Annotated in this window: 52 protein-coding genes, 1 tRNA gene and 2 pseudogenes (1 of these 55 running past the window's edge); 26 read left to right on the forward strand and 29 right to left on the reverse strand. The window is 57.3% G+C overall.

Annotated elements, in window-relative coordinates:
• Positions 1-362: 362 nt before the first annotated feature.
• From Q0X28_RS06840 to Q0X28_RS06855, 4 genes and pseudogenes are all read right to left on the reverse strand, one after another.
• Positions 363-1,016 carry a DUF3239 domain-containing protein gene (locus tag Q0X28_RS06840; protein WP_296239721.1) on the reverse strand — a complete coding sequence of 218 codons (654 nt, stop codon included), beginning with the start codon at positions 1,014-1,016 and terminating at the stop codon, positions 363-365.
• A 67-nt stretch (positions 1,017-1,083) separates the two neighbouring features.
• Entirely contained in the window at positions 1,084-2,736 is a 1,653-nt protein-coding gene (locus Q0X28_RS06845; RefSeq protein ID WP_296239722.1) for a DNA repair helicase XPB, read from the reverse strand.
• Between the two features lie 25 nt (positions 2,737-2,761).
• The gene (locus Q0X28_RS06850) at positions 2,762-5,053 is read right to left on the reverse strand and encodes a helicase-associated domain-containing protein (RefSeq protein ID WP_298577224.1); all 2,292 of its coding nucleotides are present in this window, start codon (positions 5,051-5,053) and stop codon (positions 2,762-2,764) included.
• A 739-nt stretch (positions 5,054-5,792) separates the two neighbouring features.
• Positions 5,793-6,191, reverse strand: a pseudogene (locus tag Q0X28_RS06855) (transglycosylase family protein); the annotation flags it as partial.
• 476 nt (positions 6,192-6,667) lie between these two features.
• On the opposite strand from Q0X28_RS06855, the gene Q0X28_RS06860 reads away from it, so the two are divergent.
• Together Q0X28_RS06860 and Q0X28_RS06865 are read left to right on the forward strand one after the other, a co-directional pair.
• Positions 6,668-7,081, forward strand: a complete 414-nt coding sequence (locus Q0X28_RS06860; protein WP_296239725.1) for a cold-shock protein — start codon at positions 6,668-6,670, stop codon at positions 7,079-7,081.
• A gap of 88 nt (positions 7,082-7,169) precedes the next feature.
• On the forward strand, positions 7,170-7,967 hold the full coding sequence (locus Q0X28_RS06865; protein WP_298577226.1) for a DUF3027 domain-containing protein: 798 nt from the start codon (positions 7,170-7,172) through the stop codon (positions 7,965-7,967).
• A 7-nt stretch (positions 7,968-7,974) separates the two neighbouring features.
• Here the strand turns inward: Q0X28_RS06865 and Q0X28_RS06870 are convergent, their stop codons facing one another.
• Positions 7,975-8,280, reverse strand: coding sequence for a DUF2530 domain-containing protein (locus Q0X28_RS06870; RefSeq protein ID WP_296239729.1), 306 nt, complete (start codon positions 8,278-8,280; stop codon positions 7,975-7,977).
• A gap of 114 nt (positions 8,281-8,394) precedes the next feature.
• Here Q0X28_RS06870 and Q0X28_RS06875 point away from each other — a divergent pair, with 114 nt between their 5' ends.
• The gene (locus Q0X28_RS06875; RefSeq protein WP_296239730.1) at positions 8,395-9,231 is read left to right on the forward strand and encodes an RNA methyltransferase; all 837 of its coding nucleotides are present in this window, start codon (positions 8,395-8,397) and stop codon (positions 9,229-9,231) included.
• On the opposite strand, the gene Q0X28_RS06880 is transcribed toward Q0X28_RS06875, so the two are convergent.
• The 3 genes from Q0X28_RS06880 to serC all read right to left on the reverse strand — a co-directional run bounded on the left by Q0X28_RS06880 (position 9,228) and on the right by serC (position 12,827).
• Positions 9,228-10,295, reverse strand: a complete 1,068-nt coding sequence (locus tag Q0X28_RS06880) for a DUF6928 family protein (RefSeq protein WP_296239731.1) — start codon at positions 10,293-10,295, stop codon at positions 9,228-9,230. The two genes, Q0X28_RS06875 and Q0X28_RS06880, sit on opposite strands and share 4 nt — an antisense overlap.
• Positions 10,288-11,541, reverse strand: coding sequence for a septation protein SepH (gene sepH / locus Q0X28_RS06885; RefSeq protein ID WP_296239733.1), 1,254 nt, complete (start codon positions 11,539-11,541; stop codon positions 10,288-10,290). The genes Q0X28_RS06880 and sepH overlap by 8 nt, the downstream gene beginning before the upstream one ends.
• Positions 11,542-11,705: 164 nt before the next feature.
• Positions 11,706-12,827 (reverse strand): phosphoserine transaminase, encoded by a 1,122-nt coding sequence (gene serC / locus Q0X28_RS06890; RefSeq protein ID WP_296239734.1) that lies wholly within the window; start codon positions 12,825-12,827, stop codon positions 11,706-11,708.
• Positions 12,828-13,121: 294 nt separating this feature from the next.
• Between serC and Q0X28_RS06895 the strand changes: the two genes are divergently transcribed.
• Positions 13,122-14,174: a hypothetical protein gene (locus Q0X28_RS06895; protein ID WP_298577229.1), complete on the forward strand. Its 1,053-nt coding sequence runs from the start codon at positions 13,122-13,124 to the stop codon at positions 14,172-14,174.
• 166 nt (positions 14,175-14,340) lie between these two features.
• Positions 14,341-15,618 (forward strand): citrate synthase, encoded by a 1,278-nt coding sequence (locus Q0X28_RS06900; RefSeq protein WP_298577280.1) that lies wholly within the window; start codon positions 14,341-14,343, stop codon positions 15,616-15,618.
• A 518-nt stretch (positions 15,619-16,136) separates the two neighbouring features.
• On the opposite strand, the gene Q0X28_RS06905 is transcribed toward Q0X28_RS06900, so the two are convergent.
• The gene (locus tag Q0X28_RS06905; RefSeq protein ID WP_296239737.1) at positions 16,137-17,873 is read right to left on the reverse strand and encodes an alpha/beta fold hydrolase; all 1,737 of its coding nucleotides are present in this window, start codon (positions 17,871-17,873) and stop codon (positions 16,137-16,139) included.
• Between the two features lie 83 nt (positions 17,874-17,956).
• Entirely contained in the window at positions 17,957-19,447 is a 1,491-nt protein-coding gene (locus Q0X28_RS06910; protein ID WP_298577231.1) for an alpha-amylase family glycosyl hydrolase, read from the reverse strand.
• Between the two features lie 145 nt (positions 19,448-19,592).
• On the opposite strand from Q0X28_RS06910, the gene Q0X28_RS06915 reads away from it, so the two are divergent.
• Entirely contained in the window at positions 19,593-20,444 is an 852-nt protein-coding gene (locus Q0X28_RS06915; protein ID WP_296239740.1) for an aldo/keto reductase, read from the forward strand.
• A 99-nt stretch (positions 20,445-20,543) separates the two neighbouring features.
• Positions 20,544-21,344, forward strand: coding sequence for an enoyl-CoA hydratase (locus Q0X28_RS06920; protein ID WP_296239742.1), 801 nt, complete (start codon positions 20,544-20,546; stop codon positions 21,342-21,344).
• A gap of 223 nt (positions 21,345-21,567) precedes the next feature.
• On the opposite strand, the gene Q0X28_RS06925 is transcribed toward Q0X28_RS06920, so the two are convergent.
• Complete coding sequence (locus Q0X28_RS06925; protein ID WP_296239744.1) at positions 21,568-23,190, reverse strand: threonine/serine exporter ThrE family protein; 1,623 nt, start codon at positions 23,188-23,190, stop codon at positions 21,568-21,570.
• A gap of 189 nt (positions 23,191-23,379) precedes the next feature.
• On the opposite strand from Q0X28_RS06925, the gene Q0X28_RS06930 reads away from it, so the two are divergent.
• The 3 genes from Q0X28_RS06930 to Q0X28_RS06940 all read left to right on the forward strand — a co-directional run bounded on the left by Q0X28_RS06930 (position 23,380) and on the right by Q0X28_RS06940 (position 26,733).
• Positions 23,380-25,974 (forward strand): HAD-IC family P-type ATPase, encoded by a 2,595-nt coding sequence (locus Q0X28_RS06930; protein ID WP_298577282.1) that lies wholly within the window; start codon positions 23,380-23,382, stop codon positions 25,972-25,974.
• 58 nt (positions 25,975-26,032) lie between these two features.
• Positions 26,033-26,105 (forward strand) — tRNA-Arg (locus Q0X28_RS06935).
• A 70-nt stretch (positions 26,106-26,175) separates the two neighbouring features.
• Positions 26,176-26,733 carry a suppressor of fused domain protein gene (locus Q0X28_RS06940; RefSeq protein ID WP_296239746.1) on the forward strand — a complete coding sequence of 186 codons (558 nt, stop codon included), beginning with the start codon at positions 26,176-26,178 and terminating at the stop codon, positions 26,731-26,733.
• A 153-nt stretch (positions 26,734-26,886) separates the two neighbouring features.
• Here the strand turns inward: Q0X28_RS06940 and Q0X28_RS06945 are convergent, their stop codons facing one another.
• The 3 genes from Q0X28_RS06945 to Q0X28_RS06955 form a co-directional block, all read right to left on the reverse strand.
• On the reverse strand, positions 26,887-27,885 hold the full coding sequence (locus Q0X28_RS06945; RefSeq protein WP_296239747.1) for an MspA family porin: 999 nt from the start codon (positions 27,883-27,885) through the stop codon (positions 26,887-26,889).
• Entirely contained in the window at positions 27,882-29,186 is a 1,305-nt protein-coding gene (locus Q0X28_RS06950; RefSeq protein WP_298577234.1) for an MspA family porin, read from the reverse strand. The genes Q0X28_RS06945 and Q0X28_RS06950 overlap by 4 nt, the downstream gene beginning before the upstream one ends.
• Positions 29,187-29,296: 110 nt before the next feature.
• Complete coding sequence (locus tag Q0X28_RS06955; RefSeq protein WP_296239800.1) at positions 29,297-30,016, reverse strand: MspA family porin; 720 nt, start codon at positions 30,014-30,016, stop codon at positions 29,297-29,299.
• A 494-nt stretch (positions 30,017-30,510) separates the two neighbouring features.
• On the opposite strand from Q0X28_RS06955, the gene cobF reads away from it, so the two are divergent.
• A complete protein-coding gene (cobF, locus tag Q0X28_RS06960) occupies positions 30,511-31,245 on the forward strand; it encodes a precorrin-6A synthase (deacetylating) (protein WP_367270677.1) in 735 nt (244 codons plus the stop codon).
• On the opposite strand, the gene Q0X28_RS06965 is transcribed toward cobF, so the two are convergent.
• From Q0X28_RS06965 to Q0X28_RS06985, 5 genes are all read right to left on the reverse strand, one after another.
• Positions 31,218-31,730, reverse strand: a complete 513-nt coding sequence (locus tag Q0X28_RS06965) for a dihydrofolate reductase (RefSeq protein ID WP_298577238.1) — start codon at positions 31,728-31,730, stop codon at positions 31,218-31,220. The genes cobF and Q0X28_RS06965 overlap by 28 nt on opposite strands.
• A gap of 2 nt (positions 31,731-31,732) precedes the next feature.
• A complete protein-coding gene (locus tag Q0X28_RS06970) occupies positions 31,733-32,530 on the reverse strand; it encodes a thymidylate synthase (protein ID WP_296239804.1) in 798 nt (265 codons plus the stop codon).
• Positions 32,527-33,282: a 3'(2'),5'-bisphosphate nucleotidase CysQ gene (locus Q0X28_RS06975; RefSeq protein WP_298577241.1), complete on the reverse strand. Its 756-nt coding sequence runs from the start codon at positions 33,280-33,282 to the stop codon at positions 32,527-32,529. Before Q0X28_RS06975 ends, Q0X28_RS06970 begins: the two co-directional genes overlap by 4 nt.
• A 57-nt stretch (positions 33,283-33,339) precedes the next feature.
• On the reverse strand, positions 33,340-35,067 hold the full coding sequence (gene pgi / locus Q0X28_RS06980; RefSeq protein ID WP_298577242.1) for a glucose-6-phosphate isomerase: 1,728 nt from the start codon (positions 35,065-35,067) through the stop codon (positions 33,340-33,342).
• Positions 35,068-35,154: 87 nt separating this feature from the next.
• The gene (locus Q0X28_RS06985; protein ID WP_296239807.1) at positions 35,155-35,499 is read right to left on the reverse strand and encodes a chorismate mutase; all 345 of its coding nucleotides are present in this window, start codon (positions 35,497-35,499) and stop codon (positions 35,155-35,157) included.
• Positions 35,500-35,783: 284 nt separating this feature from the next.
• Between Q0X28_RS06985 and Q0X28_RS06990 the strand changes: the two genes are divergently transcribed.
• Positions 35,784-38,321, forward strand: a complete 2,538-nt coding sequence (locus Q0X28_RS06990; RefSeq protein WP_296239821.1) for a UvrD-helicase domain-containing protein — start codon at positions 35,784-35,786, stop codon at positions 38,319-38,321.
• A gap of 61 nt (positions 38,322-38,382) precedes the next feature.
• Here Q0X28_RS06990 and Q0X28_RS06995 read toward each other — a convergent pair whose 3' ends face one another.
• The gene (locus Q0X28_RS06995) at positions 38,383-39,105 is read right to left on the reverse strand and encodes a M23 family metallopeptidase (protein WP_298577244.1); all 723 of its coding nucleotides are present in this window, start codon (positions 39,103-39,105) and stop codon (positions 38,383-38,385) included.
• A 554-nt stretch (positions 39,106-39,659) separates the two neighbouring features.
• On the opposite strand from Q0X28_RS06995, the gene sucC reads away from it, so the two are divergent.
• The 5 genes from sucC to purH all read left to right on the forward strand — a co-directional run bounded on the left by sucC (position 39,660) and on the right by purH (position 45,714).
• Entirely contained in the window at positions 39,660-40,886 is a 1,227-nt protein-coding gene (gene sucC / locus Q0X28_RS07000) for an ADP-forming succinate--CoA ligase subunit beta (RefSeq protein ID WP_296239822.1), read from the forward strand.
• Between the two features lie 16 nt (positions 40,887-40,902).
• Positions 40,903-41,805: a succinate--CoA ligase subunit alpha gene (gene sucD, locus Q0X28_RS07005; RefSeq protein WP_296239811.1), complete on the forward strand. Its 903-nt coding sequence runs from the start codon at positions 40,903-40,905 to the stop codon at positions 41,803-41,805.
• Between the two features lie 34 nt (positions 41,806-41,839).
• Positions 41,840-43,402 carry a DUF6350 family protein gene (locus Q0X28_RS07010; protein WP_298577246.1) on the forward strand — a complete coding sequence of 521 codons (1,563 nt, stop codon included), beginning with the start codon at positions 41,840-41,842 and terminating at the stop codon, positions 43,400-43,402.
• A gap of 79 nt (positions 43,403-43,481) precedes the next feature.
• Positions 43,482-44,099, forward strand: a complete 618-nt coding sequence (purN, locus tag Q0X28_RS07015) for a phosphoribosylglycinamide formyltransferase (protein ID WP_296239814.1) — start codon at positions 43,482-43,484, stop codon at positions 44,097-44,099.
• 22 nt (positions 44,100-44,121) lie between these two features.
• On the forward strand, positions 44,122-45,714 hold the full coding sequence (gene purH / locus Q0X28_RS07020) for a bifunctional phosphoribosylaminoimidazolecarboxamide formyltransferase/IMP cyclohydrolase (protein ID WP_298577249.1): 1,593 nt from the start codon (positions 44,122-44,124) through the stop codon (positions 45,712-45,714).
• 99 nt (positions 45,715-45,813) lie between these two features.
• Here purH and Q0X28_RS07025 read toward each other — a convergent pair whose 3' ends face one another.
• The 5 genes from Q0X28_RS07025 to rpmB form a co-directional block, all read right to left on the reverse strand.
• Entirely contained in the window at positions 45,814-46,749 is a 936-nt protein-coding gene (locus Q0X28_RS07025; RefSeq protein ID WP_296239816.1) for an AEC family transporter, read from the reverse strand.
• 214 nt (positions 46,750-46,963) lie between these two features.
• Positions 46,964-47,218 carry a 30S ribosomal protein S18 gene (gene rpsR, locus Q0X28_RS07030; protein ID WP_053961628.1) on the reverse strand — a complete coding sequence of 85 codons (255 nt, stop codon included), beginning with the start codon at positions 47,216-47,218 and terminating at the stop codon, positions 46,964-46,966.
• 8 nt (positions 47,219-47,226) lie between these two features.
• On the reverse strand, positions 47,227-47,532 hold the full coding sequence (gene rpsN / locus Q0X28_RS07035; protein WP_298577251.1) for a 30S ribosomal protein S14: 306 nt from the start codon (positions 47,530-47,532) through the stop codon (positions 47,227-47,229).
• 2 nt (positions 47,533-47,534) lie between these two features.
• On the reverse strand, positions 47,535-47,699 hold the full coding sequence (rpmG, locus tag Q0X28_RS07040) for a 50S ribosomal protein L33 (RefSeq protein WP_296239819.1): 165 nt from the start codon (positions 47,697-47,699) through the stop codon (positions 47,535-47,537).
• The gene (gene rpmB / locus Q0X28_RS07045) at positions 47,699-47,935 is read right to left on the reverse strand and encodes a 50S ribosomal protein L28 (RefSeq protein ID WP_053961625.1); all 237 of its coding nucleotides are present in this window, start codon (positions 47,933-47,935) and stop codon (positions 47,699-47,701) included. The genes rpmG and rpmB overlap by 1 nt, the downstream gene beginning before the upstream one ends.
• A 538-nt stretch (positions 47,936-48,473) precedes the next feature.
• Between rpmB and Q0X28_RS07050 the strand changes: the two genes are divergently transcribed.
• From Q0X28_RS07050 to Q0X28_RS07080, 7 genes are all read left to right on the forward strand, one after another.
• Complete coding sequence (locus Q0X28_RS07050; RefSeq protein WP_053961624.1) at positions 48,474-48,740, forward strand: type B 50S ribosomal protein L31; 267 nt, start codon at positions 48,474-48,476, stop codon at positions 48,738-48,740.
• Between the two features lie 35 nt (positions 48,741-48,775).
• Positions 48,776-48,943 carry a 50S ribosomal protein L32 gene (gene rpmF, locus Q0X28_RS07055; RefSeq protein ID WP_296237696.1) on the forward strand — a complete coding sequence of 56 codons (168 nt, stop codon included), beginning with the start codon at positions 48,776-48,778 and terminating at the stop codon, positions 48,941-48,943.
• Between the two features lie 310 nt (positions 48,944-49,253).
• Positions 49,254-49,943, forward strand: a complete 690-nt coding sequence (locus Q0X28_RS07060; RefSeq protein ID WP_296237694.1) for a response regulator transcription factor — start codon at positions 49,254-49,256, stop codon at positions 49,941-49,943.
• Between the two features lie 61 nt (positions 49,944-50,004).
• The gene (locus Q0X28_RS07065; RefSeq protein WP_296237692.1) at positions 50,005-51,519 is read left to right on the forward strand and encodes a HAMP domain-containing sensor histidine kinase; all 1,515 of its coding nucleotides are present in this window, start codon (positions 50,005-50,007) and stop codon (positions 51,517-51,519) included.
• Between the two features lie 106 nt (positions 51,520-51,625).
• Complete coding sequence (locus Q0X28_RS07070) at positions 51,626-52,819, forward strand: trypsin-like peptidase domain-containing protein (protein ID WP_298577255.1); 1,194 nt, start codon at positions 51,626-51,628, stop codon at positions 52,817-52,819.
• A 61-nt stretch (positions 52,820-52,880) separates the two neighbouring features.
• Complete coding sequence (locus Q0X28_RS07075) at positions 52,881-53,342, forward strand: molybdenum cofactor biosynthesis protein B (protein WP_296237748.1); 462 nt, start codon at positions 52,881-52,883, stop codon at positions 53,340-53,342.
• The gene (locus Q0X28_RS07080) at positions 53,342-53,578 is read left to right on the forward strand and encodes a hypothetical protein (protein ID WP_296237688.1); all 237 of its coding nucleotides are present in this window, start codon (positions 53,342-53,344) and stop codon (positions 53,576-53,578) included. The genes Q0X28_RS07075 and Q0X28_RS07080 overlap by 1 nt, the downstream gene beginning before the upstream one ends.
• An 11-nt stretch (positions 53,579-53,589) precedes the next feature.
• Here Q0X28_RS07080 and Q0X28_RS07085 read toward each other — a convergent pair whose 3' ends face one another.
• A complete protein-coding gene (locus tag Q0X28_RS07085; RefSeq protein ID WP_298577257.1) occupies positions 53,590-54,378 on the reverse strand; it encodes an SAF domain-containing protein in 789 nt (262 codons plus the stop codon).
• Positions 54,379-54,432: 54 nt separating this feature from the next.
• The gene (locus Q0X28_RS07090; protein WP_296237684.1) at positions 54,433-54,567 is read right to left on the reverse strand and encodes a hypothetical protein; all 135 of its coding nucleotides are present in this window, start codon (positions 54,565-54,567) and stop codon (positions 54,433-54,435) included.
• Between the two features lie 82 nt (positions 54,568-54,649).
• On the opposite strand from Q0X28_RS07090, the gene Q0X28_RS07095 reads away from it, so the two are divergent.
• The gene (locus Q0X28_RS07095; protein WP_298577285.1) at positions 54,650-55,837 is read left to right on the forward strand and encodes a glycosyltransferase 87 family protein; all 1,188 of its coding nucleotides are present in this window, start codon (positions 54,650-54,652) and stop codon (positions 55,835-55,837) included.
• Here Q0X28_RS07095 and Q0X28_RS07100 read toward each other — a convergent pair.
• Together Q0X28_RS07100 and Q0X28_RS07105 are read right to left on the reverse strand one after the other, a co-directional pair.
• Positions 55,833-56,021, reverse strand: a pseudogene (locus Q0X28_RS07100) (FmdB family zinc ribbon protein); the annotation flags it as partial. The gene Q0X28_RS07095 and the pseudogene Q0X28_RS07100 overlap by 5 nt on opposite strands.
• Positions 56,022-56,029: 8 nt before the next feature.
• On the reverse strand, positions 56,030-56,650 hold the full coding sequence (locus Q0X28_RS07105; protein WP_298577259.1) for a 5-formyltetrahydrofolate cyclo-ligase: 621 nt from the start codon (positions 56,648-56,650) through the stop codon (positions 56,030-56,032).
• 160 nt (positions 56,651-56,810) lie between these two features.
• Between Q0X28_RS07105 and Q0X28_RS07110 the strand changes: the two genes are divergently transcribed.
• Positions 56,811-57,671 carry the 5' portion of a UTP--glucose-1-phosphate uridylyltransferase gene (locus tag Q0X28_RS07110; RefSeq protein WP_296237679.1) on the forward strand. Its footprint extends 60 nt past the window's final position, so only the first 861 of its 921 coding nucleotides appear in the window; the start codon lies at positions 56,811-56,813; its stop codon lies off the right edge, out of view.

A 57,671-nucleotide genomic window follows, 5' to 3' on the forward strand; every position in this document is an offset into this window, starting at 1 on the left:
AGATGTGTATAAGAGACAGGGGTGTGGGAGAGTAGGTCGCTGCCGAACTTAACTTAGAAGAGCCCCGAGGGTTGAGAGCAATCTCCCCCCGGGGCTCTTCCCATTTCCAAACATAAGTAGAGTTAATAGCCGTTGCTCACTACTGTGCACCCTCAACACAACACCTGCTTCACCTCTAAACAGGAATCAAAGGGTTCCTTCCCCCTATTCCATGCCGATTCCACTGGTGGGTTGCTATCACCGGGTTTGTAGAGGCTATAAATTAGGCACTAGAAAGCGGCTAAGCCTAACGACGTCGGGCCCAGCCGCGTTACGTGAAAGGGCTCCGTAGGGTGTTCTCCTACGGCTATGCTACGTTCGCGCTATACGACGAGGTCCTCATCTGCTAGCAGCAGTACATCGTTACGCTGCTCCCGTACATCCTTTAACCGTGGACGCAGCTTACTCAAGGTATCCCATTCGGTAGTGGGAATTGTCCGTCTAGCCTCCGCAATGATCGTACGATCCGTCGTACCCCACGCTATCGGCATCGGAGTAGCCAAGTCCCAATAGTCATGTCCGGCACGCAGCTTTTGAGACCCCGTCACCGCTACACACGGCACCTTCTGACCGATTACCTTACGCAGCCCAGGGATGTCGTGAACGTCGCGGGCGACTAACGCCCACTTCGTCGACTCCTCTGGTTTCTTTGATAAATCAACGAGTGCCAACAGCGTCATCCCACTCTCTCGCGTATCTGCGACAATCGCAGGAACTAACGATGACTTTTTAAAAGTCTTATCAATCGACCCGATCGCAGTTGGAATCCACACCATCACAACGCCAGACACCGCCGCAAGGACACACAAAACTGATACCCAAAACACGCTAGCGCCTTTCGCGTACGCAAAATACGCGGCAACGCCGAGAATGATCGTCAAAATAAGGGACGATACCTGCAAACGACGGCGATCACCCACCAACTCGTTGTGCTTCTTCGCGTGCTCCTTATCGATGGGGAATTCAAAGATTCGCACTGGCATCGCAAACCTTCTACTTTCTCTAAAACATTATGGCTAAGTTCTCAAAGTAACGTTTCGCGAGTTAGCCCAAACTATCCAACTCGTCCGCATTCACAATGCGATACCCATAACCCTGCTCCGCCAAGAAACGCTGGCGGTACGTGGCATAGGTCGCATCGATCGTGTCACGGGCGACAATGGTATAGAAGTGAGCCTCCTGACCACCACTCTTCGGACGAAGCAGTCGGCCCAATCGTTGGGCCTCCTCCTGCCGGCTCCGGTACGTTCCAGACACCTGGATCGCGACCGATGCTTCCGGAAGATCAATGGAGAAGTTCGCAACTTTACTCACTACCAGGGTACTTATCTCACCTTGTCGAAACGCGTCGAAAAGACGTTCCCTTTCGGCTGTACGGGTTGTCCCCTGTACCAGTGGGGCATCGAGTTTGGCTGACAACCGCTCTAATTGATCCAGGTAGGCGCCAATAACCAGGGTAGGTTCAGAGGGGTGACGAGCGATCAAATCCGCCACTACTCTATCCTTAGAAATTGCCGTGCAACAGCGTCGGTACATCTCCTCACGCTCAGCTGTCGCATAGGCCATACGTTCTTCATCCGTCAACGTCACCCGCACTTCAGTACAGTCAGCTGTAGCGATCCATCCCTGGGATTCCAGATCCTTCCACGGCATATCAAAACGCTTCGGCCCAATGAGGGTAAAAACATCCTCTTCGCGGCCATCCTCACGCACCAAGGTGGCAGTCAAGCCCAACCGTCGACGTGATTGCAGATCAGCAGTGAGACGGAATACTGGAGCGGGCAACAGGTGGACCTCATCGTAGATAATGAGCCCCCAGTCCCGTGAGTCGAATAACTCCATTGACCGGTAGATGCCCTTCGTCTTCCGCGTCACCACCTGGTAGGTGGCGATAGTCACCGGGCGGATTTCTTTCCGCTCCCCTGAATACTCGCCAATCTCATCCTCGGTAAGGGTTGTACGCTGCAGCAGTTCCCTCTTCCACTGCCGGCCTGCCACCGTAGAGTTCACCAGGATAAGAGTGGTCTTCTGGGCTCGCACCATGGTTTCGATGCCCACTACAGTTTTCCCGGCGCCACAGGGCAGTACGACTACCCCAGACCCCCCCGCCCAGGCGGCGTCTGCGGCCCAGCGTTGGTAGTCGCGTGCCTCCCAACTGACATGTTCTTGGCTGCGTCCGATGGGATGCGCTTCACCATCGACGTAACCGGCAACATCTTCTGCCGGCCACCCCACCTTGATGAGCTCTTGTTTGAGGTGGCCTCGTTCAGAAGGGTGAACTGTCACAGTGTCAGGGCCGACCGATTGCCCCAAAAGAGGGCGAATCTTCTTGTGGCGCATGACCTCTGCCAGTACCGCAGGATCGGTGGAGACAAGCACTAGCCCATGAGCAGGGTCATTGACAAGGTGGAGGCGTCCGTAGCGCTCCATCGTCTCCGCAATGGCGATGAGAAGAGGTTGCGGTACCGGGTAGCGGGAATAGCGCACCAGGACGTCCACAACCTGTTCTGCGTCATGTCCTGCGGCGCGAGCGTTCCACAGTGCGAGCGGGGTGATGCGATAGGTATGAATATGCTCGGGGGCTCGTTCGAGCTCAGCGAAGGGAGCAATGGCCTGGCGCACCTCGTCAGCTAGCGGATGATCGACCTCCAACAACATAGTGTTGTCGGACTGGACAATCAGCGGACCATCGGACATTCAAACTCCTCAACAGTTTCAGCTGTCACTCGTCGGTGACGATGCGGACTGAACGGATCTTATGCAATGCGAAACGGTAGGGTTGACGGGTGGCGAGCTCCATAGCGTCTAGCCGGCCACCCGACATCCCCTGGGGGAGGAGGCGAATCTGTGCTTCAACCCCGGTTCCCTTGATAAACCCGAGGATCACCTCCCGGTTGCTGGTAATAGCCTCCTGTAGCGTCGGAATGATGCCCTCGCCCGTCACCATTGGCCCGCTGTTTCGACTATTGTCCTCGGCAGCCTGCAGGCGGTTCGCGATCTCCAAGACCTGCTCTTGGGAAAACTGTGAGTGCAAAGACCGGGTAGTGAGGGAGTCATCGGTAGGAACCGGGCTGCGGTAAGGATTATCTGTTAAAGGACGTGGCCGATGGTGGCGGAGTGCCAATACCCCGCCATGGTGATCTTCCAGAATGGGGCTGAAACCAGCCTGTTGCAACGCGGAGTGTAGTTCACGTGGCGTGACGTCAGCTATCGCCACCGTGGGAGCAAGAGAGCGGAGTCCACAATGGTGTACCGCTGGTGCGGCCATGACAGTACGGATAAGCGCGGGATCGTCAGAATGAACGACGGATAAGGCAGGAGCAACCCGTAGAGCTCCATGGCGGCGGGCGGCATCGTCAATGAGGTACCCCAGTGCCTGCGGTACGGCATTAACGGACAGATCTTGGAGAAACGTGTGGATATCGGTGGCGGTAAGGCCGGTGTCCAAGGCGTGTCGGATGCTTTCTTCAGTGATGCGGTAGAGGGTCGCCATTCCAGGGGATTCTACTTTTGCGAAGCGCCGCAACGTGTCAGTGTGAGCGGGGGAGAGAAAACCTTGGACGAGCACGGTGTAGTCGTCTTGTACCAGGATGGATGTCGTTTCTGGAGGGATATGGGAAGCGATTGTCTCTGCCAGCTCACCCGTGAAGAGGGAGCGTCCCACTTGGGTGAGGGTAGTGGAATGTAGCAGGCCAAGCATCTCTGCCACCTGCAGCGTATCCGTGAAAGCGTCACCGCCGGCGAGGGCGGGGATCAGCGGGTAGTTCCAGTGTGTGAGTGCGGCGACGTCAGAGGCTTCCGCCGTGTGGAGAGAGGTCGGCCAGAGAGTGAGACTCTCTAACAGTTGGTGGCGAATCGCTAAGAGATGGCTATCCGCGGCATGCGGGTTCAGCGCTAAAGCACGCTCGTGGGGTGTACCGCCCCACGGCCGGGGACTGTGCCACCAGGTACGGATGAGGAGTTCCCATTGTTCTGCGGGGGAGACCGCTAGGAACGCGTCAGCGGTGATGGTGGTGGTCCACGCGCCGTCCTCGAGAAGTGATTCCTCGATAATTCCGAGGGCAGCGAGTGCCTCTAGTCCAATGGTGATCTGGTCGGTGGCGAGGTCGGTACTAGTGGCGAGCCGACGCAGCTCTCGTTGCCCAATGCCCCCATCGGCGAGCGCATGCAGCGGTTGGTTATCGATAGTAGTAATGAGCTCACGTAGCGTGTGCAGAAGCAGCGCGAAATGGTCTAGCCCTGTTGCGAAGGAACCAGCAGTAGTGCTGGCCAACAGATGGGCGACTGCGGTGGGGGAATTCCGCTGCTTGGGGGTAGGGCAGACTAGCGGCTCCTCGTGGGCTGCGGCGATGGAGTGATGAAGTGCGGAGTACACGTCTTCGGGGAGCAGTACGGTGTCCTCTGTGCGCTTGTCGAGGGTCAGCAGCTCCGCAGCGAGCAGCTGTTGTAGAGGATGGTCGGGTGGCGCTTGCACAACGGCAGTGGCATGGCCTTTCCGGCCAGATTCTGCAAGTGTTTTCAGTACCTGGCGTTGCTTTGGAGGGAGGAGTGCGATGTGTGCGCGCAACTCACTACAGTCCCGCAACGGAGGATTGTCCAGCAGGTCGAGGGGGAGTTGGGAAAGGACGTCAGGGAGCCCAGGGGGAAGGAGATAGCCGTCATCGTCACCGGGATAGAGGAGTGCGTAATTCTGTAGGGAGACGGCGAGATTCTGGGTGTCATACGGAAAGCAGTCTGTTGCTCCAGGGAGTATGGGGGAGAGTCCAGCGTGATCGCCCGTATTCTTCTGTATGTTTCCTGTTGCTACTGTCGCGAGAAAGGCGAGCTGCGGGCGATTAAGGCTACTCAATGCGCGTCGGTAGGAACGTTGTTGAGTGAGTCGAGTGGAGAGGACGACGAGGCTAGTGGGCGGGGGAACAGCGGCATCAGGACGCAGGTGGAGGAGGGTGGCCAGGCGTTCTGTGGTGAGTGAGCCCAGCCACGCATCCCAGCTGGTGTGCGTACGCAAGTCCATCCATCCAGCTTACCGCGAACCGGAGAATAGCGAGTGTGGCGGGGTGAAGGGTAGGCCTGTTGACATAGTAGTGTGGCCAGCTAGTGAACTAGCTGGCCACACTACTAATGTGAGTGCCGGGAGCTGCGGTAGCTCACGCGACAGGGGGAGGTGTCCTTTAGCAGTAAAGGTCAGAAAGCGGAAGGATACTGAGGAGACTGTCCTTCTTGTCTTTCTGCGAATTAGCCTTCTTCTCTATTTGCAGAGGCAGAGCAATGGTGGACTTAGTGGCTTTGGTGCCCTTCGCGGAGACCTTAGCGGATTCCGTGGAGGAGGTCGTTGTAGCATTAGCGCCGACTACTGGGGTGGCGCCATCGGTCAGTGCATTGAGTGTACTGGAGGGGGCGTAGAGCTTCTCTTCTAGGCCACCGTCGCCTTCGACAACCTTAGCGGCGGAACGGTTTACCTTGGTGTAAGTGGGGTCGACTTTTTGTAAAACCGTGCTGTCGGACTCTTTGCTGGCTTTTCTGGCCGGCTTAACGACTTTATTGGTGAAGCCGTTGTTGATCTCATCAATGGCCTTGTCGGCTTTCTGTTCATTCACGGGGAGGCCGAGGTTGGCGGCAGTTTTTACGGCAGCGCCAGCGGTTTCGGTGGCCTTGTACTGGATGAAGTTATTTTCGCGTTCACGGCGCTCTGCTTCGAGGCGTTTCTGCTCGGCGAGACGCTTCTTCTTCGCGAGTTCACCAGGGGTCACGGTATTGCGAGGGGTGGGGCCACTGCTCAGGCCGAGAGAGGAGGAGCAGGCTGGCCAGGCACCCCATCCTTGGGTAGCGAGCACCTGCTCAGCTACTGCGATTTGCTGATCCCGGGTGGCCAGATCTGCTCGGGGGGCGTAGTTGGTACCGCCGTGGGCGGCCCAGGTGCCTTGGCTGAACTGGAGGCCACCGTAGTAGCCGTTACCGGTATTGGTGTGCCAGTTGCCACCGGATTCGCACTGTGCCAGACGGTCCCAATCGGAGTTGGGGGCGGCGGAGGCGAGGGGGGATGAGATGACACCCACTGCGAGGGCGGCAGCGCCGGACAGGGCGATGGAAGAGACCGCTTTCTTTACATCGGCAATTCCATACTGTCGTCCTTGTGCAGAATGTGCACCCATGAGGTTCCTTTTCCAAACAAATGCGCCGTTCATCGGTGTTCTTATGGGGGTAGTGCAAAGAACATGGGCCCTGATGTAGGCCGTTGTGATGACCGTTCCCATCCTTGTTCGCTGTTCAGGGGGCAGCGCTCTCGACGGTCAGGGGATGGGAGATGCATCCTGACAACCGGAGTAGTTGAAGCAACTATGAATACAAGAGTACAGTTCCGTGTCCGAATCGTCACCTAAACGAAATAAATATGATGCTCCTAATCTGGGGAAAATGCTGCACGTTTCTCGAAGTTCCCTGCGTATAGCCCTATTTTAAAGATCAAGAAATCATTACAAAATCCCACAAAGTGGGAGAGTTTGTGACGAAATGGTGACGAAACGCCTCCCGCCTTATTGCTTTATATAGGTGACAGGGAATCGGTACACTGTAGGGACTGTATTGAGTACAAACCCGTGTACACACCAGGAAAGGAGATGCACGGATTATGCCCCACGGAAAAGTGAAGTGGTACGACCCGGAGAAGGGGTTCGGCTTCATTACCCAAGATGAGGGGGAAGACGTCTACGTTCGTGCTTCTGTTCTTCCTGAAGGCCTCACCGAGCTGAAACCAGGTCAGCGTGTCGATATGGATATCGCTGCCGGACGCCGCGGCCCTCAAGCACTTCGTTTGGAAGTCCTTGCACCGGCTCCCTCCGTATCTGCTAACCAGCGGAAGCAACGTCGACAGAGCGCACACCGGCACACTCCGGACGAACTTCACGGAATGATCGAAGACATGATCACGCTTATGGAATCCGCCGTGCAACCGGAACTTCGGAAGGGACGTTACCCCGACCGTAAAACCGCGCAGCACATCTCGGAGATTGTTCGCGCGGTAGCGCGCGAGCTCGACCACTAGATTTGATCTGCTCCCACCTGCATACAGCCTCTGGCGTCGCACCAGGGGCAGTGACATTCCCCGACGTGAAAAGTGGCACAATAGAACTGTGAGTGACGACATCGCAAAGACAACTCCCTCTGCCAACCCCACACCGTTGGGGACTTCTGCTGCGGAGACGCTGGCCAGGCAGGCTGTCGCTGACCTCCACTCCGGCGGGGCAGGCGAACTCCTTGGGGTACAAGCCGAAGACAACGGTTCCACAACCTACCGCTTCTCCTCAGATCTACCTGGTTACCGCGGATGGGAATGGCAGGTGGTCCTCTCCGGCGATGAGTGCCATCCCACTCTAGACGAACTAGCACTAATGCCAGGCGACGACGCACTGCTCGCCCCGGCCTGGGTTCCGTGGGAAGAACGGTTGCAACCGGGAGATCTCTCCGATGGAGACATTTTGCCGGTTGCGGAGGACGATCCCCGGCTTGTCCCCGGCTATGTGGACTCCGGAGACGATGAACTCGATGACGCAGCCATGCCTATTGGCTACGGACGCGAGCGAGTGCTGAGCCCTCAAGGACGCGACGAAGCCGCTACCCGCTGGGCCAAGGGAGAGTACGGGCCCCACAGCACCTGGGCGAAGAAAGCCCCCGCCCGGTGTGAGACCTGCGGTTTCTACCTGCCTCTAGCAGGAGTATTAAAAGCAAGCTTCGGAGTGTGCGCTAATCGCCTCTCGGCAGATGGACACGTTGTCCATGTCCGTTATGGGTGTGGAGCTCATTCCAGCATTAAAGAAGACCATTCTGCGGCTCGTCCAGCAGACATGTACTTTGATGATGCAGAATTTGAACTCGTCACCAAACCTGTTGAGACGGCCACTTCAGCTGACGAGACGCCAGGAAACGCATAACGCACCGTTACTGTTGGCGCGGAATTTTGACGACCACACGGTCGACAGCCTCGTCCCCCTTGCGCTGGACATCGGGAAGTGAAGTCTGCGCAGTGGCAGCCCCACGGCGTACTGCACTCCGTTGCCAAGCAAAAATGGCGTAAATAACGATACCGACAGCAATACCACACACCGCGACCCACATAGCTGTGGTGTGAACTCCCACGACAAGCAACGTCGCCAGCGATACCAGCCAGGCCGCAGTTCCTGCAGCGATCACCGGCCGAGGGTCAATAAGGCGAGCTGGTAGAGCGGGGATGGTGCGTTTCATCATATTCTTTCGGTACCGCCTTGTCATCGTTACTATCGTCAACAGTACCGAAAACAATACGGTTTTCCGCCCAACTAGGATGTAAAACACACCACGTTCCCAGGAAGAACACCCAGCATGGTTCACATGATCCCCATCGCCGACCCCCTCGACTCCCGTATCGATGGCTTTCGGAATCTCAACCATGCCGAGAAACGACGTGATCATGCTGGACCAGACGGCGTCATCATCGGTGAAGGCTCACTGGTGATCGACCGTATGCTCGCCTCATGGTGCCCACCCACACAATTCCTTGGCACGGAAGCAGGGATTGCCCGCCTCACTGCGATGCCGGATTATGGCGCACTAGCCGCATCCACCCCCTTCTTCCTTGCGACAGAAGAGGTCATCTCAGAATGCGTGGGCTTCCACTTCAATCGCCATATTTTTGCGCTGGCACCGCGCCCCACTCCCCGCACGGTCGAGGACGTCCTCGCTTACAGTCCGCGCACCCTGGCTGTGTTGGAAGGGCTGAACGACCACGCCAACATCGGAAGTATCTTCCGCAATGCAGCTGCGTTAGGAGTGGGCGGGGTACTTATTGGTGCCGGGTGTGCGGACCCGCTCTATCGGCGATCAGTACGCGTGTCGATGGGACACGTCCTCCGCATTCCATTCGCGCCCTGCACCGGTGGTCCGAACGATTGGCAAGAACCCACCTTTGCACAGTTGCGCGCGGCCGGATATCGTATCCTCGCCCTTACCCCAGCTCACGATGCGCAGGTGCTTTCGGATGTTGCGGAGGGTGGCAAAGTTGCCTTTATTGTAGGGGCGGAAGGCCCCGGATTACGCCGGAAAACAATGCGGCTAGCCGACGCGAGAGTGCAAATACCCATGCAAATTGGGGTGGACTCACTGAATGTCGCCACGTCAGCCGCAGTGGCCTTCTACGAGCGCGTCCGCACCCAGCACTAACGATTGTCGGTGTAGTCCTCACCGTAGGCTGCCGCATAGTCCTGGTAGTCGTCAGCATCGCTGTAGCCACCAGCTACTGCCTCGTTGGCAGGATACTCGTCACCAGCTGCGATATCTGGGGCATAGTCGCCGTAGGGAGAAAGTTGCTCCTCACTAGGAGCGAGAGCATGCTCCTCGACAGGATCGCCATTCCACCACCGCTTAAAGCGGGTCCATAGACCATCCTTATGAGCCTTATCCTCTTTACCCGCGGCAGCTTTCGTCCGTCGGCCAGCTCGCTTGTACCCCTCGGCAGCATCGTCCTCGTCTGCCACTTCGCCAGTTGCTTCTTCCAACTCTGCAGCAGCGAGTTCATCGGCAGAGACGCCCGTACCCATCTCCGGAGACCGAAGTGCCGCATCATCAGGGGCATTGCGGTCCAGGGGGCGAGCTTCGGGTCGGCCGTCAATAGCAAAACCATTCACCAAAATGTTGAGGTGGTGGGCCCGCGGCTCAAAGCCCAGCCATGCTGTGTAGAGCGTAAGCAGCATATCTCCCGGCAGGAACGGGAGCGGAATGGCGAAGTCAGACCCCAGGTCAATCTCCTTCGGTACCGGATACTGCCCGGCCCAGTAGGGGCCTTCCACGCCTAGAGGAAGGCCCTTGTCTTCAAGGATTTCGCAGGCTGTAGCACTAAATGCACGTTCCAATTTGCCCTGGTGCCAGTGGGCAAAGCCGGCAAAAGTTCCCGACGGCCCCTGTGCGAAGGCATAAATGTCATCTGCCGCATCCGGCTGCACCCATTCGGGTACCAGGTCGAGCATGCGATTGAGCGGAATGGCCGCAGTTTGCAGCACAGTGACACCTGGGTAGGTGCCAACGTACACCTCTGTGTGTCCAGCAGGAGCGGAGCGGGTGAGGGGAAACGTTCCTAGAGGAGTGACGGGTTTGTCAGGGAAGAGACCGGCGACAAGCTGCAGCCCGTACTCGGCATCGGGCTGCGGGTTGGAGGCCAGCAGTGCGTGGGCATCAGGAGCGGAGACAAACCACAGTGTTACAACAGCTTGCTCTGCAGAATTAGTCATTTTGTTGACCTCGAACACCTAGTAGGACATCTTCCCAAGAGGGCATTGTGGGGTGCTTCTGCCTCTTCCGAGCAGAACGACGAGAATGGTCATCATCGCCCTTGTGCGCGGAAGGAGAAGCGGAGAGAGGCTTCACCGGGGGAATGAATTTCGCAATAGGGGGCGTAGCCCCCTCGTCTTCCTCCGGCTGAGATGAAGTCGCTGGGGAGCTCTTGTCAGCACCGGCCTCCGGTGTGTCGACGGCAGTATCTCTCTTGTAGGCCGCAAACTGCCGAATGTTATCCAGACTCAGCTGCTCGGTCGTGGGGGCTGAGGTAGTGTTCTTGGTGCGCTTGCTGGCGCGGGTTTTCGCGGTGCTTCCTTCATCTGTCGCTGGTGCAGGAGTATCGGTCGTGGCGGGGGAGGGAGCCTCCACGGATTCGAGGGATCGGACCGGGCCAGGAGTGGTGGGGTTGGTGAAGTCATCCATGCTCACCGTCACTGACTTCACATATCCGGGAGTGCGACGGCGCGCACTCCCCGGGCGGGAGCCATCCGGCAAACCCGCTGCGTCGCGTTGCGCTGCCACCGCCAGTTGGTGACGCGTTTCTTGGCTCGTTCGGGAATTGCGAAGGCGTGCTGCCCCCAGGTTGGAGATGGGGGTAACGTTTGTCGGCCGGCTGGGGACAAAAGAGGGGTCGGTAAGCTCGCTCGCTGTCTCGTCGATGGGGCTGGTGACAGCGTAGGAGCGATCCTGCTGAAAACGCCAGTGCGCGGTGTTGTCAGCATGGCCTTCTTCCCAGCGAAGTTCAATGATCCAGTGGCCATCTGCTGTCTTCCACGAGTCCCAGCTTCCGTCGTGGTAGTCGATACCTCGTGCACTGAGCCCCGTGTGTACCGCCATAGCGAGGGTGATGTCGGAGGGGCCGTCCGCCAGAATCGGGTGAGATTCCTGGGCACGGTGCACCATGTTGGCCCGTTCCATGAGGATCGGACGGGCCAGATTATCGAGGCGGGATCGTTGCATGCCGGCACGGTCCGCCAGTTCATCGGTGGAAGCCCCGGCTCGGATGAGTTCCTGGATCTCTGAGGGACGCATGGTGTTGGATTTCTCTACCCGAACTTGCCGCAGCCCTGGTACGTCACCTCGTGCGGCAGCACGCAGCTGCTCATCGGCGATGACGGAGAACTCTTCTTCAGTCGTCGGATCGCGCAGGATGATGCTGTTTTCGTCCGCGTTGTAACCAGCTACGTGTAGCTCTCGCATAGTCGACACCTCCGCTGGTTGTGAGTTCCTTACAACAACTTTAGCGGAAGACACCTGCGTTATTGGGAAAGGACAGTACAAAAAACCGTGGAAGACCCACATTTTGGTGGATCATCCACGGTTTGTGAAAGCTCACAGTCCGGGGACCGGATTAGCGGTTGGGCTTAGAGATGTTCGACAACGTAGTCGATGCACTTGGTGAGCTGACTAACGTCCTCGGGGTCGATAGCCGGGAACATACCGATGCGCAGCTGGTTACGGCCAAGCTTGCGGTAAGGCTCGGTGTCGAGCACACCGTTGGCGCGCAGAGCCTTGGCGACAGCTGCGGCGTCGATCTCATCGTTGAAGTCGATGGTGCCCACTACCAGCGAGCGGAGTGCCGGATCCGTCACGAACGGGGTGGCGAATTCACTCTTCTCGGCCCACTCGTAGAGACGGCTGGAGGAGTCGGTGGTACGGCCGACGGTGAAGTCCAGGCCGCCGTTCTCGTTCATCCACTCAACCTGGTTCGCCATCAAGAGGAGGGTGGCGACGGCAGGGGTGTTGTAGGTCTGGTTCTTGCGGGAGTTGTTCAGGGCGGTCTTGAGATCGAGGAAGCTCGGGATGAAGCGGCCGCTTGCGGAGATTTCCTCAATACGGTCGGTAGCAGCGGGGCTCATTACTGCCAACCACAGGCCACCATCAGAGGCATAGCACTTCTGGGGGGAGAAGTAGTAGCAGTCAGCATCTGCAATGTTGACGGGCAGGCCACCGGAGCCGGAGGTGGCATCGATGGCGATGAGAGCATCCTCAGAGCCTTCCGGACGCTCGACACCCAGCATCGCACCGGTAGAGGTCTCGTTGTGCGCCCAGCCGATAAGATCGCAGCTATCGTCAGCGACGGGAGTGGGGGCAGAACCAGGTTCTGCGGCGATAACGACCGGATCCTTCAGCCACGGAGCCTTCTTCGAGGCAGCGGCGAACTTGGAGGAGAACTCACCAAAGGTCAGGTTCAGAGAGCGTTCCCGAATAAGACCAAACGTTGCGGCATCCCAGAAAGCGGTAGCACCGCCGATACCCAGCACAACTTCGTATCCTTCAGGGGCGTGGAAGAGGTCAAGCAGTCCTTCTTGGATGCGCTTGACGACATTCTTCACAGCAGGCTGGCGGTGGCTGGTGCCCATGATGGAAGCACCCGGATCGAGCAGCGAGTCGAGTTGTTCTTTACGAACCTTGGAGGGTCCGCAGCCAAAGCGGCCATCAGCGGGAAGAAGATCAGCAGGAATCGTGATCGTAGCGTCGCTCATTATTGTCCTTCGTGACTCTATATGGAGATTGTCTTGGCCAGCAGCCTGGCACAACTACCAGGAGGAGACTCTTACGATTCTAGTCCGACTCGATGGGGTTAGGGAATTGGGCTCCGCCCTCGGCGAGGGTCCTTCTTATCGCCGTCACCGTGCCGTCACCGGCACATCACCAACTCCCCGCAGTGGATTGCCTAGACTTGCCTCACAGCCGGCTACAAGTGGCTATTCTTATGGGCAATAGAGCGTGTGGCGGACTGAATCTCCCAAATTGTTCCCGACCCCTTTACTACCCGCATGTGTCGAGGAGAAGAGCTGATGGACAAGAGTTTTGAAGACAAGATCGCGCTAGAAATCGAAGCTCAATTGGTTTCTGGGCGAACTATTGCGCTGGAGTCTGGCCCTTATCGGGCGCTGATTGATCGACAGGGTGCGGCTATACAAGGCCTCTGGTGGACCCCATCCGAAGGGGCAGCGGAAATCCCGCTAACGGAACCCTACGGTGCGGAATCTCCCTTTACGTGTGGTCAAACTCTCATCCCTTGGCCTAACCGTATCGCGGATGCTCAGTTCCTTTTCCAGGAGACACCGGTGTCTTTGGAGATGAGCGAACCGGCGCTCCGCAATGCTATCCATGGGCTCGCGACGGCAGCGCTGTGGGATGTGTCCGAGAAAGCTGCCGATGGGAGTTTCGTGACGTTGAGCTTCCGCTCGGGCCCAACTCTGGGCAATGGATGGCCGTGGGAATTCTCCGTAGAGGTGCGCTATGAAGTATCAGCTGCTGGTCTGACGGTTGCAGTGTCAGTGATAAATGAGTCTCGCCAAGAGATGCCGTGGGGTTATGGTGCGCATCCCTACATCACTGCGGGTGGCGCGGCCTTGGATACGTGCACGTTGGAGGCGAGTGTGGACGAGTGGTGGGTGACGGATGACCGTAACCTACCAACCGGTGAGCACCTACCGGTTGGGGAAGGGGTGCCGGCACTTCGCCAGCCGACTAGTATGGAGGGTGTCTGGTTCGATACTCCGTTCACGGTTGCGAAAGACACGCCAGTTGATGTTGGTTGGCGGGAGCTTGCGCGGCTGATTGGCCCGGCAGCAGAGGATCAGAACATTAGCGTGGTGATGGATGCAGATTCTGGTTTTACCTGGTTGCAGATTTTCACTACTGGCGAGAAAACTGTGATGTTCCCCGGCAAGGACGCTGAGGAAGGGCGTGCACTGGCCGTGGAACCCATGACATGCCCGCCTAATGCCATGGTGACTGGCCAAGATGTCATCGTGCTCCAACCACTTGCCGAGTGGTCAGGACAGTGGCGCTTGCACGGGGAGGTTTCTGACCGCCTCTAGTCACCTCAAAATGGTCGAGCAAGCAAGATCCGCGGGTTATTTTAAAATAGCGAGAAGGTATTCTTAGGTTCACAACTGTATGAGATCTCTTTCTACAGTGGGAGCCGGACTCCCGAGCCGCAGAACGAAAGGAAAGCGTGTGAGTCAGGAGCAGAACCCTAACGATATGGCCAAGTTGCTTCTCCCAGATGGCGATATCGACCTGCCTATTGTGCACGCAACCGAGGGTTACGACGGCGTCCAATTAGGAGCTCTTCTTAACAAGACGGGGATGATCACCCTCGACAACGGTTATGTCAATACCGGTTCGTGCGAGTCGCGCATCACCTACATCGACGGTGACAAGGGCATCCTCCGATACCGCGGTTACCCCATTGAAGAGTTAGCAGAGAAGGCCACCTTCATGGAAGTGGCCTACCTGCTTATTCATGGCCACCTTCCAGATTTTGCGGAACTGGAAGACTTCCGTATGAGCATCAAATACAACACGGAACTCGATTGGGACTTCCGTAAGCTCTATGAGGCAATTCCGCGGTGGGGCCATCCGATGCCGTCTATGTCCGCTGCCGTCAACCTACTGTCCTGCTATAACCAGGATTGTTTGGATCCCCACGATCCGGAGCAGGTGGAGAAGGCCACCCGTGTCCTCATGGGGCAGGTACCGATGCTCACTGCGGACATCTACCGTCATCTGCATGGCATGGCTCCGATGTACCCCCGCCACGAGTACACCCTGGTCGAGAACTTCCTGCGGATGATGTTCGGGTCTCCCTCCCAGGAATACGAGTTGGATCCCGAGCTGGTCCACACTATGGAGGTGCTTCTCATCCTGCACGCAGACCACGAGCAAAACTGCTCAACGTCGACGGTGCGCATGGTTGGATCCTCGCAGGCGAACCTTTTTGTCTCCATCGCCGCTGGTATTAATGCCCTGTACGGTCCGCTGCACGGTGGCGCTAACCAGGCTGTGCTGGAGATGCTGGAGAAGATTCGCGATGACGGCGGCGACGCGCATGACTATATGGAGCGGGTGAAGAACAAGGAAGACGGCGTTCGTCTGATGGGCTTCGGTCACCGTGTTTACAAGAACTACGACCCGCGGGCAGCCATCGTGAAGAAGCACGCTCACCGTGTCATCGATATGTTGGGTGGCGATGAGCTTCTCGATATTGCACTGGCGTTGGAGGAGAAAGCGCTAGCTGATGACTACTTCGTTGAGCGTCGCCTCTACCCGAATGTCGACTTCTATACCGGTTTGATCTATCGGGCGATGGGATTCCCGACCCAGATGTTCACACCGCTCTTTGCCTTCGGTCGCCTGCCTGGATGGATTGCCCAGTGGCGCGAGCAGAATAGCGATCCTCGTAACAAGATCGGTCGTCCGCGCCAGGTGTACAAGGGGGAGACGGAACGTGCTTACGTCCCGCTGGAGGATCGTCAATAAGACCACTCGGGCGGGAGTTACTACAGTGCGTGCCAGTGTCTCCTCAGAGGGGGCCTGTTTGTCCTGGTAGATAACGCTAAACAGAGAAGGTCGGCCCTGAGGCTGACCTTCTCTGTTTATCTTGCCACAGTGGTCGACTTCGCGCTGTGTACGGTAGCATTAACATGTGCGCACATAATAATGTGTCGCGTAAGGATAAGCAGAGGACAAACAAAGGACAAGAACATGGCTGATTGCGGCTGCGGCCCCGATTGCACCTGCACCGATGACTGCACCTGCTGCGCAGAAGGACACTGCGGCAAGAACGAGTGCGGCCCCGATTGCACCTGCGACTGCCATAAGTAGGGCCTTATAGGGTCATGGCGTAATAAGTGAACTCAGCGCCACCCGAACAAGACAGTGCGAGGCGAACCACGACGGTTCGCCTCGCACTGTTGTGATGTCTTATCTGTCGTCAGGGGAGAGAATGGTCTCTGCCCCCGTATGCCGTACAAGCCAGTCTAGAAAATAGGTGGGCGCTACTTCTGTGTGTCCAGCTTCACCACCATCTTCTCGACAGTCGCATACGGAAGGGAGGTCCGCGTCACCACTGGATCTTTGAGGTAATAGTCATTGACCAGTTTCCACGCGGCAGGGTTGTGGCGTACATAGACACCATGGTCGCCACCCTCCGTCTTCACAAAGTAGGCGTTCATGGCATTGGCCATCTTGACGCCACCCGAGTAAGGAGTCTGTGTGTCGTACACCGACTGCAGCACCACTGGACGAATTGTGAGATACTCACCCGTGACCTGGACAGGCGTAGTGGTCGGCGCAATACCCGGACACATCATCCCAGAGGTAACGATGAGGTTCTTCAACGTAAAGAAGTCCTCACCCGAGAAGTAAGCAGCGACAGTCGCCGGTAAGTTTGCTGGGCTCGGTTTAACAGCATCCTCATTGCACGTGACAGCCATGAACACGTTTGCAGAAATAACTTGCTCGTCCTTCTCTTCCTTCGTCAGCGGCTTCGGGCGAGGTTTCTGCATGTAGGCAGCCACCACGGGCCAAACCGAGCGGCTCACGAAGGCGGCGCCAGTGAGCTCCCACAGATTGTGCTCCTGCTTAGTGCTGGGAACCTGCCAGGCGCGAATAGCGCGCTCAATACGATCGGCAACGGGGCGCGCCAGGTTATAGCCCTTCAGGTAGAGCTGGACGTTGTGGCGAAACTCTGGGGGCACGTCGCCAATCTGTGCAGGAGGTGCACTGAGACGTGGAGTGCCAGGGCCATGCATCTCTTTTTCGATGATGCGGTACCACTTGGTGTAGACCTTCAGCGGAGTGTCTCCCAGGTGGTAAAGGTCGTCATGGGCGGCGATAAAGTCAAACATTTCGTACATACGGCGCCGCTGCATGTCACCCTGGTTACCGAAGTCATTGGTCCAGATCCCAGAGGGGTCAACAGCAGAGTCGAGGACGAAGCGCCCGGTGTGTTCCGGAAAGATGGTCGCATACACTGCGCCGAGCCACGTGCCGTAGGATGCACCGTAATAGTTGATCTTCTGTTCACCCAGGTACTGGCGTGCCATATCAAAGTCACGTACCGTGTTTTCCGTAGTGACCTGGTCAAAGAGGGTCTGATAGTCCTTCACGCAGCGCTCATACTCAGCCTGGGCCTTTTCCTTGGCTTTGGTGGCAGTGTCCTTTGGATCAACATTCCCGACGAGCCGTTGAAACTTTGATACAGCTTTGGTGGCTTTTTCCTTAGCGCCCGCAAAAGCCTTCTGCGGGTTCTTTTTTTCATCCCTCTTTGGAGAATCAATCTCCGGTACGGTCGGCTCGACACAGGATTTCAGCGGAGTTGCATGCTGCAAACCACGGGGTTGCACAGAGATGAGATCGAAATGCTTGTGGAGCGGGCCGGCGTCGGTGGGAACCATCCAGCTCCACATGTTGAGAGCAGAACCGCCGGGACCACCCGGGTTGTTGAGGATGATGCCGCGAGAATGGCCGGTGGCCTTGATACGAGACATCATGATGGTGATCTTCTTGTCGCCAGGCTTGCGGTAGTCCAACGGCACCTTAAAGGTGGTGCACTGCACGTGATAGGCGGGATTGTTGAGGACGTCCTTCGGGCAGGGTCCCCAATGCAGAGCATCGCCGGGGTGCTCAGCAGCTTGTGCCACCGCGGCGGCGGGAGAAGTTAGCAGACCTGCTGCTAGTGCGGTACCCGTCATCAGACTAAGAACTTTGTGGTGTGTACGTGGAAAAGCCATGGTGCGCACCCTTCTGTGAAAGTAGCGGTGTCTCTACGATTCACCGTCGGAAACACGGAGGGAGATAGCGGAACCGGCATCAACTAGTGAGCTGTCCGCATACTCACCACGATGTCTCCCTGCGGAACTGTTAACAAAGCATCATCAAGCTCCACTCTACCCGCATGGAGAGAGATGAGGCTCGTAGAGTCCGTTTGACCTGGGGAAAGAGGAATCTTCACTGAATGCCCGGACCAATTAGCGACAAACAGGAGGCCATTGCGCATTAGTGCAACGACCCCCGGCTGACGCCAGATAATGCGCGCGGTAGCCAACACCGGGATATCGGATGTGTGGTTGTGGCGCGGCTGAAGAGTGCCGCTCATCGCCCGATAGCGCCATTCCACCATGGTGCGGTAGGCAGCATGACGCTGTACGCAGAGGAACTGCCCCACCTGTGGACGCAAGAGGTTGGGAGCGCAACGGGGAGTGGCGACGAGCCCTGCAGGTGTCGAAGGGGCGGGCTGGTCGCGAGAATCAAATGCATAGCCGCTGTACAGGAAGGGGCTACCGTGCTGAGTAGCCAGCATCAGGAGAGTTGTGAAATGGTAAGCCCAGCCATCTCGGTAGGTGAGGAGGTTAACGTCTCGCTCAAAATCGTGGTTGGTGACGATAGGTACTGCTTGAGAGGGGGGAAGTAGCCCTTGCTCAGCTCCCGCCGAAAACAGGCCGGCAAGGTCCCCGTAGTGGAGAGCATCTTTCGCTACTCCGGCGAAGGCGAAGTCGAAAACACGGCCATTCCGGAAATACTCCTGCGGATGGATGGGTTCGTCCAGACCAATTATGACTTCCTGCACCACAAACTTGTCGGCGGGTACGACCGAAAGAATGCCGGCGATATCTGCGGCAGAAATGTGTTTAGCTGCGTCAATTCGAAAGCCATCAACCCCTACACTGAGCAGGTCACGGAGGTAGGTGTGAAGAACCTGCTGGACATGGGGAGAACCGGTGTCGAGATCCGGTAGCCCGAGGGCGTCACACTGCTGTACTTGCCCACGATCGAAATAGGTGTGAAGTACTCCGTCGCGGGTTAGCTGGCAATGATGAAAGTCTGCCGAGGTGTAGATACCTGGATAGGAGTAGCGATGGAACGTACTGCCAGCGATACCGCGGAAGGGTGGAATGGCGGGCGCCATGTGATTCATCACGGCGTCAGCGATAATGTCCACCCCATGTGCATGGCAGGTTTCCACCATCCGGCGAAGCTCGTCCTGGGTCCCTAGTTTGGAGTCCAACCGGTAGCTGACGGGTGCGTAGGAGCTCGTCCAGGTGGGGATATTGAGGTTCTCATGTGGTGGACTAATAAGAACCCGGCGAATACCCATCGTGCCGAGTGAGGTTCGGCATTCGTGCGCGATATCGTTCCATGGCCACTGAAACATTTGCAGCCCCACGTCACGGAAAGCACGCTCGCGGGGAGTAGTAGTCGTGTGTTGACGGTTCGCAGCCCTCTGCTGTACCAGGTTCCCTGGTAGCGTCTGTTCGCTGTACGCGAACGAGATAATAAGGGAGGCGAGCATAACCGCTATGGTCACGGTGGAAGTCACTATGAATGCTAGCCCTAACCTGCTGAAACGGGGTGTACGCGAGGACGTCAACTGCATGTTTATAGGATACGTAAAACGAGTTTCTTTTCGAGAGTAAAGACAGTAAAGACACTGAGAGCGCTAGGATTTAACTATGTCTCCACATCGCTCTGCCCCAGTTCCCCAGGTTATTCTCAATGACCAAACCTGCATTCCCCAGCTTGGTTTTGGCGTCTACAAAGTTCCCGAAGATGATGCCTACCGAGTTGTCTCGGAAGCCCTCGAAGTAGGCTATCGACTCATTGACACGGCTGCGCTCTACGGCAATGAAGAAGGCGTCGGCCGCGCAATTCGCGAGTCCGGGATTCCTCGTGACGAAATTTATGTCACCACCAAACTCTGGAACACCGACCATGGCAAAGAGAAGACGGCGGATGCCTTCCACGCCTCCCTTGAGCGCTTGGGACTTGAGTATGTGGATCTCTACCTCATCCACTGGCCTCAGCCAGCTGTCGACAAATACGTCGAAACGTGGGAAGAGATGATCTCTCTCCGGGACACAAATGAGCTCCGTAGCATTGGGGTTTCCAACTTCACTGCGCCAACGCTGAAACGCATTATTTCCGAGACGGGAGTTGTGCCGGTCCTCAACCAGATTGAACTCCACCCCGGTTTCTCCCAGGCAGATATGCGTGAATGTAACAGTTACTTCAGCGTTCGTACCCAAGCCTGGAGCCCGCTGGCGCGCGGTGAAGGCCTCGATGCCGATGCTATTACCTCGCTTGCCGAGAAATACGGCAAGACACCGGCACAGATTGTGCTGCGCTGGCACCTGCAGATGGGAACGCTTGTCATCCCGAAGACCACCCACCGGGAGCGTATGGAGGAGAATTTCGACGTGCTTGACTTCTGGATGGACGAAGAAGAGCTCGCCTCTATAACGAATCTGGATCGAGCTGACGGCAGAATGAGTAAGGACCCAGACGAGTTCAACGGGGATCTGTAGACTGAAGTAAAGACAACAGACACTGTCTCCCGCCCCGGGGTTGAGTCTCTTCCTCAGCGACTGAGCCAAGTGGGTGGGACGAAGAGAGGTATCTCACTCGTGGACACTACAGTTGAGTTCCGCATCGACGGCGAAGTCGTGAACCCCGATGCTGAAAACCGCCCTATTCTGGTCGAGATCTTTAGCAATGCCCGCATCGCCAAGATGACCCTGCGCAACCCCGAACGGCGTAACGCGCTCAATGCAGAACTATGCCGTGGTATTCAGCTGGCCGTTGAGCGAGTCGAGCATGAAGGCTGCCGCAGCCTTGTTATCACGGGCACGGGCGAAGTGTTCTGCGCTGGAGCGGACCTCACCGGTGGTGTGTTCTCCTCGGGATTCGCAAATCAGAACGTCGCCATGCTGCGCACGATTGAGCGCTCGAAGCTTATCATCATCGCCTACGTGAATGGTGCAGCCATTGGTGCCGGTGCACAGCTTGCCATGGCCTGCGACCTGCGAGTTGCGGACGATGAAGCTTTCTTTGCGCTGCCCGTGGCGAAGATGGGCTTTGCGCTGGATAACTGGACTGTCCGCCGGCTGGAGTCATTGGTGGGGGGCGGTTTTGCCCGCACCATTCTCTACACGGGCGACCCCTTCCATGTGAAGGAAGCTGCGGCACACGGTCTGGTGAATAAGATGGGCAACGTTGATGACGCCCTCGCCTGGGCCCAGGAGATTGCCACCTACGCACCGCTCACCCTGCACCACCTCAAGCTCGTCTTTAATAATGACCTCGCCCAACAACAGCCCACCCCCATGCAAGCGGCCGCAGCCAAAACCGCATGGATTAGTGAAGACCTGAAGGAAGCACGCCGTGCCTTCACAGAAGGACGCCGCCCCCGCTTCCGTGGCATCTAGAGCGCTCCCCGGCATACCTGGCTTTCCGCACGTTCGGCTCCCTATGTCCAGTGCACGTCCACACTGAGGTACCGACTCTGCGCACGATATTTGCGTAAACAGAAGGAGCCACCCAATTGGGTGGCTCCTTCTGTTTATCGCCACATCTGTCGAGCTTTCACACCTACCTGGCGAGAGAGAACAGTGACCTGAACGAGTGGACAGGGTGGCTGGCAGGAGGGTGCTAATCCTGGAACTTTGAGACCGCATGCTGGGTAGGGCCAGTCTGCTCCCGCTCGATACGGTGTGCGTCGTGGCGGGCGGCCTCCCGAATGGCCTTCTTGGCGGCGCGCCGGGCAGCCTGTATGCCCAGGATGGCACGTTGTGTGCGTCCGATGAGGTGTCCGCGGTGGAATCGCGGGTGACGACGGTCGTACAACCACTCGGGGTCCGTCACCATACGAGCGATAGCGAGGCCCGCACCAATAGCAATAACTACCAAACCAGCATCCATCAGGTTGCGGGCTGCCAAGCCGAGGTCACCGACATTGAGGAAGTAGATGAAGCGGTACATGGACGCACCCGGAATCATGATGACGGAACTGGGGACGGACATCGTAATACGCGGAATCCGCATAGAAGGAGCGATGATTGCGGCAACCAGACCAATGAAGAGAGCCGCGATAAATGCACCCGTCTGGGTCGGCAGATTCAGACCTACGATGCTTTGGTCGACGAGGATGAACTTCAGCAGGTTAGCGGTAGCGCCCGTCACCGAAGACAGCAGTGCCATCCGGCGGGAGCAGTTGAAGAGCACGGCGAAGCCGGCAATACCGATAAAGGAGGCGACCCATACGAAGAGCGGCCACCACTCGACGCCGAAGCGAACCTGGTAGGGGTTACCGATCTGGGGGAGTGGTTGCAGACCGGTCGCCAGGGTGACAATCCACACCGAGCTGGTAGCGGCAGCCAGGAGTGTCAACATGTAGGTGAAACGCTGGATACCGGAGTTGAAGTCGAGTTTCGCCAGGTCCAAGAGGCTGGTGAACATGGGGAAGCCGGGAATAAGAAAGAGTACTGAGGCCACGAAGCCGGCACTCACCGGAGCATATCCGGCGTTAGCCGAGTTGTAGATGAACCCGGGAACAATTTCGGCAGTGATAGAAACGCACAGGAGGTAGATGACGGAGGCAACTACGCCAGCCAGGGCGGCAACACCCAGTTGGTTCCAGCCACGGTGCCCGAGGACGCGGCGTGTCATTTGGCCGAAGGTTGCCCCCAACAGGACAAAGAGTAGTGCTTCCGGCGGGAACTTGTTGAGTACGGCGAACGCCGCACAGGCGAAACCAGAGGCGAGGGCATTGACCCACAACCCGTAGCGTGGCTTCACCCACTTAACAACATGGTCGATGCGAGAGTTCAGATCTGCGTTACTAATGCCGTGCGAGATGTCTCGGGAAATACTCTCGAGAGCCTCGATGCGGGAAGCGTTGACGCCGATTGCGGGGGCTTCACTGACCAGCGTCCGGTAGTCGTCCTTGGTATAGGCGGTTGCCGTAATGTTGGTGAGCGTCACGGAGGCGTCGAAACGGTCGATACCCAAGGCGAAGGCGGCACGCTGCATGGCGCGCTTGACGCGATAGCCGCCGGTACCCGCTGCGAGCAGGAGAGAACCGAGGCGAATAACAGTAGTGGTGCGCTCAGCCAGAGTAGAGGGGTCGTCGATCTCTTGCCGTGCTTGCACCGGCTCGGCGACGGTTTCCGCTACAGCATCTTCAACTGCATTGTGCACTGTTTCGGCAATTACAGCGGATGTCTCGGGGAGGTCTTCGGGAGTCTTGTTTTGCGCAGGATCATCACTAGTCACAAAGCCATTATGACTGTTGGGACGCTAAAAGTGAATTTTAGGGACCCGTCATCATTGGTAGAAATCAATTAGTCTGAAATCACTAGAGAATCGCTGAGACGACCCTCCAATTCCGAGCTCCCCGCATGTTTGGGAAGGAAGGAGCCCCGGGTGGCTGAAGAGAAGTTTGCCGCCGCCGCACTCGCCACAATCTCCGATGAAGCTGACTATACGTCAGCAGAAGGATTAACGGAGGCTCAGGTCAGCGAGATCCGGGCAGCTGGCAACGGTAACGACCACCAGGTTCGCGCCGGGAGGAGCGTGGGCGAGATTATTCGCGCCAACGTCTTCACGCGTATTAACGCCATGCTGGGTGTGCTTTTCCTTATCGTGTGGAGTACTGGCTCCATTATTAATGCGGCATTCGGACTCCTCATTATTGCTAACTCGGGAATCGGTATTATTCAGGAGATTCGCGCCAAGCGGATGCTGGACAAGCTTTCTATCGTGGGGCAGGCGAAGCCGACGGTTCGGAGGCAGGGGGAGAATGGCTCACAGGACACCGCGATTCCAGCGACAGATTTGGTGCAGGGTGATCTCATTGTTCTCTCGGCGGGGGAGCAGATCCTCGTCGATGGCGAGGTGATCACGGCACAGGCACTGGATGTTGATGAGTCTCTCCTGACGGGAGAAAACGACCCTGTGCATAAAGAGGCGGGTGATGTCGTTTTGTCCGGTAGTTTCGTGGTAGCTGGCAGCGGCCTGTACCAGGCAACAAAGGTGGGAACGGAAGCTTACGCCGCTAAGTTGGCCGCTGAGGCATCCCAGTTTAGTTTGACGAATTCTCAGTTGATGACCGGCATTAACAAGATCCTGCGGGTCATTACGTGGTTGTTGGTGCCCACCGGAATTGCCACGATCTACACACAGCTTTTCCAAACGGATAAGCCGTGGAAAGAGGCGGTTCTGTCGATGGTGGCAGCACTCGTTCCGATGGTGCCAGAGGGCCTGGTGCTGATGACCTCTATTGCCTTCTTCGTGGGTGTCATTCGGCTGGGGCAGAAGCAGTGTTTGGTGCAGGAGCTTCCGGCTATTGAGGGGCTTGCCCGGGTTGATGTGGTGTGCACGGATAAGACCGGCACGTTGACCAATAACTCCATGGAGTTGAAAGAGGTGACTCTGCTGGGGGATGCGGCCAAGGATGAGACCTTGGCTCAGACGGCGCGGCAGGCGCTGGCAGCCATGGCAGCCTCTGATGATTACCCCAATGATTCCATGAAGGCCATTGCCGAGTGGGCTACCTCGGACCGTGATGATGTCCCTGCTGGCGGGGAGGACTGGGAGCACACCGCTGTCGTCCCCTTCTCTTCCGACAAAAAGTGGTCGGCGATGGGCTTCGGAGAGAATGGGGAGTGGATGCTCGGTGCACCGGATGTGTTGGCAGCCCCAGATTCCTCTGCCGCCGCTACTGCAGATGAGGCGGGCTCGACCGGCTTGCGTGTGTTGCTGCTGGCACGGTCGGACACACCGGTGGACGAGCTGGCGCACACTCCCGCAGAGGAGTTTGTGGAAGCGGGAACCGTAACGCCGCTGGCATTGGTCCTGATGCAGCAGTCTGTGCGACCAGATGCTGCCGATACGCTGGCCTATTTCCACGATGAGGGGGTGGACGTGAAGGTCGTGTCTGGCGACAATGCCACTTCGGTGGGAGCAGTTGCCAGTGAACTCAATATGGTGGGGGCGGACGCACCGCTCGATGCCCGGAAACTTCCGAAGCTCCCCGAGGACGCGTTTGCACAACGTATCCACCAGCAGGAGAGAACCGTGTCGACTGCGGCAGGGGAGTTCGCCGACGACGTGGAGAACCATACGGTGTTTGGTCGGGTGACTCCTGAGCAGAAGCGCTCCATGGTTGGAGCGTTGCAACATAACGGCCACACGGTCGCGATGACGGGTGACGGAGTGAATGACGTTTTGGCCTTGAAGCGTGCCGATATTGGGGTGGCGATGGGGGCGGGATCGTCTGCTGCCCGATCTGTGGCCCAGATTGTGCTGTTGGATAATCGTTTCGCTACGTTGCCGTCGGTAGTGGGAGAGGGACGCCGGGTGATTGGCAACATCGAACGTGTTGCTCATCTCTTCCTCACGAAGACGGTCTATTCCGTGATGTTGGCGCTACTTGTGGTGTTTGCTCAGGTGCCGTTCCCTTTCCAGCCGATCCACGTCACTATCACGGGCTGGTTCACCATCGGTATTCCGGCGTTCTTGTTGTCGTTGGCCCCGAATTCCGCGCGCGCGAAAGACCATTTTGTCCAGCGGGTGCTTCGCCTTGCTGTTCCTTCCGGTGTCATCATTAGTGTGGTGTCATTCGTGACGTATATGGTGCTTCGGCATGTCTATGGCGAAGACGGATCTGGCATTTCTGATGCCTTGCAGACGCAGATCTCCACAGCGACGCTGGCGGCGTTGATTGTGACAGCCACGTGGGTGTTGTGTGTTGTGGCGCGGCCGCTGCGCTGGTGGAAGATTCTGCTGGTGGTACTGTCGGCCGCCATGTATCCGGTGATCTTCTTGTGGCCGTTCACAGCAAAGTTGTTCTTCCTCGATGCCAGCAATGGTGTGCTGATGCAGTGGGGCTTGTTGGCAGGCCTGTGCGGTGCAGTTCTCGTGGAGATCCTTTGGTGGGTGACGGGAGCTGTGAAGGGGGAGCGGCGTTTCGTCTGGGCTCGTACCCGGGCACCCTTCGAAGCGGAGCAGCAGGAAGCAAAAATGGCGGAGGCGGCACGGAAACGGTCAGCTAGTTAGCTGTCGGCTCGTCGATACCAGACTTCCCGCATCGTCTATTAAAGTAGGTATCGACTGGGCCCCAGTAGCTCAGGGGATAGAGCACTTCTCTCCTAAAGAAGGTGTCGTAGGTTCGAATCCTATCTGGGGCACGTACACATCCCGTACCGGCGCACGCCAGGACGAGAGGTTAAAGGTTTGGAGCCAACAGTCATTGCTCACATGGAAGAGCGGCTTGGCCGTATTCGCGGTTCCGTGCCGGGGTCTCGCCATGCGCATTGGACTGTGGTGTTCTCGGAGGTTCCTGCGCGGTTGGCGTCCCGCATGCCAGTAGCGTTCAAGGCGCAGCGTCTTTCTGCGGTGTGGTCTGTGGGGTTGAGTTTTGTTCCCCTCGTGTCTCCGCAAACGCGCCATAAACTGCGGTTGGAGCTTTTTACTCTGTGTGATCCGCAGGATAGGTTTGAGGCAGAGCGGGTCATAGGGGCCGTGGCTGAGGCTATTGACACCACGGCTACTCCGGTTCTGCGGGGGCAAGTTATTGGGCCTTTGCCGCCCGACGCGGGAGTTCATGCTGTGTACGCGTCAATGCCGCGGATGTTTGATGATGAGTTTCCAACCTGTCAGACGGAGTACGGTCCGGTGGCAATGGTGTGGCTTTTCCCCATTGGTCCGAGTGAGGAAAAGTTCATTATGTCGGAGGGCTGGCAGGAGTTCGAAAAGAAACTGTTTCGGCGCTTCGACATTGATCCCGCAGACTGGGGTCGCTTGTCCTGCTGTTAAGACGCTACGTGTGCCGTCATCACGCGGTCATGGTGGCTCGCTGAAAGAAAACTGTCCCGGTTACACGAGCGATTGTAGCGTAACCGGGACAGTAGCACGGAGTGTGGAGCGTCTTGAGAGCGGAGCATGCTCCCACTCCGTCCGTACGAGGAACTAGCGTTCGCTCATACGGAAAAGCTTATTGGGGTAGAAGGGGTAGGACTGACCAATGAGCTGGTAGTTGACGTAGTTACCGCTCTTTGTCTGGCCCAGTGTGACGACAAACGGGCGGATGTAGGCAGGACCCACACAGCCCGAGCCCTGCAGGTTCATGTTGGTCACTCGCACAGTGTTCCAACCGGGGCTGTAGCGGAGGAAGTAGAACGGTACCACACTGGTCTGGCCAGGATAGACGCTAGCGGAGAAAGTAGGAACAACCTTTGGCTTAGCAGATACTCCCTTTTCAGAGGTACCGGTGTTCGTGATGATGCGTCCCAGTTCGAGGGTGGCAAAGACTTCTCGGGGTACTTCCGTGGCCAAGAATTTCGCTACCTCTGCACAAGTTGCAGCGCCCGCTCCAGCACTCGCTCCGGTTCCTGCACTGCACTCAGCGCCGGCGATGGCACCCTTGATAGCGGTGCGAACCGACTGCTGCAAAAACTGGCTAATGGGGTAGGTGGTAGCGTGGGTCTTCCACTTGCCGTTCACACTAACGGTGGTATTGGCGTCGATGGAGGTTTTAACTTTAGGGTCGCCCACTCCGCCGAAACAGCCGTACTGTACACCCGCGTAGAAGTATGCGACTCGATAGGACGGATCCACTCGGGTACGCACTTCGAGTGTGACGTCACCATTACGGTCGAGTCCGAAGAGAGCCGAGGAGTTGGTCAGTCCACTCCGGCGGATCGTGGTTTGGACCTTGCCTTTTTCGGGGTTGACGTAGGTGCGCTGCTCCGTGGCAAAGCTGATGTGGCGTTGCAGGAAGGTGGGGAGAAGCGGTTCGAGGTCAGGAGTGCCGGTACCGCGGGCTGCCAGGGCTCCCGCTGTGGGGGTGACTGGTGCGGCAGCGGCGACCGGTACCGTCGTGAGAGCAACTCCGATGGTGGTTGCGAGTGCCGCGACACTGCGGACGGTGTGCCGCATGGTGTGTCGGGGATGAGTTGAGATGGTCATAGCAGGCCTTTAGGGGACGGAATGCCGAGAGGGATGAAGATGCTAGCGAGGGTGTTAACGAAGCGCTTGGCGTAGTCCTGGACGGGTTGCCACTTCTCGCGCACCACTTTTTCGCGATTGCGGGCATCGGTGGCGAGATCCGTTTGCGGCAGGATGGTTGACATCCAGCGCACCGCACCATGAATCGTGAATTTCAGACCTTCCACGGTGTCTGGATTGTGCTTCCCATAGGGGCGGTCCAGCGACGCGGCGGAGGGATTACCAACTTCCGCCATCTTGCGGGCGAGATCGCGGTACGCCTCCTGCTGTGCCTTCTCCCGAGGGGTGAGGGCAACTGGGTACTTATCCTTGGAACCGCGCTTATTCTTCTTCTTGGGAAGGCTGACGGACTGGTCGGGATTGAGACGTGGGAGACGAATCTTGCTTTGCGTCACCCGCTTCAGCGGGTCAGTTTGTTCGGAGAAACGGGCCTTCTTGGGTTTTTTCACCTTGTTGGGGTTAAGCAGCTTCGCACCGTTTTTCGTCTCGGAGCTGGGGGTGGGGTAATGCCGAGGGCTAATAGCGCCGTCGAGATACTCCACGTAGGAGCGGAGGGAGACGTTGCCGGGGCATCCGTCAATAAACATGTGGACATCACGTAGATCAGCCCAACTGGTGCGGTTTCCGCGGAAGGAGAAGCTCGCCAGCGGAACCTTTGCGATGCGTCCAGGCTTGATATTGACGTTGTAGGAAATCTTGTCAGCAAGGCTCACACCTGCCACATAGCCAAACCACAGCTTAGGGCGCAGTAGAGTAACGCCAAGAGACTTCCGATTCTGCTCGAAATCTGGGGCACTGAGGTCCTGTTCGGTGCCGATCCGCGGAGATGGTAGCTGGATTTGCATGGGGAAGGACACCTCGAGCTTGGCTGGCTCGGAGGCGTCGATCTGGCAACCCATGAGGTATCCCACGGTGAGCGTGTGAACAGATCGCTTCGACGAACCCGTCACCTTGGCAAGCCCTTGGAGGCTTACACGGGCTTCGTGGGTGAGGAGGTTCCGGTTCAACGGTGCGGTGCGGTAGATGTGCTCGTTATTCTTTGCGAGAGTTACTTTTTCACCATCTTCAGTGATGACGGTGCGTTCCACGTCGGGGACGGAGTAGCTGGTGCGGGAGTCCTTTACGGCGTTATCTACTTTTTGGCGAAGGGTGGCACCCGGATCGTTTGCCGAGGGGGCAGCGAAGGCGAAAGGAGTAGTGGCCACGCTAGCGCTGAGGAGACTGGCAGCGAGGAGCAAAGAAATGGAAGAGCGTTGCAGCATGGTCGTCCAATCAAGCGAGGGGGGACGCGGAAACGGCCAGCTGTCCTCTCCCTATCGGGACACTGATAGGCAGAGGACGGAGCAACTGAGCTGGCCGTATCCGCTGGCTTTTAGAAGCGGGTGACCTTACCCCACGTGGTGATCTTGGAATCCTCGATGGGGGCCTTGGTCCACAGGGTGATGAAGGACCGCACAGAGGCAAAGCCGAGGCAACCGTCAACGTTGATGGGCTCACCGACGTAGCGGAGGGCACCCTTGTTGCCCTTGACGTCTTTTTCTGCCACTAGGAAGGTGATGATCTGGCCGGGCTTGAGGGTGAACTTAACGTCCGGGCCAAGCGGCACTTCGAGTCCCGCCTTCGGGGTGAGCGTGGTGGTGGCGCCAACGCCACTGATTTCAGCTCCGCCACCGTCTGCACTGCCTTCACCCTTAACGGAGGGCATACCGTTCAAGGCCTGCGCAAGTTCCACGCCGGCGGTGAGTTTGGGAGCGCCGAATTCGAAGGTGGCGCCGTCGGAGACATCAACCATGCAACCGAGCTGGTAGCCAATCATGAGGTGAGCCTTGATGGACTTGCCAGTTGCGCCCTTGATGGTGGCTATGCCCTTGGTATCGAGGAAAGTCTGGTGTGAGAGGATCGACAGATTGTCGGGAAGCTGCAGCTCGAACTTTTCGTGGGAGCGCGTCACATTGAGGGTGAGACCGTCTTCAGTAGTGGTGGTGTAATTGGATCCAGCCTTGTGGATCGGGACGGCGTTAGCCGTGGAGAAGGATGCGCCGAAAAAGGTCATTGTGGCCAGTGCGGAGGCCGTCAAACGGCGAAGCTTCATGGATACTCCTTGGGGAGAAGAACGGGTGGAGCGAATGTTCAATTCTAAGTAAACACTCATCTTAGTTGATGACAAAACTGGAACAAGACGGTCACAGTTGGAATAAAAAAGCTTATTTGACGACGCTTGTTTCCATCGGATTCTCCCGGTAAAAGCACTGTAATACGGTCGTTTTGGTCATTCACTCAGTATTTACCTAATGGTCATTATCCGGTTTATTCGGTCCCCGGCGCATTTCTGCTGTTGGATGATTTTAATGTGACATAACTCCGGTATTTAAGAATTATTGAGATAATTACCGGAATGAATTGGTCGATATTCGATGCCGATGCTTATTGGAGAGGTTGAGCTGTGGTGGTATGTATAACTCTTGAGAACTTGCCAAAATTGGTCGTCCGAGTGTGAACAATTTCTTTTATGGCAGTTTGTGACATTTAACACACCGGCGTGTCTATTGACCAAAGGAGCTCTAGTACACTCAAGGTGTGTACCACGTGAGCGTTATAGGCATTGGAACTGGTGGGGCGGAGGATATTACTCTCTCCGCGATCACTGAAATGCGCCAGTTAGATCTTGTTGTTTTCCTTGACAAAGGCTCTGCCACAGCAGATATGCGTGCATTCCGGCGGGCTCTGCTAAGTCGGCACAGTGTCACTGCCACTGTTCTAGAGCTCCACGACCCTCCACGTGACCGCCACCCGGTGGACTATCAAGAAGAGGTCAAACGGTGGCACCAAGCACGCGCCGATCTCATCAGCGAGGCCCTCCAGCAGGCTCTTCCAGAAGGTGGCAGAGTGGGGTTTCTGGTGTGGGGAGATCCCAGCCTCTACGACTCCACTCTTCGTATTGTGCGTGCCATGGAGGACGAAACACGTATTAGAGTGATTCCCGGTGTCTCCGCTGTCCATTCACTCACAGCGGCTTTTGGGTTAGTAGCCAACGATATTGGTGGCACTATCACCATCACCACCGGACGAAAGCTCTCTTCGCTCGCTCCGATGCAGCGCGAAAATGTTTTCGTCATGCTTGACGGTCGCGATGCCTATTTGGAGGTCGCCACGCCGGATACCTACATTTACTGGGGTGCGTACCTACGCGCGGAGAATGAAGTATTGCGGGAAGGCTACGTAGCAGACGTGGGCCCGGAGATCGCAGCGCTGAAAAAAGAGCTGCACGACCGCAATGGCTGGGTCATGGATACCTATTTGCTGAGGAAAATCCGGTCGTAGGTGAGGAAGCGATAACGCACGCCACTGGTGGAACGTTCCCACTGTGTAGCAGCAATCTCCTGCCAGATCTCGGGGTCGAGCCGTGGCGCGGCAGTGTCCGCACCTGCCACAGTGAGATCAAGTTCAGTCACTTCGCAGCGGTGAGCAATCGGCATAAACTCGCGGTAGATATGCGACCCCCCAATAACCCAGAAGTCGCCCTCATTGGCTAACTCTTCTGCGGTTTCTAGTGCTTCAAGCGGAGAGTGCACCACCTGGGTACCAAGGGCGTCCCACTCCGGGTCACGCGTCAACACGATGTTAGGACGGCCAGGTAGTGGGCGGAAGCGGGGATTGAGAGAATCCCAGGTTACTCGCCCCATAACGACGGGATCTGCGTTGGTGATGTGTTTGAAATGTGCCAAATCTTCCGGAATATGCCAGGGCATCGTCCCGTCACGGCCAATCCACCCATCAATAGACTGTGCCCAGATAAGTCCAATCATTCCTACACCGCCACCGGGGCCTTAATGGCGGGATGATGCTGGTACCCGACAATGTGGACGTCGTCATACTGGTAGTCGAAAATACTGTCCGCTTTGCGCAGCTCGAGCGTGGGGTAGGGGTAGGGGTCTCGGGAGAGCTGTTCCGTCACCTGCTCCACATGGTTGTTGTAGATGTGGCAGTCCCCGCCTGTCCAGATGAAGTCTCCCACGCCCAGTTCTGCCTGCTGCGCCATCATGTGCGTGAGCAGGGAATAGCTGGCGATGTTAAAAGGCACACCCAGAAAGAGGTCAGCCGAGCGTTGGTAGAGCTGGCAGCTGAGCTTATCGTCTGCGACATAGAACTGGAAGAGAGTATGGCAGGGGTAGAGGGCCATCTTCGGCAGCTCCGAGACGTTCCACGCAGACACAATATTGCGGCGTGAGTCCGGGTCGGTACGCAGCAGTTCAAGTGCGGAGCTGATCTGGTCGAGGGTTTCCCCGGTGGGGGTGGGCCAGGAACGCCACTGGGCGCCATAAACTGGCCCTAGGTCGCCGTTTTCGTCTGCCCACTCATCCCAGATGGAGACGCCGTGCTCTTGCAACCAGTGCACGTTAGTGTTGCCCTGTAGGAACCATAACAGTTCGTAGACAATGGATTTCATATGGACCCGCTTGGTCGTAATAAGCGGGAAGCCATCGTCTAGGTGGTAGCGCAATTGCGCCCCGAAGACACTCCGCGTACCGGTGCCAGTTCGGTCCGCTTTTGGCATGCCGTGGTCGAGTACCTCGCGGAGCAGGTCCTCATAGGGCGCGTTGATCATTTATTCTTAGCCTCGAATTCAGCGACAGCTTTAAGAATGTCCCCCGCGATCTCCTTACGGCAGATCAACAGATCGGGGAGGTAGGTATCTTCCTGGTTGTAGACCAGCGGAGAGCCATCGAGACGGGAGCAGTGCAGGCCAGCAGCAAGCGCCACTCCCACGGGGGCGCAGGAATCCCATTCGTACTGTCCGCCGGAGTGAATGTAGGCATCAGCGTCGCCCAGGAGTACGGACATGCCTTTAGCGCCTGCTGAACCCATCGGATGCAGTTCGTAACCGAGAGCTTCTGCCACATAATCTGCACAAGCCGGTGGGCGAGTGCGGGAAATGACGATCTTCTTGGAGTAGGGGCCCGTTACGGCGTGCACGTTAGCGGTGTGCCAGACGCGGTTGAGGTCGGGCATAGCGACGGCAGCTACTACCGGGACGCCGTTTTCAACCAGAGAGATGTGCACGGCCCAGTCCAGACGACCGGTGGAGAACTCGCGGGTGCCATCGAGCGGGTCAATGATCCACACTCGATCCTTGGACAGACGCTCTTCCACCTCATCTGGAGCCTCTTCGGAAAGCATACCGTCGTCGGGACGGTGATTGGCTAGTACGGAGGCGATCCAGCGTTGGGCGAGTTCATCACCTGCTGTCCCGAGTTCATGCCCACGCAGCAGGCCACCGGAGCGGATCCCCTTGAGAATGGCGCCGGCACCAGCGGCAATGCGATGGGCGAGGGTTACGTCGTCAAGTTTGAGACTCATTGCTAATTCCTTCAGTAGCTTGGTTCCCAGTGTAGTGAGAATAGTGGGTGGACGAGGTTACTTCGGTGCGTCAGCACGGAGGGAACGGTAGCGGGAGATGAGGGCAGCCGTGGAGGAATCCACACCGGTGGGGCTGGTACCAGCGTCGCCGGGTACCTCACTAGGGAGAGCAGCATCACCGGTGATGAAGGTGAGTAGGTCGCCAGCCTGTTTCTTGCCGAGTTCAACACCCCACTGGTCGTAGGGGTTGACGCCGTAGATCATGCCCTGTACAAAAACGATGTGCTCGTAGAGGGCGATGAGGGAGCCGACGACTTCGGGCGTGAGGCGTGTAGCGAGGATGGAGGTCGAAGGGCGGTTACCCGGCATGACCTTGTGGTTGACGAGTTCTTCTGGCGTTCCTTCGGCGGCGATCTCGGCAGCGGTCTTGCCGAAGGCTAGCACCTTGGTCTGGGCGAAGAAGTTGCTCATCAGCAGGTCGTGCATAGAGCCGGTGCCGTCTGCGGTGGGCAGATCGTCCAGCGGCTGGGCGACAGCGATGAAGTCGGTGGGGACCAAGCGGGTGCCTTGGTGGAGCAACTGGTAGAAGGCGTGTTGACCATTGGTACCGGGTTCTCCCCAGTAGATCTCTCCAGTGGACGTCGTGACGGGGCTGCCATCTGTACGTACGGACTTCCCGTTCGATTCCATGGTGAGCTGTTGCAAGTAAGCGGGGAAGCGGCTGAGGTCCTGGACGTACGGAAGGACAGCCTTTGCATCCGCGTTGAAGAGCTGGGAGTCGGAGTACCAGATACCTAGGAGACCCATCAGCACGGGTACGTTCTCAGCCAGTGGAGCAGTGCGGAAGTGCTCATCCATGGTATGGAAGCCGTCGAGGAAGCGGAGGAAATTGTCATAGCCGACAACGGTCATGACGGACAGGCCAATCGCAGAATCGACCGAGTAGCGTCCGCCAACCCAATCCCAGAATCCGAACATGTTGGCGGTATCAATGCCGAAGTCTGCGACCTTTTTGGCATTGGTTGAGACAGCCACAAAGTGCTTAGCGATGGCGTCTTCGTCCACCTCTGCACCGGTGATCTCAGCCAGGCCATTCATCAGCCAGCGGCGAGCGGCGGCAGCGTTGGTCATGGTCTCCTGGGTGGTGAACGTCTTGGAAGCGACAATGAAGAGGGTTTCTTCGGGGTTGAGGTCGGCGGTTTTGGCGATCAGATCGGTAGGGTCGATGTTGGAGACGTAGCGGGCGGAGATGCCGGCATCTTGGTAGTGGCGCAGTGCCAGGTCAACCATGACGGGGCCAAGGTCCGAACCGCCGATACCGATGTTGACGACGGTGGTGATGTTCTTGCCAGTGTAACCATTCCACTCCTTGTTGCGGAGGGAATCGGTGAAGCTATGCATACGGTCGAGAACTTCGTGGACGTCGGCCACGATATTGCGGCCATCAACGATGAGTTCCGCATCGCGGGGAAGGCGTAACGCGGTGTGTAGGACAGCGCGATCCTCGGTGCAGTTGATGTGCTCGCCGGAGAACATTGCGTCGCGCTTGGCGGGAATGTTGGCGGCTTCGGCAACGGCGACGAGTTTATCGAGGGTCTCACGGGTGATGCGGTTCTTCGAGAGGTCGAAGGTGAGGTCACCGATCTGGTAGGTCAGTTCAGTACCACGCTGTGGGTCAGCTTGGAAGATGTCACGGAGGTGGAGGTCTTTCACAGCGGCGAAATGTCCGAGCAGGTCATTCCACGCGGGAGTGGTAGTGATGTCGACTGGGGATGCACCGGTCATTGCTTATCTCTCCATTACGTGCTGAACGTTTGCTGATGAGGTTAGATACTTGATCGAAAAAGATCGTGGTGACAGGGATAAATGTAACTATCCCAGATGGCCGCGTCCAAGGCGGAGCAGCAACAGCGCTAACTGATGGCCTTCTTTCCCCAGAACGCTGAAACGCTCGATAACTTTAAGCTCGCGATTATGCACCAACCGGGGGCCGCCGCTCTTCTTCCGAGTCTGACCGATCATCTTAGAAATCTCAGTACGACGTTGAATGGACTCGAGAATAGTGCGATCTAGCTGGTCGATTTCTTTCCGCAGCTCATTGATCTCAGCAGCACTCAACACATCGCTAGCGCCAGTGGGATCCCCATGAAGAACTTCGTCTGTTGACTCATCAATAGGAGAGACCTGATCGTGTGATTCATGAGTGGTATCTGCCATAACTCCATTATTCCACGGAAAGAGCAAAGGGCCCGTGTCACAGTAGCAAGCTACATTCCAGTAGATTGGAGGACGATATGAGTGACATGACTGCTGATCCCTTTTCCTTCGACCGGACTACTCCCACCTCTCCGACACAGAGTGAAGCAAGCAGCGCGTCCACGCCAGATGCGCCGCTAGGGCTTTTTAACCTGCCCACTGATGACAACAACCCCGTCCCCGACACCGCCGCCGCTCCCTCGACACCAGCTGCCGCGGTATCTGGTGCTTCCCGCACCGCCCATATGGGGCGGCGCCCCCGGCGGGATCCGCAGGCAGCTGAACACCTACTCGAGGGGCTCAATCCCCAACAGCAGCAAGCCGTCCAACATAGTGGCACCCCACTCCTCATCGTGGCTGGAGCCGGTTCCGGTAAAACGACTGTTCTCACCCGCCGTATCGCGTATGTGCTCGAAACGCAGCCGGTCCGCGCCTCCCAGATTCTGGCGATTACCTTCACCAACAAAGCCGCTGCCGAAATGCGGGAGCGAGTTCAGCACATCGTTGGGACGGAAGCGACCTACATGTGGGTCTCGACATTCCACTCCATGTGCGTCCGAATTCTGCGTGCCCAGGCGGCACAGCTCGAGGTGGTCAACAGCAACTTCACCATCTACGATGCTGATGATGCCAAGCGGCTCCTCACCATGATCGTCAAGGACCTCAACCTCGACCCAAAGAAATACGCTCCCAAGGCGCTGTCAAACCGGATATCACACTGGAAAAACGAGCTTATTGATGCCGAGACGGCGGCAGCCGACGCTCACGAAGGACACTTCGACAAAGTTGCCTCCGAGGTCTATGGCATCTACCAAGCTCGTCTGCGCGCCGCCAATGCCTTCGATTTCGATGATCTCATTGGGGAAACCGTCGCCCTCCTGGAATCCCATCCGGCGATTGCGCAGTACTACCAGCGTCGATTCCGACATGTACTGGTCGACGAGTACCAAGATACGAACCATGCCCAATACATGCTGGTGCGGGCACTGGTGGGGGATGGCTCTAACGGGGTTGAACCCGCCGAACTGTGTGTAGTGGGCGACGCCGACCAGTCGATTTATGCCTTCCGTGGAGCGACTATCCGCAACATCGTGGAATTCGAGCGGGATTTCACCAACGCCACCACCATTTTGCTCGAGCAAAACTACCGTTCGACCCAGAACATTTTGTCGGCAGCCAATGCCGTTATCGACAACAATGCAGGCCGTCGCAAAAAGAACCTCTGGACTGCTGCGGGTGATGGTCCCCTCATCGACCTCTACGTGGCAGATAACGAGCATGATGAAGCCCGCTTCATTGGTAGTGAAATTGACAAGCTCCACGATGAGGGAATGTCCTACAGCGATATGGCGGTGTTCTACCGTACTAACAACGGATCGCGTCCTCTGGAAGATGCCTTTATTCGCACCGGGTTACCGTACAAGGTAGTGGGAGGCACCCGCTTCTACGAGCGTATGGAAGTCCGCGACATTGTCGCCTATTTGAAGGTGGTGGAGAACCCCGCGGATACGGTGAGCTTGCGTCGTATCATCAACACTCCGCGACGTGGTATTGGGGACCGTGCGATTAGCTGCCTCGCGATGTTTGCCGAACAGCAGGGGGTGTCGCTCTGGGAGGCATGCTGCCGTGCGCAGAACGGTACCGTTCCCTTCCTCAACTCGCGGGCAGAGAATGCCATTGCGGCCTTTGTCTCACTCATCACCGGTATCCAAGACCATAATGCCGGCGCAGAACATACTGCAGGTGCGGACTCCCTTCCTGATCTGGGGGAACTTGTGGAGTTGGTGATTGACCGGTCTGGGTATCGGGCAAGTTTGGAAGGTTCTAACGACCCCCAAGATCAGGCCCGTCTCGACAACCTCAACGAACTAGTGTCTGTGGCGCACGAATTCTCTGCCGATGCGGCGTCGTTGCGGGCGCTGGAGGAATCGTTTGCACAGGATAACGCCAACGGCATTAGTGAGGAGACCGTGGCGGAGGGCACGGAGGGGCTGGCTGCCCCCGGATCACTTGCCGCATTCTTGGAACGTGTTTCGCTCACCTCGGACACGGATCAGATTCCTGATGAAGATGACGGCATGATTACCCTCATGACACTGCACTCGGCTAAGGGACTGGAATTCCCGGTTGTTTTCATCACCGGGTGGGAGGACGGGATGTTCCCGCATATGAGGGCGCTCGCCGACGACACTGAGCTGTCTGAGGAACGTCGCCTGGCCTATGTCGGAATTACTCGTGCCAAGAGGAAGCTCTACTTGACCCGTGCGGTTGTCCGTTCCAGTTGGGGGCAGCCGCAGTCCAATCCGCAGTCTCGCTTCCTGGAAGAGATTCCTGCACATCTGCTCAACGTGTTGCGGGAGGCCCCCGAGTTTGATGACGACGATGATTGGAGTTACGGTTCGTCCGGTCGCTCGTGGGGAGCGGGGGGTGGTTCCCAGTGGGGTGCGGGCAACCGCAGTTGGGGTACCGGTAGTCGGGAGGGAAAGTCTTCTGCGCAGCACGCTGGGCGGGGCGGTGGCTCCCGCAGCGGGCGTTACGGCGATGTCCAGAAACGTTGGGGCAGCCCGGTGGAGACCCGTCGTGTGGCGCCAAAAACTGCGAGTCCTCGCCATAGCTCTGTCATTAGCGTGGAGAAAGGGGATCGCGTTGTGCACGACAAGTATGGCCTGGGAAAGGTCATGGAAGTGACTGGGGTAGGCCCCAGTGCCACCGCATTGGTGGACTTCGGCTCGTCTGGGGTGGTGCGCCTTATGCTGGTCGCGGCACCGATCGAAAAGCTCTAACCTTGGGATAGCGACAGCCCCGCAGTGCCATGCTGCGGGGCTGAACTTTAGGGTAAAAGTTTTAGAAGTGGAGGCCGAAGCGGGCGAGCCACGGGATGGGGTCGACCTTGCGCTTCCCATCGGGCCATATTTCGAAGTGGAGGTGGGTACCGGTAGAGAAACCGGCGGAGCCCATTCCGGCGATCTTTTGCCCTGCCTTGACCTTCTGGCCTTTGGAGACGTAGAGGTCGTACATGTGGCCGTAAACGGAGATGGCACCGTTGTTGTGCTGAATTCGAATCCAGTTTCCGTAACCAGCGGCGGGGCCGGCATCGATAACAATGCCGGCGGCGATAGCGTGGATGGGGGTACCAGCAGCATTGGCAATATCAATGCCGCCGTGGAAGGCGCCCCAGCGCGAGCCGAATCCGGAGGTGATGATGCCGATGGCGGGTAGCACTACGGTGGGGCGGCGGGAGGCTATCTCTGCTGCCATGCGACGGGACTGTGCGGCACCGGCTACTTGCAGCTGGCTGGCAAAGCCGGAAAGCGCATCGGTGTCGGTGGTGTTTGCGATAACGGGGGTGAGGGAGGAATCCTGACCAATAACATTGCCCGCGAGCTCAATGGATTCGCTGCGGATGCTGGTGTTGTTAGAGGCGAGTGCGGAGGTGACACCAGCGGTGGTCATAGCGCCCGCGGCGAGAGCAATAGCAACAGTGCCGCCTGAAATAGGCTTCACCGAAGCGCGATGGCGGGGAAGCCTCGTTGCTTCTGCGCCTTCACTCTTTCGCTGTCCGCTCACGAGCGTCCTTCCTCTGGGCATTACGTCCGGCAACCTAGCAGACGTGACCGCTTCGTTACCCAATGGTTATTAGACTAGATGATAACGAAACTTGTTACAAGAGTTATTCCAACAGGTTTTGGCGGAATTTTGTGAATTTGGGGGTCGATAAGCTGTATGGGTGAACCTCATCCACCACGAACAGTGCAAAAATACAGGTCAAGAGCAATTTTGTAGAGTTTTAATAAGAACGAATCATTCAAGAGAAAGTTCTGGAATACCCCTATTTGGGGGTGTTTTAATAAGGAAATCTGCATTGAACCGACGAGTGACGATTGTTACTAATGTGACACAATGATCGCTGTCAGAGAGCGCTTTCTGTTATCAAAACTAAGAATATAACTGAGAGATTTTTAACTATAAAGATTCTTGATGCTTTTCCCCAGGTCACTACAGGGCACTCAAGGATGCCGGGACGAAGTTGGCTGCTATTCGCTCAGATTCCCCGTAAACTTCTAGGCAAGCGCCATGCAACGGCAGTGATCACCAAGGTACGGACTAGTTGCCGACTCGGCCTGGCCTACCTTCGAGCGAGAAGCGATGGACGGATGGACCTTTACGAGCATCAAGCCAAAGAACTCTTTGACCGATACGGAGTTCCCACACTCCGCGGCACCGTAGTAACCACCCCCGAAGAAGCGGCTGCAGCGGCAGAATCCATGGAACTCCCAGTTGTCGTCAAAGCCCAAGTAAAAGTTGGTGGCCGTGGCAAAGCTGGGGGTGTGAAGCTCGCCCGGACGAGAGAGGACGTGGTTGCCCACGCAGAAGCGATCCTCGGCATGGATATTAAAGGTCACACCGTCCACAAAGTGCTCATCGATCCCGGCGTTGATATCGCGGAAGAATACTACATGTCCTTCCTCATCGACCGCTCCAACCGCTCCTACCTTGCCATGTGCTCGGTAGCAGGCGGTATAGATATCGAAACCGTCGCAAAAGAACAGCCAGAGGCACTTGCCAAGATCTCGATCGACCCGGACAAAGGCGTCGACCTCGCGCGTGCTCGTGACATTGCGGAACAAGGCCATCTCCCCGCCGACATTCTCGACGCCGCCGCTCTCACCATTGAAAAGCTCTATCGGGTGTTCGACGACGCAGACGCCAGCTTGGTGGAAGTCAACCCCATGGTACGGACAGGTGACGGACGGGTCCTCGCCATCGACGGAAAAGTCACCCTCGATGACAACTCCGAAGGCCGCCACCGCGATCTTTTCGCCGAATACCGGGACAATTCCACCGCAGATCCCCGTGAACTAGCCGCCAAAGAGGTGGGACTTAACTACGTCAAACTCGACGGCACCGTCGGCATTATCGGTAATGGGGCCGGCCTCGTCATGTCGACTCTAGACGTCGTCGCCTACGCAGGCGAAGCCTACGAGAATGTGCGACCTGCCAACTTCCTCGACATCGGGGGTGGTGCATCCGCCGCCGTGATGGAAGCGGGTCTTCGTATCATTATGGAAGACCCCCAGGTAGAAGCCGTCTTCGTTAACGTCTTTGGGGGTATAACCTCCTGTATCGAAGTTGCCAACGGTATCCTCCAGGCACTGGAGCAGTTGGGGGACTGCCTCACCAAACCGCTGGTTGTGCGACTCGACGGCAATGAAGTCGCACCCGCTCGCGAGATCCTCGACAATGCCCAGCATCCTCTCATCACCACAGCTGGTGACATGGATGAAGGTGCCGCCACAGTAGCCCGCATTACCGCCAACCGCCTCGGCCAACTCGACGCAGAGAAGTAGGGGGAGAAGAGCCACAATGTCTATCTTCGTGAACAAGGACAGCCGCATTGTCGTCCAGGGGATGACTGGGCGGGAGGGGATGAAGCACACCACCCGTATGCTGGCCGCAGGCACCAACATTGTCGCCGGCGTCAACCCTCGCAAAGCGGGAACCAGCGTCCACTTCGATAACGTCAATAAAGATGTGCCTGTGTTCGGCACGGTGAAAGAAGCAATGGAGGCGACGGGCGCCAATGTATCCGTCATCTTTGTGCCAGCTCTTTACACCAAGGGCGCCATGCTGGAAGCTATCGATGCAGAGATCCCCGTTCTCGTCACCATCACGGAAGGTATACCTGTTCACGACGCAGCTACAGCCTGGGCACATAATGTTTCCCATGGCCGGCATACCCGCATGATCGGCCCAAACTGCCCCGGTATTGTGACCCCCGGAGAAACCAACATTGGTATTACCCCAGACGGCATTACTAACCCTGGCCCTATTGGCTTGGTGTCGAAGTCGGGAACACTGACGTATCAGCTCATGGCTGAAGTAGCGGAAATCGGCATCTCCACCGCTCTCGGAATTGGTGGCGACCCCATCCCTGGAACGACTCACATAGACGCCTTGCAAGCCTTTCAGGACGACCCCGACACAGAACTGATCGTGATGATCGGTGAGATTGGTGGCGATGCCGAAGAGAAGGCTGCCGAATACATCAAGGAGCACGTGACGAAGCCGGTTATCGGCTACGTGGCTGGCTTCACCGCACCAGAGGGAAAGACCATGGGCCACGCTGGGGCCATTGTCTCTGGCTCCTCCGGTACAGCGCAGGCTAAGAAGGACGCTCTCGAAGCTGCTGGCGTACAAGTCGGCAAAACTCCCTCAGAGACCGCTCGCCTGGCCCGCGAAGCTTACGCAAACCTGCATAATGGGTAGGTGACTTTTACCGCCGATCGGGGAGGAGACGTCTGTGGCCAGTAAGAAGTCTGGCGTCGTCGGGCGTCTCCGCCACGTGCGTGTACCGACGTTCCCCGGTACACGCAAAGGTGCCATTCGCCCCGCAATTTTCCCCCCAGTGGCGCTGTTTGGCGCCCTGATGGTGGTCTGCGGAGTCGTTGTCGCCCTCACCGATATGGATGCAGTGCACTGGTGGCCCCTTACCTTTTCTCTATGGATGGCGGTCTTCCACGTCCCCTTTACAGGTATAGGCCCCACGGGCTTCATCACAGTGCTCGGGTTTCTCCCGCTACTGCCCACCCTGCTCTACACCGCTGCTCTAGCGTGGACCGCACGGCACTTCACCACTGACGATTCCCCCGCCGACACACAGCTCTTCAGCGTTGTCTCGATCGTCACCCCACTAGTGATGTCGGGTATTGGGTGGGGGAGCATGTGGGGACTGCGACACATAGTGTTCATTCAGCCCCCTCATCCTGCGGTGATGGTTGCCCTCATCCTTCTCACCACACTGGTCGGTCTCATCGTGGGGCTGCGGGGACGCGTCCTCCACCTCATCCCGCACGCCACCGACTCTTTCCCAGCATGGGGCACAGCCGGATTCCAGATAGCCGGGCAGTTTCTCCTCACCATGCTCACCGCCGGTGCGGTAGCCGGCGTGATTGCGTTGCTGGCGCACTGGAGACTCATTGGTCAAGTACTGCTCTATGGAAACTCTGCCGCAGGAATCCTCGCATTCGGGCTCTTCAGCCTCCTGTATCTGCCGAATATGATGATTGCGGCGGCCATCATATTGGCAGGTGGAGGAATCCAGATTGGCGGATCGCAGACTAGCCTCTACACAACTCACCTAGAGCAGCTTCCTGCCTTCCCACTTTTTGCCGCATTACCCCAACATGATGCACAATCCTGGTGGCTCGTCTTTCTCGTTATCCCGATCATTGCCACGGTGGTGGTAGCCCGCCGCACTCTCGGACGTGCGGTAGGGGAGCGACTCCGCGCTATCGCCTTCGCCGTACCCACCACCGCAGCTTTTGCCGCAGTCGGCGCATGGTTCGCGGGCGGGCAGATTGGTGTGATGGGTTCAGTCCGCATGTCAGAAGCTCTGACGGGTCTCATACTTGCAGCCTGGTTGGGCATCCTTGGTGCGGTGACGGTATTCCTCCAGCGGGGAGAAGGAGTGGCGAGCGTGAAAGTGGCTCGAGCGGAACGCCGGGCGGCACGTGCAGCACAGGCCGTTGTTGCCGAGGACACCGTAGTGGAAGAAGATACTGCTGCCGCGGGAGAGGACCTTGCAGAGGACGAGACTGTAGTCGACGATGCCGCAGTAATTGATGCTGCAGTGGATGATAGGAGTACCTCAGAAGAAGAGAGTATGGCAGTACTGGATGACGCTGGTACTGCGGACAATACCGAGGTCAACGGGCGTACAGAAGATACCCACGTTAGCACTGCGGGCAGCTCTAACGTCAGTGCAGATGCGCAGACCGATGAGGACACCGATGCGACAGAAGATCCAGTTGCCGCAGTAGAGCCACAAAAAACTGCATCTGAGAACGATGACGCAGCTCAGTAACCCTCTCAGGTAGGGAAAACGGAGGGCAACGGACTACACTACAGGTATTGAACTTAGTGAGCGTTTTGGAGTGTCTGCCGTGGATCCAGCATCCTCTCACCACAAACTTCGTCTTGTCGTTCTCGTCTCTGGCGTAGGTTCCCTCATGAACTCAGTGGTGGAGGCTACCCACGACCCAGCATATCCAGCAGAAATCGTGGCTGTGGGGGCGGATAGGCCCTGTGCGGGGCTAGAGCGTGCGGCAGCAGCAGGCCTGGAGACTTTCTTGGTCAATTTTGCGGACTATGACAATCGTGACGATTGGGATTCCGCATTGGCCGACGCCATCAGTGCCTACCAGCCTGATCTCGTTATCTCCGCCGGTTTCATGCGCATTACCGGAAAGAACGTGTTGAGTGAGTTCGGGGGACGTTTCATCAACACACATCCCGCTCTACTACCTGCGTTTAAAGGTGCGCACGCAGTGGAAGACGCACTAGCCTACGGTGTGAAATACACCGGTTCCTCTATTCACCTTGTAGATGAAGGTGTTGATACCGGCCCACTGCTTGCCCAAGAGCCGGTTCCCGTACTGCCCGACGACACCGTCGAGGCACTCCATGACCGCATCAAAATTGTGGAACGACGACTGCTCTGTGACGTCATCGCAGACATCGCCACCAATGGCCCATCAGCCCGCGTGACCCGTACACAATAATCACAGTAGAAGAGGGAAATCAGTGTCTGATTCTCGTAAGCCCATCAAGCGCGCTCTGGTCAGTGTCTATGACAAGACCGGACTCGAAGAACTTGCCAAGGGACTGCATGAGGCCGGTGTAGAGATCGTCTCTACCGGCTCTACCGCAAGCCGTATCGCCGACGCTGGTGTACCCGTCACCCCCGTCGACGAATTGACTGGCTTCCCCGAGTGTCTCGAAGGCCGCGTTAAGACCCTTCACCCACGTGTCCATGCCGGCATCCTGGCAGACACCCGTAAAGCCGAGCACATGGCTCAGCTTGCCGAACTCGGCGTCGAAGCATTCCAGCTGGTCATTGTCAATCTTTACCCCTTCGAAGCTACGGTAGCATCCGGTGCCCCCTTCGATGCCTGCGTTGAGCAGATCGACATCGGCGGCCCCTCCATGGTGCGCGCTGCCGCTAAGAACCACCCGTCCGTTGCCGTCGTCGTTGATCCGGCCCGCTATGGTGACATTCTTACCGCAGTGAAGGAGGGCGGGTTCACTCTCGCACAGCGCACCGAGCTTGCCGCCGATGCCTTCCGTCACACCGCTTCCTACGATGTCGCTGTTGCTTCCTGGTTTGGCAAGCAGCTCGGAGAGAAGGCCGCTGCCGCTGCCGAAACCGATGACGAGAAGCGTGAAGCTGAATTCCCCGTCTGGGAAGGCGCCACCTTCGTCCGCGGCGACGTGCTCCGCTACGGTGAAAACCCGCACCAATCTGCTGCCCTGTACCTGGATAACGCCCACCCGGGAATTGCCCAGGCAAAGCAGCTGCACGGCAAGGCTATGAGCTACAACAACTACATGGATGCTGACGCCGCCTGGCGCTCCGCGCACGACCATGAGGGCATCTGCGTCGCCGTTATCAAGCACGCCAACCCGTGCGGCATTGCCGTCTCCACCGAATCAGTTGCTGACGCTTACCGTAAGGCACACGCTTGCGACCCGGTATCTGCCTTCGGTGGCATTATCGCCTCTAACACTGAGGTGTCCTGCGAGATGGCCAAGGACGTTGTTAACGTTTTTACTGAAGCCATCCTGGCACCGTCCTACGAAGATGGCGCCGTAGAGATTCTCTCCCAGAAGAAGAATCTGCGCATTATGCAGGTCCCTGAGTGTGAGGCTCCCTTCTACGACTTCCGCCAGGTGACCGGTGGTGTGCTCCTCATGGAACGCGACCGCGTCGATGTTGACGGCGACTACGCTAAGAACTGGGAGTTGGCTGCCGGTGAACCCGCCGACGAAGCCACTCTGCAAGATCTCGAATTCGCCTGGCGTACCTGCCGTTCCGTTAAGTCCAATGCCATTCTGGTGGCGAAGGATGGCGCTACGGTCGGTGTTGGTATGGGGCAGGTCAACCGTGTTGATGCGGCCAAACTGGCTGTTGAGCGCGCAGGTGAGCGCGTGGTCGGCTCTGTAGCTGCCTCCGATGCTTTCTTCCCCTTCGCCGACGGTTTCGAGGTGCTTGCCGAAGCCGGCGTGAAGGCAGTTGTCCAGCCGGGTGGTTCCATCCGTGACAACGAGGTGATTGAAGCTGCTAAGGCCGCCGGCGTCACTATGTACTTGACCGGCTGCCGCCACTTCGCGCATTAAACCACCGGGTCTGCAAAGACCTACTAGACGCAACATCAAATGCTCCCCACTGCGGTGTTTCGCGGTGGGGAGCATTTGTTTCGTCAGGAAAAGAGAGTGCTACACGGGCAGTAGTAGCGCAGAGATCACCAGAATCGCAGGGATCGCCAAAAGTGTTGAGATGAAGCCGGCATCTCGAGCTAGATAGCGAGCGGTGTTATAACGCGATGCGAAAATATAGACGTTGACGGCGGTGGGGAGGGCCGCACAGACGGTGACGGCGAACAGTGTGTGTGGATCTAAACCGAGGGCATAACGGCCGAACGCCCAGGCAATGAGTGGCATTACGGCGGTTTTCAGCAGGACAGCCAATGCGACATCACGGCGTGGTGTGGTCCCCTTCTCCATCACCTTCACTCCGTAGAAGGAATGGCCGAATCCGAGTAGGCCACACGGGACAGCAGCCTGACCGATGAGGTGAAGAGGCTCACTGACAATAGTGGGGGGAGTCCAGTGCCCCAGCGCGAAGATGAGCCCTGCAAAACCGAAGATGACCATCGGATTTTTGAGCGGCTGGAGAAGCTGCTGCCAGGTGGACTGCTCGGAGTGATCGAGCACCAAATGGTCGAGTAGCGCTAGTGCAATGGGGCAGAGCAGGATGGTCTGGAAAAGCAGGATCGGCACAAATGCGGTGGGATCGTGGATGACGTACAGTGCAATGGGAATACCCAAGTTCGCGGAATTGACATAGCCGGCGGCGAGACCGCCGATCACGAGTTCTGCCGGCTTCCGCTTTAGCCAGAGCCGAGCGATCACAATGAAGATGAGGGATGCCGCGGCATTGGCGAAGATAGCCACGCTGAGGTGGGCAGAAAACACCACTTTCAGATCAGCTTTGATGATGGTGTCGAAGAGTAGTGCTGGTGTGGCAATCCAGAAACAAGTGTTGTTGAGGCCTTGCGCCATTTCCTCAGAGAGGATCCCGAGCCGCGCTAGTAGATAGCCGATAAAGATGATGATGGCTATAACGCCAAAGCCGTGGAAGACAGCAAGCACAGGCGTTTTCTCCTTTCGGCAGGGAAGCGGTTGCGTAAGGCGAGGGGAGTGTCGTCACCAGCAGTGTGCTGCGTGCGCTCTCTTTTGAGTCTAGGCAACGGGAAAGCAAAGAAAAAATGAGTCCGAATTGGAGGGACTGGAGGATAAAAGAAAGTGGCCGTACCTTGGCGGTACGGCCACTTTCTGCTGTTCGAACGTATCAGTTCACGCCGGTTTAGCGGCTGGTGAACGGAAGAAGAGCCATTTCGCGGGCGTTCTTCACGGCGACAGCAACTTCGCGCTGCTGCTGCGGGGTGAGACCGGTGACGCGACGGCTACGGATCTTGCCGCGATCAGAGATGAACTGACGAAGCAGGTTGACGTCCTTGTAGTCAACGTGCTCAACACCTGCGGCGACGAGAGGGTTCTTCTTAGGACGACGACCCTGCTCAGCGCGGTGCTTCTTGTTATAGTTGCGCTTCATAGCCATGGGTTACCTCACCAACTCGACTTGCTGATACCAGGCAGCTCACCATCGTGAGCCATCTTGCGGAGACGGACACGAGACACGCCAAACTTACGCAGGTAGCCACGGGGGCGGCCGTCAGCGGCGTCGCGGTTGCGAACGCGGATCGGGCTGGCGTCACGCGGCATCTTGTTGAGCTTGGACTGGGCCTCCATGCGCTCGTCATCAGAGCTGTTCGGAGAGGAAATGATGCGCTTCAGTTCCTGACGGCGTTCCGCGTAGCGGGCAACCATAGCTTTGCGCTGCTCGTTCTTAGCGATCTTGGACTTCTTAGCCATTCTTATCGCTCCTCGCGGAATTCAACGTGCTTACGGACGACGGGATCGTACTTCTTGATGGTGAGACGATCGGGATCGTTACGGCGGTTCTTGCGAGTTACGTAGGTGTAACCGGTACCGGCCGTCGACTTTAACTTGATGATGGGGCGAATTTCGTTACGTGCCATTAGATACGTTCTCCCTGTGCGCGCAGTCGAGCCACAACAGCCTCAATTCCATCACGGTCGATGGTCTTGATGCCCTTAGTGGAGACCGAGAGGGTGACGTACCGGTCCTCCGAGGGGAGGTAGTAACGACGCCGCTGAATGTTCGGGTTCCACCGACGGTTAGTGCGCCGGTGCGAGTGCGAAACGGACTTGCCGAAACTCGGCTTCCGTCCCGTTACTTGGCAATGCGCCGACATTGGCGTTCTTTCTCCTTCCGCCCATCCTTATTCGGCATCCGATTGGACGGTCGGAAGAACCGGGGTGGGCGCTGACATACGTATAGACAACAGCAGACGTCTACGTTACCCGGGGAACCCCCATTTTGGCAATTTGATCTTTCTTACATCGTGCCGCTCTGCTGATGTCTGTCGTGGTGGTACCGCCAGTTGTCCTCGGTTGGAGAAAGCTGCAGGCCACCGTTATACTTGGAGAGTTGCTGAAGAAGACCAATGCTGCTGGTCACCGCTACTACGGGCCTCTCGAGATGGCGCTCTGGGGGTGACTGCAATGCCAGCTGGATTTCTTTCCTGCGCCTTTCACTAGTAGTATTGGGCAGTCGCACATTCTGCGGGCTTCTCCGTAGAACTGCATATTTGCCGCGAGGCACTCACAACGCTTGAGTTGTAGAAGCCGCCCGCCGAGCCGCTGCGCCAGCTCCCCACTGTTTGAGCAGTGAGGCTGGAGCTGGGTTCGCAGCATAACTAGACCACAAACACCATCTACAAGGGACGATCAATGAAGAAGGATATTCACCCCGACTACCACCCGGTGGTTTTCCAGGATGCGAGCACCGGTACCAAGTTCATCACCCGCTCCACTGCGACCTCCGACCGCACCATTGAGTGGGAGGATGGCAATACCTACCCGTTGCTCGTCGTCGATGTGACCTCCGAGTCTCACCCGTTCTGGACTGGCGCTCAGCGCGTCATGGACACTGCCGGCCGCGTGGAGAAGTTCCAGCGTCGCTACGGCAAGCGTATCCCCAAGTCGTCTAAGAAGTAGTTCGCGCTTCTTTACCAAGATTAAGGATCTGAACAATGGCAACTCCTAAGTTCCGTAAGTCTCGCGCGAACACCCACTCGCGCCGTTCCCAGTGGAAGGCTGACAACGCCGCCCTGGACAATGTCAAGATCGATGGCCAGACCACCGCTGTTCCGCGTCGTCTGGTGAAGGCTGCCAAGCTCGGCCTGGTTGACCTCGACTGATTGTGATTCACCGCCTTGTGAGCGGTGATTGCACTCAGCGATAGCGACAACCTGATAGCTTGATTCGATCCCTGAGACAGAGGGCCACAGTTCGCGACTGTGGCCCTCTGTCGTGCTATTTACTGCAGCTTTGTGCGGGGTGAGGCATGGCCGTCTCCACACGCGGAAATGAGCTGTGCGCCAATACAGCGAGTTTTATTGCCACGAAAAGACCAGGCAATGAGGCTCCCCTTTCAACTGCTCTGCTCTCTGAATAGGAGATGTGGAATGATGTGAAAGAAGAGTGCTTTTCTATAGAGAGTATTAATTTATGAAGATCCTAGTTGTCGATGACGACGAAGCGGTGAGGGAATCACTGCGGCGTTCCCTCACATTTAATGGCTACACAGTACTTCTCGCAGAAAACGGGGAGCAAGCTCTCGATCTTATTAGCCACCAGCGTCTTGATGGCATGATTCTTGATGTCATGATGCCGCAGATGGATGGTCTGCAAGTATGCCGTGAGCTACGTAACCGCGGTGACGATATGCCCATCTTGGTACTGACTGCACGCGACGCCATTTCCGAGCGCGTTGCCGGCCTCGATGCAGGCGCTGATGATTACCTTCCCAAGCCGTTTGCTCTCGAAGAACTCCTTGCTCGTCTTCGCGCTCTCTTGCGTCGTACGGGGCGCGACGGAGGAGCAGAAGAAGCCGAGAGCTTGGTGTTCGCTGATCTCTCGCTGAACCCTGTCACGCGTGAGGTTTATCGAGGGGAACGCCCCATCTCTCTTACTCGTACCGAGTTTGCACTGCTCGAACTCCTTATTTCCAATCCTCGGCGGGTTCTAAGCCGTAACCGCATTCTTGAGGAGGTGTGGGGATACTCCTTCCCGACCTCGGGTAATGCCCTGGAGGTTTACATCGGTTACCTACGGCGGAAGACGGAGTCAGAAGGCGAAGAGCGTCTCATTCACACAGTGCGTGGGGTTGGCTACGTCATGCGTGACCACAAAGGTTAAAACGACAGTGGAATAGCCGGGGAAGACCCGGCTATTCCTTTGACGTCGTTGAAAGTGCCAAATGATGTCCAGTAAAGAGCGTTCCACCTGGGGAAAGAGGCAGATCGATAGGGCGGTCTCCGCACAACGGACGAAGGGGGATAAACCGCCGCTTGTCTTTCGTATCAAGATGAGCTGGATTATTGCCCTGCTCTCTGCTGCGATGGTATTCATCGCCATCGTCGGAACGTCCTTTATGGGGTATTGGGTAGCCTCCAATTCCCTTCTTCGGAGCGCGGAATTGACCCTGGAGGATCAGGCGACAGAACTGCTTTCAGAGCAGAGCTTCATCGACAGTCTCGAACATGATGGAGCGTCGGGGGACCTCAACACTTCCCGACTACGCAATCCAGGACTGTACTTCATGGTAGTGCGGCCGCAGACGGATAAGAGTGAGCACGACGCTCTGGAGATTCGTCGTGGTTCCGACCATATCGCTCTCGAACAATCAGACCTCGATGTTGTTTATGGGAAGGCCACATTTTCTCAGAGGGAAGAGAATAACCGCCTCATCCTCACCACGGATACCGGCATCAACGATTGGACTCTCGTACTGGTACAGGATCTTTCCGCTCTTCAAACGATGACGAACCACATGGCGTCAGTCTTTGCGATCATGGCCAGCGTGGGAACTTTGCTTGCCATGCTGTCAGGGTGGGCTGTGTCGCGGACTAGCCTCGTGCCAGTACAGCTGCTTATTGATGGCACGGAGCGCATTGCCCGCACGGACGACCTAACCCCACTACCGGTCTACGGTTCTGACGAACTGGCTCGCCTCACCGAGTCTTTCAACAAGATGTTGAAATCTCTGCAGGAATCGCGAGTGCGGCAAAGCCAGTTGGTCGCGGATGCCGGCCACGAGCTGAAGACTCCTTTGACCAGTCTGCGCACCAATATGGAACTACTCATGATGGCGTCAAAGAATCCTGGAGGCACTATCAGCGAAGAGGACATCGCAGATCTTGAGCATGATGTCATGAGTCAGCTGGAAGAGCTCACCAACTTGGTGACAGACCTAGTGGATTTGGCGCGGGAGGACTCTCACTACTCGGTGGTTGAGCCCATCGATTTGTGTGAGTTGTTGGATGGCGTCATTGACCGGGTACAACGGCGGCGGCTGGACATTAGCTTCAGGTTTGACCTTATCGACTGGTACCTCATGGGGGACCAGCGCGGTCTTTCTCGTGCCTTTCTCAACGTTCTTGATAATGCGGCTAAGTGGAGTCCGCAAGGGGGAACTGTAACCATGGTGATGCAGCAGGTGGATGACGAACTGGTTGAGGTGACGGTGGATGACGAGGGGCCGGGAATACCTCCAGAGGAGCGGGAATTGGTGTTCGAGCGGTTCTACCGGGCGGTAGAGTCCCGGGCGATGCCGGGTTCTGGTCTCGGTTTGGCCATCGTGAAACAGGTCATGGAATCGCATGGGGGAAGTGTGCGGGCGGAAGCTTCACCGAGTGGTGGTACGCGTATGGTGCTGGAGCTACCAGGTGGTCCGCGCCTGCATGCTGACTCGGATCAGCCCGATGAGCTGTAGCGATGTGCTGTGGCTCCGTGTGCTGTTTCTTACCTAGGCCGGCTTTCACAGCAAGTTTCAAGCCACCCAAATACGTTTTTCCAGGATTGCGGTAGATAGTTAGGGCATGAGTTATTCTATGCCGCCTTCCTCAGCTCAGTACCAGGGTTACCCGATGGTCCCACCAGAGCCTGAGAAGAAGAAAAAGCGTCGTCTTCCATTGCTCATCGTCCTCTTCGCGGTAATTGCACTTGTTGTGGGTGCCTTGGGCGGTGCCCTCGGCTCTAACCTTGCGCATAACAAGAGCTCTTCACTGGGCTATGTACCCAGCGACAATGTGCTGGAAGAGCCCATTGATAAAGATGTGAAGGCACCGCCTGCGCCAGAAGGTTCAGTGCAGGCTGTGGCAGAGAAAGTACTTCCCTCCGTGGTGTCCATCCAGGTCGCCTTCAGCTCTAATGAGGGCGGATCCGGATCGGGGGTAGTGCTGTCTAAAGACGGGCTCATCCTCACCAATGCACACGTAGTGAATAACGCTCGTAAGATGGCTGTCGTCACGAATAACAACCGAATGTATGCCGCAAAGCTTGTTGGTATTGATGTCCTCTCTGATATTGCCGTCGTTAAGACTGAGGGCGTGCGTGACATGCAGCCGATTGAGATGGGCAACTCGCAGAATTTGGCCGTTGGCCAGGAGGTTGTCGCCGTCGGTGCTCCTCTCGGACTTACTGGTACTGTCACTTCCGGCATTATTTCTGCACTGAACCGCCCTGTCCATACCAGCACCCGCGGTGGTCGTGCTCCGGGCGGTCAAGACACTGTCATGAATGCTATTCAGACAGACGCCGCTATTAACCCGGGTAACTCGGGTGGTGCGCTGGTAGACATGGAAGGCCGCCTCATTGGCGTTAACTCCGCCATTGCCTCGCTGGGTGGGGAGAACCCTTACACGGGTGAGGTGAGTGGCGGAAATATTGGACTTGGCTTCGCCATTCCAGTCAATCAAGCCCGTCGCATCGCCTCGGAACTTGTCAAGGACGGCAAGGCTAGCCACTCTGTGATCGGTGTGCAGGTCACGCCTTCGACTAATCCACTCGGTTCTCTGATCGCCGAGGTTACGGCGGGTAGCCCCGCTGACCGCGCCGGCCTGCGAACGGGCGAAGTCATCACGAAGGTTGATGGTCGTCCACTTGACCCAGTTGACGGTCTGGTTGCGTACGTGCGGTCGAAGGCCCCGGGTGACGTCATCAAGGTGACTGTCGAGAAACAAGGCGGCGGCGGTACGCGTACAGTAGGAGTAACCGTAGGATCTCTGGATTAATCGGTCAGATAGTAAAGGATAAGGAATAGTGGACGTAAACCCTGGTGAGGCCGGACGCGCACTGGCAGTTATCACTACCGACCACACCAACGAGGAATCTCGCGCACTCGCCAAGATCGTGACCGAATTGCTCGAAGAAGACGGCTTCTATGTCGACGGCGTAGTAGTGGTCCCCAACGACGAGGACGAGATCCGCAAAGCTATTGAAACGGGGGTGGTGGGCGGTGTCGACCTCCTCCTAACCGTCGGTGGAGTAGGGCTCAGCCCCCGTCACCACACCCCGGAAGCAACGCTTCCCCTTATCGACCGGGCACTCCCCGGCATTGCTGAGGCCCTGCGGTCCTCTGGGCAATCTGCGGGGGCGCAGGACGCTTGTGTATCTCGTGGTGTGGTGGGCATCTCCGGATCCACCTTGGTGGCTAATTTGTCCAATTCTCGCGCAGCAGTTCGTGATGGCATGGCGACCTTGCTTCCGTTGGCTCGGTACGTCATTAACGAGATTTCCTCGCTGGACATTTTCTAATGTCGGAGGATACTAGTTCGCTGGTGGAGAGCGCCGATTCCGATAGCCCAGCATCACGGGCAGCCGACAGTGGCGGTCGGCGTCGACCCTCCCGGGACACGTTGAATCGTATCTTCGGTGAGCCAGTGTCCTCGTTGAGCCGTGATGAGTGCGGTGATCAGGAGGAAGGCCGAGCTGACCGGCGAGAGTGGGAAAAATGGCTCCGCGATCAGAAACCACCCCACTACGACTACTAGATAACTGAGTTCTAGCGCAGTAAGAGCGTGATCACAGCATCCGTATCGAGCTGCGCTAACTCATAGGCTTTTTCTTCCGGAAGTGCCACGATGACGCTCGTGGAGTGGCCGGCCCCTGGGCTGTTCGATGCGGTGGTGTCATGGATGATGGCATCGTGGCACAGGACCCAGCTACTGTCTTCGGTTGAAGCGACGACGTCCACATGCTCTCCAGTGCGCCAGGAGGTCGCACCGCTGGTGGGAAGTCCGAGAGCGCGCCATCCGTCTGGGAGTCGTGGGGCGCCGAGACGTGCAGTGGTCAGAAACTCACCGCGTTCTACATCTCCTACCACGCGGCGTCCCGTGAACTGGTTCGCTGAAGTGATGGGATGCTCAGGGGCGAGTGACGCGGGCACGTGTACCCAATCGATGTCTGCAGCAGTGACTTGCTGCCCGCTCGGTAGTGCGTGGTTGAGCTGTGCCACAGTGAGGGAGGGAGCACTGTGGGGAACAAGCAGCGCGACAATCGTACCGAGGAGGATGGTAGAAGCAAGTGCGAGAACGATGCGCTGGGGGCGTGTGGTCTTCTGAACTAAGCGAGACCACAGTGCGCGGAATGCCTTTCGTGGATTGGTGCGCAGAGCAGCGGTAGTGGAATCCTCCACATCGTCCGGTGTAGTTGTCTCTGTGGCGGAGGGCCAGGGGTCGCGCCAGGCAGTGCCATACTGATCTTCCCACCGCGGGTTAGGCGCGGGTGACAGTAGTGGCGCCGAAGCCGTCGTGACATACTCCCAGCTCGCGGCGGTAGATCCTCTTGGCATAGCGTCAACCTTTCCTCGTCGGTAGAGATAGTTGAACGGTACCCTCAGCTGAGGCTAGGAACGCCGGAGGGACAGGATACCAGAGAAGCTATCCACAAAAAGACAAGATGTGGAGAGGAAGAAGGTGGCAGCAGGAGCGTGAGCGCCGCCGTTTTCACAGGCCTCATCGAGTACTACAGTAAAGGCCATGGCACCAGGCAGCTCAGAAATCCATGCGGTACGTCAGCGTATCCCGCACGCCTCCTGGTGGTGCGTGGTGAGCACCGTGCTGATGGCAGGAGCTCTGGTCTTCAACTTCGCTGTCATCGACCCAACACAGAAGCCTATTGGGCTGTGGAGCAACTTTATCGACCTGCGCGTCTATTGGCTAGCCGGCCGTTTGCTCGACGCCGGGCATAGCCTTTACGACGGCGGTATTATCGGTCAGCTTCCTTTCACCTATCCGCCTTTTGCCGGCATCCTCTTCTGGGGGCTCGCGGATACAGATTTCCAGACGCTGTGCTACTGGTGGGAGGGCATCAGTGTGCTGCTCCTAGCGGTGGTTATCGGGATGGTGCTGCGTGAGCGCGGTTACCGAGTGGATAGATACACCTGCTACCTAGCAGTGAGCTTGGCAGTTGGCGCGGTATTCCTAGACCCTATTCGTACCACTCTCGTCTTCGGGCAGATCAACATTATCCTGATGCTGCTGGTGGCAATCGGGTTTCTCCGCAAGGGAGATCATTGGGGTGCCGGCATCGGTATTGGGCTAGCTGCTGGTATTAAACTGACGCCGGGCTTCTTTGTCATCGTGCTGGCGATTCAGCGACGGTGGAGAACGTTGGCAACGTCTGTACTGGCCTTTGCAGCGACAATCGCTTGTGGTTTCTGGGTGTTGCCGGCGGACTCGCACACGTACTGGCTGCACTCGATGCTGCATAACAATCGTGTGGGGAGTTATCTCAACCGTGCGGACCAATCTCTCCAGGCGGTGGTTTACCGGATGGCAGGCGGCCCAACACCCTGGTGGATTGCCGTCGAGCTCGTGGGTGTGATCCTCATTCTAGCGACCTTGTGGTATGCCGCTTATCTGCGTAATAACACGCTGATGATGGCCTTGGGCGGGCTGGGTGCCTGCCTTCTGTCACCGTTTAGCTGGAACCACCACTATGTGTGGATTGTCCCGATCCTCCTCGTCATGGTCGACGCGTTGGTTAACCATTGGGTTGCGCACTCCGGCTGGGTACGAGCATGGATTGTGTGTGGCATCGCAGGTGTGGTGGGGACTACCGCAACGTGGATGGCAGAGATCGTGCCACACAAAAAGGGGCCCCTGGTGGGGGCCCCGCTGGTGACGATGTACTCCTACCCGTATCTCTTCTGGCAGGGCATCTACGTTTTTATGACGCTCGCTGTGTTTGTGGGCGTGCTGGTGTACAGCCGCGCACGTTACACGAGCCAGCAGACTATTTCTTGTTGAGGTTTGAGCTGCGAGAGTCGGTGCGGTAGAAGCCGCTGCCTTTAAACGTCACACCAACGGTGTTGAACACCTTTTTTAGTGGGCCTTCACATTGCGGGCAGACGGTCAAGGCATCATCGCTAAAGCTCTGTCGGACATCGAACGTGTATCCGCACTTTTTGCACGCGTAGGAGTAGGTGGGCATGTTCCCAATTATGCGCTAGGAGTAGCGCAATTGTGCAATTCAGTGGGAGTGACGGCCCATTCGACGCGAGCATCATGCGGCTCTGTTGGGACTGTCTCGCCAAGCTCATGGCTATAGACGACAGCGGCAAGAACGGGGGATCGGTTCAGTGCACCAGAGGCAACAGTGGCTGTAATGGCTGCTAATGTGCGGTCATAGTAGCCGGCACCGCGCCCCATCCGGGTCCCATCTCGTCCCACACTGGTAGCAGGCAGGAAAATGAGATCTACTCCGGGGGTAGTGGTGAGAAGATGCGGGGTAACGGTTTGTGGTTGGGGAATGTGGAACCGTCCTTCACTAAGCTCGTCCCAGCTGGTGAAAGGTCCCCAGGTGAGTTCCCCCGCTGCTTCACTGCGGGGGAGGTAGAGCTGATGAGAGTGTGCTGCCAATGTTTCTACCCATTCCCGGCTTCCCGGTTCGTCTCCGACGGGAACATATGCGCAAATTCGCTGGGCCTGTGTAAGGGAGAGGAGCCGGAGGCATGTTGCGGTGAGCCCGGCACTGATAGCCTTTCGTTCGGATGCTGACCAGTGTGAGTATGCGGTGGCGCGGGTGGCGCGGGCGTCACTGCGGAAGCTCGCTTTTGACACGATCACTTTTCCTCTGTGGTGGGTGAGGCAGTTGGTTAGGTGCCTGGCTGAGAGAAACCTACTGGTTGAGGCAGACTTGCGGGTGCGAGTTTTGCGGCACACCTCAGCAAATCCCAGTGTTTTTACGGTTCTTCTCACTTTATGCCACTAGGCTAGAACCATGTCTACTAATGAAACGCGTGGTGGCGTGTTCTCCACGGCTGTAATCCCCGCCGCTGGCTTGGGCACCCGATTCCTCCCCGTCACGAAGACGGTGCCGAAAGAACTACTCCCAGTCGTCTCCACCCCCAGTATCGAACTCATCGCGGAAGAGGCCTCCGATGCTGGCGCTGATCGTCTCGTCATTATCACCTCGGACCGCAAGACTGGCGTGATGACCTACTTCAACACTGATCCTATGTTGGAGGATGAGCTGGAAAAGAAGGGCAAGAATGTCATGCTGCATAAGGTGCGGCGTGCCCCTGGTCTCATCGAGGTGGAGTCCGCACTGCAAGAAAAGCCGCTGGGTTTGGGCCACGCGGTGAGTCTGGCTGAAGCACACTTGCATGAGGACGAGGACTGCATTGCGGTTCTGCTGCCCGATGATCTGGTAACTCCAATCGGTGTTCTGGAACAAATGGCGGAAGTGCGTGAGCGTTTCGGTGGCACTGTGCTGTGTGCCTATGAAGTGCCTGGTGACGACATCTCCAGCTACGGCGTTTTCGATGTCGAGTCGACTGGTGACGAATCCGACGAGGGACACGTCATGCGTGTTAAAGGGATGGTAGAGAAGCCTGCTCCCGAGGATGCTCCCTCCCACTATGCGGCAGTCGGTCGGTATATCCTGGACCGCTCTATTTTTGATGCGTTGCGCACCATTACGCCTGGTGCCGGCGGAGAATTGCAGCTGACAGATGCTATTGCACAGTGCGCTGCAGAGGGGCTGCCGACACACATTGTGGTGCATCGTGGTACGCGCCATGATCTGGGTAATCCAGGCGGTTACATCCGTGCCTCCGTGGATTTCGCATTGCGGGATGAG

The sequence above is a fragment of the uncultured Lawsonella sp. genome, from assembly GCF_947252745.1.
In the GTDB taxonomy this organism is placed as follows: Bacteria; Actinomycetota; Actinomycetes; order Mycobacteriales; family Mycobacteriaceae; genus Lawsonella.

Coding starts and splice junctions, on each gene's coding strand:
- Q0X28_RS06985 (WP_296239807.1), bottom strand. CDS start 35,499: ATGGCAGATACCACTCATGAATCACACGATCAGGTCTCTCCTATTGAT.
- sepH (WP_296239733.1), bottom strand. CDS start 11,541: ATGCGAGAGCTACACGTAGCTGGTTACAACGCGGACGAAAACAGCATC.
- Q0X28_RS07070 (WP_298577255.1), top strand. CDS start 51,626: ATGAGTTATTCTATGCCGCCTTCCTCAGCTCAGTACCAGGGTTACCCG.
- Q0X28_RS06860 (WP_296239725.1), top strand. CDS start 6,668: ATGCCCCACGGAAAAGTGAAGTGGTACGACCCGGAGAAGGGGTTCGGC.
- Q0X28_RS06875 (WP_296239730.1), top strand. CDS start 8,395: ATGGTTCACATGATCCCCATCGCCGACCCCCTCGACTCCCGTATCGAT.
- Q0X28_RS07095 (WP_298577285.1), top strand. CDS start 54,650: ATGGCAGGAGCTCTGGTCTTCAACTTCGCTGTCATCGACCCAACACAG.
- sucD (WP_296239811.1), top strand. CDS start 40,903: ATGTCTATCTTCGTGAACAAGGACAGCCGCATTGTCGTCCAGGGGATG.
- Q0X28_RS06965 (WP_298577238.1), bottom strand. CDS start 31,730: ATGATTGGACTTATCTGGGCACAGTCTATTGATGGGTGGATTGGCCGT.
- Q0X28_RS06955 (WP_296239800.1), bottom strand. CDS start 30,016: ATGAAGCTTCGCCGTTTGACGGCCTCCGCACTGGCCACAATGACCTTT.
- rpmG (WP_296239819.1), bottom strand. CDS start 47,699: ATGGCACGTAACGAAATTCGCCCCATCATCAAGTTAAAGTCGACGGCC.
- Q0X28_RS06970 (WP_296239804.1), bottom strand. CDS start 32,530: ATGATCAACGCGCCCTATGAGGACCTGCTCCGCGAGGTACTCGACCAC.
- Q0X28_RS06950 (WP_298577234.1), bottom strand. CDS start 29,186: ATGCTGCAACGCTCTTCCATTTCTTTGCTCCTCGCTGCCAGTCTCCTC.
- Q0X28_RS07085 (WP_298577257.1), bottom strand. CDS start 54,378: ATGCCAAGAGGATCTACCGCCGCGAGCTGGGAGTATGTCACGACGGCT.
- Q0X28_RS07060 (WP_296237694.1), top strand. CDS start 49,254: ATGAAGATCCTAGTTGTCGATGACGACGAAGCGGTGAGGGAATCACTG.
- Q0X28_RS06940 (WP_296239746.1), top strand. CDS start 26,176: ATGGAAGAGCGGCTTGGCCGTATTCGCGGTTCCGTGCCGGGGTCTCGC.
- rpmB (WP_053961625.1), bottom strand. CDS start 47,935: ATGTCGGCGCATTGCCAAGTAACGGGACGGAAGCCGAGTTTCGGCAAG.
- Q0X28_RS06880 (WP_296239731.1), bottom strand. CDS start 10,295: ATGACTAATTCTGCAGAGCAAGCTGTTGTAACACTGTGGTTTGTCTCC.
- Q0X28_RS07080 (WP_296237688.1), top strand. CDS start 53,342: ATGTCGGAGGATACTAGTTCGCTGGTGGAGAGCGCCGATTCCGATAGC.
- Q0X28_RS06945 (WP_296239747.1), bottom strand. CDS start 27,885: ATGACCATCTCAACTCATCCCCGACACACCATGCGGCACACCGTCCGC.
- Q0X28_RS07090 (WP_296237684.1), bottom strand. CDS start 54,567: ATGGCCTTTACTGTAGTACTCGATGAGGCCTGTGAAAACGGCGGCGCT.
- Q0X28_RS06975 (WP_298577241.1), bottom strand. CDS start 33,282: ATGAGTCTCAAACTTGACGACGTAACCCTCGCCCATCGCATTGCCGCT.
- Q0X28_RS06850 (WP_298577224.1), bottom strand. CDS start 5,053: ATGGACTTGCGTACGCACACCAGCTGGGATGCGTGGCTGGGCTCACTC.
- serC (WP_296239734.1), bottom strand. CDS start 12,827: ATGAGCGACGCTACGATCACGATTCCTGCTGATCTTCTTCCCGCTGAT.
- Q0X28_RS06905 (WP_296239737.1), bottom strand. CDS start 17,873: ATGGCTTTTCCACGTACACACCACAAAGTTCTTAGTCTGATGACGGGT.
- rpsR (WP_053961628.1), bottom strand. CDS start 47,218: ATGGCTATGAAGCGCAACTATAACAAGAAGCACCGCGCTGAGCAGGGT.
- Q0X28_RS06900 (WP_298577280.1), top strand. CDS start 14,341: ATGGCCAAGTTGCTTCTCCCAGATGGCGATATCGACCTGCCTATTGTG.
- Q0X28_RS06915 (WP_296239740.1), top strand. CDS start 19,593: ATGTCTCCACATCGCTCTGCCCCAGTTCCCCAGGTTATTCTCAATGAC.
- Q0X28_RS06870 (WP_296239729.1), bottom strand. CDS start 8,280: ATGATGAAACGCACCATCCCCGCTCTACCAGCTCGCCTTATTGACCCT.
- Q0X28_RS07065 (WP_296237692.1), top strand. CDS start 50,005: ATGATGTCCAGTAAAGAGCGTTCCACCTGGGGAAAGAGGCAGATCGAT.
- Q0X28_RS07050 (WP_053961624.1), top strand. CDS start 48,474: ATGAAGAAGGATATTCACCCCGACTACCACCCGGTGGTTTTCCAGGAT.
- Q0X28_RS06990 (WP_296239821.1), top strand. CDS start 35,784: ATGGGGCGGCGCCCCCGGCGGGATCCGCAGGCAGCTGAACACCTACTC.
- pgi (WP_298577242.1), bottom strand. CDS start 35,067: ATGACCGGTGCATCCCCAGTCGACATCACTACCACTCCCGCGTGGAAT.
- Q0X28_RS06895 (WP_298577229.1), top strand. CDS start 13,122: ATGTGTCGAGGAGAAGAGCTGATGGACAAGAGTTTTGAAGACAAGATC.
- rpmF (WP_296237696.1), top strand. CDS start 48,776: ATGGCAACTCCTAAGTTCCGTAAGTCTCGCGCGAACACCCACTCGCGC.
- rpsN (WP_298577251.1), bottom strand. CDS start 47,532: ATGGCTAAGAAGTCCAAGATCGCTAAGAACGAGCAGCGCAAAGCTATG.
- Q0X28_RS06845 (WP_296239722.1), bottom strand. CDS start 2,736: ATGTCCGATGGTCCGCTGATTGTCCAGTCCGACAACACTATGTTGTTG.